This window comes from Streptomyces gobiensis (assembly GCF_021216675.1).
Lineage (GTDB): Bacteria > Actinomycetota > Actinomycetes > Streptomycetales > Streptomycetaceae > Streptomyces > Streptomyces gobiensis.
Map to the genome: position 1 here is coordinate 4,535,790 of NZ_CP086120.1, position 57,671 is coordinate 4,593,460.

Annotated in this window: 48 protein-coding genes and 3 pseudogenes (2 of these 51 cut by a window edge); 36 read left to right on the top strand and 15 right to left on the bottom strand. The window is 69.2% G+C overall.

Translation table 11 applies throughout. The features are described 5' to 3' along the window. Positions 1–1,238 carry the beginning of an ATP-dependent helicase gene (locus test1122_RS21135; RefSeq protein ID WP_232270729.1) on the bottom strand. Its footprint begins 3,397 nt before the window's first position, so 1,238 of the gene's 4,635 nt are visible here — the first part of the coding sequence; it begins with the start codon at positions 1,236–1,238; its stop codon lies beyond the left edge, outside the window. Positions 1,239–1,291: 53 nt separating this feature from the next. Between test1122_RS21135 and test1122_RS21140 the strand changes: the two genes are divergently transcribed. The 3 genes from test1122_RS21140 to test1122_RS21150 all read left to right on the top strand — a co-directional run bounded on the left by test1122_RS21140 (position 1,292) and on the right by test1122_RS21150 (position 3,259). Further along, positions 1,292–2,128 carry an AraC family transcriptional regulator gene (locus test1122_RS21140; RefSeq protein WP_232270730.1) on the top strand — a complete coding sequence of 279 codons (837 nt, stop codon included), beginning with the start codon at positions 1,292–1,294 and terminating at the stop codon, positions 2,126–2,128. A gap of 130 nt (positions 2,129–2,258) precedes the next feature. After that, a complete protein-coding gene (locus tag test1122_RS21145; RefSeq protein WP_232272020.1) occupies positions 2,259–2,951 on the top strand; it encodes an AzlC family ABC transporter permease in 693 nt (230 codons plus the stop codon). Then, positions 2,948–3,259: an AzlD domain-containing protein gene (locus tag test1122_RS21150; RefSeq protein WP_232270731.1), complete on the top strand. Its 312-nt coding sequence runs from the start codon at positions 2,948–2,950 to the stop codon at positions 3,257–3,259. The genes test1122_RS21145 and test1122_RS21150 overlap by 4 nt, the downstream gene beginning before the upstream one ends. A gap of 21 nt (positions 3,260–3,280) precedes the next feature. Here test1122_RS21150 and test1122_RS21155 read toward each other — a convergent pair whose 3' ends face one another. Beyond that, complete coding sequence (locus tag test1122_RS21155; protein ID WP_232270732.1) at positions 3,281–4,192, bottom strand: hypothetical protein; 912 nt, start codon at positions 4,190–4,192, stop codon at positions 3,281–3,283. A gap of 147 nt (positions 4,193–4,339) precedes the next feature. Between test1122_RS21155 and test1122_RS21160 the strand changes: the two genes are divergently transcribed. From test1122_RS21160 to recX, 5 genes and pseudogenes are all read left to right on the top strand, one after another. Then, complete coding sequence (locus test1122_RS21160; protein WP_232270733.1) at positions 4,340–4,534, top strand: DUF3046 domain-containing protein; 195 nt, start codon at positions 4,340–4,342, stop codon at positions 4,532–4,534. 233 nt (positions 4,535–4,767) lie between these two features. Then, positions 4,768–5,379, top strand: a pseudogene (gene recA, locus test1122_RS26620) (recombinase RecA); the annotation flags it as partial. 3 nt (positions 5,380–5,382) lie between these two features. Further along, a pseudogene (locus test1122_RS26625) lies at positions 5,383–6,447 on the top strand (LAGLIDADG endonuclease); the annotation flags it as partial. Positions 6,448–6,453: 6 nt separating this feature from the next. After that, positions 6,454–7,008 (top strand): annotated as a pseudogene (locus tag test1122_RS26630) (recombinase RecA family protein); the annotation flags it as partial. A 3-nt stretch (positions 7,009–7,011) separates the two neighbouring features. Continuing rightward, a complete protein-coding gene (recX, locus tag test1122_RS21170; protein ID WP_232270735.1) occupies positions 7,012–7,611 on the top strand; it encodes a recombination regulator RecX in 600 nt (199 codons plus the stop codon). A gap of 21 nt (positions 7,612–7,632) precedes the next feature. Here the strand turns inward: recX and test1122_RS21175 are convergent, their stop codons facing one another. The 3 genes from test1122_RS21175 to test1122_RS21185 all read right to left on the bottom strand — a co-directional run bounded on the left by test1122_RS21175 (position 7,633) and on the right by test1122_RS21185 (position 11,402). After that, positions 7,633–8,859, bottom strand: a complete 1,227-nt coding sequence (locus tag test1122_RS21175; RefSeq protein WP_232270736.1) for a cytochrome P450 — start codon at positions 8,857–8,859, stop codon at positions 7,633–7,635. A 67-nt stretch (positions 8,860–8,926) separates the two neighbouring features. Next, a complete protein-coding gene (locus test1122_RS21180) occupies positions 8,927–10,204 on the bottom strand; it encodes a hypothetical protein (protein ID WP_232270737.1) in 1,278 nt (425 codons plus the stop codon). Positions 10,205–10,319: 115 nt separating this feature from the next. After that, positions 10,320–11,402 (bottom strand): LacI family DNA-binding transcriptional regulator, encoded by a 1,083-nt coding sequence (locus tag test1122_RS21185; RefSeq protein WP_232270738.1) that lies wholly within the window; start codon positions 11,400–11,402, stop codon positions 10,320–10,322. A 208-nt stretch (positions 11,403–11,610) separates the two neighbouring features. Here test1122_RS21185 and test1122_RS21190 point away from each other — a divergent pair, with 208 nt between their 5' ends. The 6 genes from test1122_RS21190 (at position 11,611) to test1122_RS21215 (ending at position 21,226) form a co-directional block, all read left to right on the top strand. Then, complete coding sequence (locus tag test1122_RS21190; protein WP_232270739.1) at positions 11,611–12,969, top strand: ABC transporter substrate-binding protein; 1,359 nt, start codon at positions 11,611–11,613, stop codon at positions 12,967–12,969. Positions 12,970–13,040: 71 nt separating this feature from the next. Further along, on the top strand, positions 13,041–13,934 hold the full coding sequence (locus tag test1122_RS21195) for a carbohydrate ABC transporter permease (protein WP_232272021.1): 894 nt from the start codon (positions 13,041–13,043) through the stop codon (positions 13,932–13,934). A gap of 50 nt (positions 13,935–13,984) precedes the next feature. Further along, positions 13,985–14,755 (top strand): carbohydrate ABC transporter permease, encoded by a 771-nt coding sequence (locus test1122_RS21200; RefSeq protein ID WP_422397090.1) that lies wholly within the window; start codon positions 13,985–13,987, stop codon positions 14,753–14,755. Next, on the top strand, positions 14,752–16,005 hold the full coding sequence (locus test1122_RS21205; RefSeq protein WP_232270741.1) for a glycoside hydrolase 5 family protein: 1,254 nt from the start codon (positions 14,752–14,754) through the stop codon (positions 16,003–16,005). Before test1122_RS21200 ends, test1122_RS21205 begins: the two co-directional genes overlap by 4 nt. 28 nt (positions 16,006–16,033) lie before the next feature. Then, positions 16,034–18,163: an endo-beta-N-acetylglucosaminidase gene (locus test1122_RS21210; RefSeq protein ID WP_232270742.1), complete on the top strand. Its 2,130-nt coding sequence runs from the start codon at positions 16,034–16,036 to the stop codon at positions 18,161–18,163. Between the two features lie 51 nt (positions 18,164–18,214). Further along, positions 18,215–21,226, top strand: a complete 3,012-nt coding sequence (locus tag test1122_RS21215) for an alpha-mannosidase (protein WP_232270743.1) — start codon at positions 18,215–18,217, stop codon at positions 21,224–21,226. Between the two features lie 16 nt (positions 21,227–21,242). On the opposite strand, the gene test1122_RS21220 is transcribed toward test1122_RS21215, so the two are convergent. After that, positions 21,243–21,863, bottom strand: coding sequence for a TetR/AcrR family transcriptional regulator (locus tag test1122_RS21220; RefSeq protein ID WP_232270744.1), 621 nt, complete (start codon positions 21,861–21,863; stop codon positions 21,243–21,245). A gap of 184 nt (positions 21,864–22,047) precedes the next feature. On the opposite strand from test1122_RS21220, the gene test1122_RS21225 reads away from it, so the two are divergent. From test1122_RS21225 to test1122_RS21235, 3 genes are all read left to right on the top strand, one after another. After that, on the top strand, positions 22,048–23,583 hold the full coding sequence (locus tag test1122_RS21225) for an APC family permease (protein WP_232270745.1): 1,536 nt from the start codon (positions 22,048–22,050) through the stop codon (positions 23,581–23,583). Positions 23,584–23,659: 76 nt separating this feature from the next. Then, positions 23,660–24,778 (top strand): agmatine deiminase family protein, encoded by a 1,119-nt coding sequence (locus tag test1122_RS21230; RefSeq protein WP_232270746.1) that lies wholly within the window; start codon positions 23,660–23,662, stop codon positions 24,776–24,778. A gap of 77 nt (positions 24,779–24,855) precedes the next feature. Beyond that, positions 24,856–25,356, top strand: a complete 501-nt coding sequence (locus test1122_RS21235; RefSeq protein ID WP_232270747.1) for a DUF2165 domain-containing protein — start codon at positions 24,856–24,858, stop codon at positions 25,354–25,356. A gap of 251 nt (positions 25,357–25,607) precedes the next feature. Here test1122_RS21235 and test1122_RS21240 read toward each other — a convergent pair whose 3' ends face one another. Then, the gene (locus test1122_RS21240; RefSeq protein WP_232270748.1) at positions 25,608–27,044 is read right to left on the bottom strand and encodes a sensor histidine kinase; all 1,437 of its coding nucleotides are present in this window, start codon (positions 27,042–27,044) and stop codon (positions 25,608–25,610) included. 19 nt (positions 27,045–27,063) lie between these two features. Beyond that, positions 27,064–27,774, bottom strand: coding sequence for a response regulator transcription factor (locus tag test1122_RS21245; protein ID WP_232270749.1), 711 nt, complete (start codon positions 27,772–27,774; stop codon positions 27,064–27,066). Between the two features lie 268 nt (positions 27,775–28,042). On the opposite strand from test1122_RS21245, the gene test1122_RS21250 reads away from it, so the two are divergent. From test1122_RS21250 to test1122_RS21270, 5 genes are all read left to right on the top strand, one after another. Beyond that, entirely contained in the window at positions 28,043–28,819 is a 777-nt protein-coding gene (locus tag test1122_RS21250; protein ID WP_277879867.1) for an amino acid ABC transporter ATP-binding protein, read from the top strand. Positions 28,820–28,879: 60 nt separating this feature from the next. Next, a complete protein-coding gene (locus test1122_RS21255) occupies positions 28,880–29,806 on the top strand; it encodes a glutamate ABC transporter substrate-binding protein (protein WP_232270750.1) in 927 nt (308 codons plus the stop codon). Between the two features lie 123 nt (positions 29,807–29,929). Further along, entirely contained in the window at positions 29,930–30,577 is a 648-nt protein-coding gene (locus test1122_RS21260; RefSeq protein WP_232270751.1) for an amino acid ABC transporter permease, read from the top strand. Further along, positions 30,574–31,437 (top strand): amino acid ABC transporter permease, encoded by an 864-nt coding sequence (locus test1122_RS21265; RefSeq protein ID WP_232270752.1) that lies wholly within the window; start codon positions 30,574–30,576, stop codon positions 31,435–31,437. Before test1122_RS21260 ends, test1122_RS21265 begins: the two co-directional genes overlap by 4 nt. A gap of 194 nt (positions 31,438–31,631) precedes the next feature. Further along, positions 31,632–33,200: an FAD-dependent monooxygenase gene (locus tag test1122_RS21270; protein ID WP_232270753.1), complete on the top strand. Its 1,569-nt coding sequence runs from the start codon at positions 31,632–31,634 to the stop codon at positions 33,198–33,200. A gap of 9 nt (positions 33,201–33,209) precedes the next feature. On the opposite strand, the gene test1122_RS21275 is transcribed toward test1122_RS21270, so the two are convergent. Continuing rightward, the gene (locus test1122_RS21275; protein WP_232270754.1) at positions 33,210–34,217 is read right to left on the bottom strand and encodes a GNAT family N-acetyltransferase; all 1,008 of its coding nucleotides are present in this window, start codon (positions 34,215–34,217) and stop codon (positions 33,210–33,212) included. A 58-nt stretch (positions 34,218–34,275) separates the two neighbouring features. Then, a complete protein-coding gene (locus test1122_RS21280) occupies positions 34,276–35,256 on the bottom strand; it encodes a TAXI family TRAP transporter solute-binding subunit (RefSeq protein WP_232270755.1) in 981 nt (326 codons plus the stop codon). Between the two features lie 78 nt (positions 35,257–35,334). On the opposite strand from test1122_RS21280, the gene miaB reads away from it, so the two are divergent. Next, on the top strand, positions 35,335–36,819 hold the full coding sequence (miaB, locus tag test1122_RS21285) for a tRNA (N6-isopentenyl adenosine(37)-C2)-methylthiotransferase MiaB (protein WP_232270756.1): 1,485 nt from the start codon (positions 35,335–35,337) through the stop codon (positions 36,817–36,819). Positions 36,820–37,064: 245 nt separating this feature from the next. Next, the gene (locus test1122_RS21290; RefSeq protein ID WP_232270757.1) at positions 37,065–37,772 is read left to right on the top strand and encodes a class III extradiol dioxygenase subunit B-like domain-containing protein; all 708 of its coding nucleotides are present in this window, start codon (positions 37,065–37,067) and stop codon (positions 37,770–37,772) included. Between the two features lie 79 nt (positions 37,773–37,851). Here the strand turns inward: test1122_RS21290 and test1122_RS21295 are convergent, their stop codons facing one another. Both test1122_RS21295 and test1122_RS21300 read right to left on the bottom strand, forming a co-directional pair. Next, positions 37,852–38,103 carry an antitoxin gene (locus test1122_RS21295; RefSeq protein WP_232270758.1) on the bottom strand — a complete coding sequence of 84 codons (252 nt, stop codon included), beginning with the start codon at positions 38,101–38,103 and terminating at the stop codon, positions 37,852–37,854. A gap of 26 nt (positions 38,104–38,129) precedes the next feature. Further along, positions 38,130–38,405 (bottom strand): hypothetical protein, encoded by a 276-nt coding sequence (locus test1122_RS21300; protein ID WP_232270759.1) that lies wholly within the window; start codon positions 38,403–38,405, stop codon positions 38,130–38,132. A 182-nt stretch (positions 38,406–38,587) separates the two neighbouring features. Between test1122_RS21300 and miaA the strand changes: the two genes are divergently transcribed. The 8 genes from miaA to panD all read left to right on the top strand — a co-directional run bounded on the left by miaA (position 38,588) and on the right by panD (position 47,337). Beyond that, positions 38,588–39,535, top strand: a complete 948-nt coding sequence (miaA, locus tag test1122_RS21305; protein WP_232270760.1) for a tRNA (adenosine(37)-N6)-dimethylallyltransferase MiaA — start codon at positions 38,588–38,590, stop codon at positions 39,533–39,535. A gap of 104 nt (positions 39,536–39,639) precedes the next feature. Further along, positions 39,640–40,062 (top strand): hypothetical protein, encoded by a 423-nt coding sequence (locus tag test1122_RS21310; RefSeq protein WP_232272023.1) that lies wholly within the window; start codon positions 39,640–39,642, stop codon positions 40,060–40,062. Between the two features lie 32 nt (positions 40,063–40,094). Next, entirely contained in the window at positions 40,095–40,976 is an 882-nt protein-coding gene (gene dapF, locus test1122_RS21315; protein ID WP_232270761.1) for a diaminopimelate epimerase, read from the top strand. Between the two features lie 146 nt (positions 40,977–41,122). After that, positions 41,123–43,219, top strand: a complete 2,097-nt coding sequence (locus tag test1122_RS21320) for a RelA/SpoT family protein (protein WP_232270762.1) — start codon at positions 41,123–41,125, stop codon at positions 43,217–43,219. Between the two features lie 81 nt (positions 43,220–43,300). After that, complete coding sequence (locus test1122_RS21325) at positions 43,301–44,761, top strand: M1 family metallopeptidase (protein WP_232270763.1); 1,461 nt, start codon at positions 43,301–43,303, stop codon at positions 44,759–44,761. Positions 44,762–44,875: 114 nt separating this feature from the next. Beyond that, a complete protein-coding gene (gene hflX, locus test1122_RS21330) occupies positions 44,876–46,369 on the top strand; it encodes a GTPase HflX (protein ID WP_232270764.1) in 1,494 nt (497 codons plus the stop codon). Between the two features lie 20 nt (positions 46,370–46,389). Continuing rightward, entirely contained in the window at positions 46,390–46,647 is a 258-nt protein-coding gene (locus test1122_RS21335; protein ID WP_232270765.1) for a type II toxin-antitoxin system Phd/YefM family antitoxin, read from the top strand. A gap of 273 nt (positions 46,648–46,920) precedes the next feature. Then, a complete protein-coding gene (panD, locus tag test1122_RS21340; RefSeq protein ID WP_232270766.1) occupies positions 46,921–47,337 on the top strand; it encodes an aspartate 1-decarboxylase in 417 nt (138 codons plus the stop codon). Between the two features lie 90 nt (positions 47,338–47,427). Here the strand turns inward: panD and test1122_RS21345 are convergent, their stop codons facing one another. Together test1122_RS21345 and test1122_RS21350 are read right to left on the bottom strand one after the other, a co-directional pair. Then, positions 47,428–48,618, bottom strand: coding sequence for a trypsin-like serine peptidase (locus test1122_RS21345; protein WP_232270767.1), 1,191 nt, complete (start codon positions 48,616–48,618; stop codon positions 47,428–47,430). Positions 48,619–48,716: 98 nt separating this feature from the next. Further along, the gene (locus test1122_RS21350; RefSeq protein WP_232270768.1) at positions 48,717–49,913 is read right to left on the bottom strand and encodes a trypsin-like serine peptidase; all 1,197 of its coding nucleotides are present in this window, start codon (positions 49,911–49,913) and stop codon (positions 48,717–48,719) included. A gap of 234 nt (positions 49,914–50,147) precedes the next feature. Here test1122_RS21350 and test1122_RS21355 point away from each other — a divergent pair, with 234 nt between their 5' ends. The 4 genes from test1122_RS21355 to test1122_RS21370 all read left to right on the top strand — a co-directional run bounded on the left by test1122_RS21355 (position 50,148) and on the right by test1122_RS21370 (position 56,964). Beyond that, positions 50,148–52,139 (top strand): IucA/IucC family protein, encoded by a 1,992-nt coding sequence (locus tag test1122_RS21355; protein ID WP_232270769.1) that lies wholly within the window; start codon positions 50,148–50,150, stop codon positions 52,137–52,139. Between the two features lie 32 nt (positions 52,140–52,171). Further along, the gene (locus test1122_RS21360) at positions 52,172–52,909 is read left to right on the top strand and encodes a GNAT family N-acetyltransferase (protein WP_232270770.1); all 738 of its coding nucleotides are present in this window, start codon (positions 52,172–52,174) and stop codon (positions 52,907–52,909) included. A gap of 39 nt (positions 52,910–52,948) precedes the next feature. Further along, positions 52,949–54,700 carry an IucA/IucC family protein gene (locus tag test1122_RS21365; RefSeq protein WP_232270771.1) on the top strand — a complete coding sequence of 584 codons (1,752 nt, stop codon included), beginning with the start codon at positions 52,949–52,951 and terminating at the stop codon, positions 54,698–54,700. A gap of 278 nt (positions 54,701–54,978) precedes the next feature. Beyond that, positions 54,979–56,964, top strand: a complete 1,986-nt coding sequence (locus tag test1122_RS21370; protein ID WP_232270772.1) for an ATP-dependent DNA helicase — start codon at positions 54,979–54,981, stop codon at positions 56,962–56,964. A 111-nt stretch (positions 56,965–57,075) separates the two neighbouring features. Here the strand turns inward: test1122_RS21370 and lexA are convergent, their stop codons facing one another. Next, on the bottom strand, positions 57,076–57,671 hold the 3' portion of the coding sequence (gene lexA, locus test1122_RS21375; protein WP_232270773.1) for a transcriptional repressor LexA. The gene runs 208 nt beyond the window's last position; 596 of the gene's 804 nt are visible here — the last part of the coding sequence; the start codon falls outside the window, past its right edge; it ends in the stop codon at positions 57,076–57,078.

Sequence of the window (57,671 nt, forward strand, 5' to 3'; positions counted from 1 at the left end):
TGGTGCCCGGCGCGGCCCACGCGCTGCAGCCCGGAGGCGACCGAGGGCGGCGACTCGACCTGTACGACCAGATCCACCGCCCCCATATCGATACCGAGCTCCAGACTGGAGGTGGCCACCACGGCCGGCAGCCGCCCTGCCTTCAGATCCTCCTCGACCCGCGCCCGCTGCTCCTTCGATACGGACCCATGGTGCGCCCTCGCCAGAATCGGCGGCGCCCCTTCGGCCACCCCCGAACCACCCATCAGCTCGGCGGGGGAGTGCGCCTCCGGCAGGGGCTCACCGGTCGCCCGCTCATAGGCGATCTCATTGAGCCGATTGCACAGCCGCTCGGCCAGCCGCCGGGAATTGGCGAAGACGATCGTCGAGCGGTGTGCCTGCACCAGATCCGCGATCCGCTCCTCGACCGAGGGCCAGATCGACGGCTTCTCCCCGCCGCCCGAGTCCTGCACCGGGGAGCCGCCCAGCTCACCCATGTCCTCGACCGGCACGACCACCTTCAGGTCGAACTCCTTGCCCGAGGGCGGCTGCACGATCGTCACCGCACGCTGCGGAGAGAGAAAGCGGGCGACCTCCTCCACGGGCCGTACGGTCGCGGACAGCCCGATACGCCGCGCCGGGCGGTCGTGGCGGAGCCGCGCAGATTGAGCACTGCACAGCTGATCCAGCCGCTCCAGGGAGAGCGCGAGATGGGCCCCGCGCTTCGTCCCGGCCACCGCGTGCACCTCATCCAGGATCACCGTCTCCACCCCGCAGAGCGCGTCCCGCGCCGCCGAGGTGAGCATCAGGAAAAGCGACTCGGGCGTCGTGATCAGAATGTCCGGTGGCCGCCGGGCCATCGAGCGCCGCTCAGCCGCTGGGGTGTCCCCGGAACGGATACCCACCCGGATATCCGGCTCCGGCAGCCCCAGCCGCACCGACTCCTGCCGGATCCCGGTGAGGGGGCTGCGCAGATTCCGCTCCACATCGACCGCCAAAGCCTTCAGCGGCGATATGTACAGCACCCGGCAGCGCCTGATGGGCTCCGCGGGCGGCGGCGTGGACGCCAGCCGGTCCAGCGACGCCAGAAACGCGGCCAAGGTCTTACCGGACCCGGTCGGGGCCACCACCAGGGCGTCCGACTCCGCCGCGATGGCCCGCCAGGCGCCCTCCTGGGCAGCCGTGGGCGCGCTGAACGCCCCCCTGAACCAGGCGGCGGTCGCGGGGGCGAAGCCATCGAGAGCCGAAGACTGAGCCATGCCCCCATCGTGCACCCCACCACTGACAACGGCCGACAGCGCAGAATGGACCCATGGGGGACAAGGAGTGGGCGCGGCACTGGCAGCACGACCAGCTTCCGGACCTGGATCTCCTCCGTGCCCGTTATATCCGGCATGCCTTCCCACGCCACGCACACGACGGCTACACCCTCGGCGCGATCACCGGGGGGCTCGAGGAAGTCGGACTGCCGGACGGCACCGAACGGGTCGGCGCGGGCGGCGTCGTCATGATCAACCCCGAGGTACCGCACACCGCACGTGCCGGAGCCCCCGAGGGGTGGGCCTACGCCACGCTCTATCCGGCGGCACATCTCGTCGCCGGCATCGCCGCCGAAACCACCACCCTGCGCGGCACCGCCGGATTCGCCGAGACCGCGGTCCACGACCGGCAGGCCGCCCACCTCATCGCCGCGGTGCACCGGGCCGCCGAGGAGGGCAACGCGCTGGCCGCCGACAGCCTGCTGCGCGTCGCCATCGCCCGGCTGCTGCGCCGCCACGGCGGCCTCCTGCCGGCCCGTACGATCCACCCGGCCGGGGCGCTGGACGCCGCCCGCGCTCAGGAGGTCCTGGAACAGCGGATGACGGCCCCACCCACCCTGGAACAGCTCGCCACCGAGCTGGGCACCAGCCCTTTCGCGCTGCTACGGGCCTTCCGCGACCGTTACGGGATGCCGCCGCACACCTGGCTCACCAACGCCCGGATCCGCCGTGCCCGGCTGCTGCTGGAGGCCGGGGTCCCGCCGGCCGAGGCCGCGGTCGCCGTCGGCTTCACCGATCAGCCGCATCTGGGCCGCCACTTCCGCCGGATCGTCGGAGTACCGCCCGGGGCTTATCAGCGAGCCCGCAGAAACGTACAAGACCGCGGCTGAGGCGGGCGCATAGCCTGCCGCCGTGGCAGAACAGACAGCAACACCCCAGGCAGCAATACCGCAGGCAGCAATACCGCAGGCAGCAATACCGCAGGCAGCGACACCGCAGGCAGCGACACCGCAGACAGACATAACGGCGGCTGACCCCGGCACCGACCGGGCCGTGCTCCGGGACGCGCTCGGCGTCGGCCTCGCCGTCGGCCTCTCCGGCTTCGCCTTCGGCGTGACCTCCGCGGGCGCCGGGCTCAGCATCACGCAGACCTGCGCGCTCAGCCTGCTGGTCTTCACCGGCTCCTCGCAGTTCGCCCTGGTCGGCGCCCTCGCCGCAGGCGGCAATCCACTCACCGCGGCCGCTGGTGCCTTCTTCCTCGGTGTCCGTAACGCCTTCTACGGGCTGCGGCTGTCCAGCCTCCTTCAGCTGCCCCGCTGGCAGCGGCCGTTCGCCGCGCACTGGGTGATCGACGAGACCGCCGCGGTGGCGCTGGCCCAGCGCGACCGCCGCGCCGCCCGCATCGGCTTCACGGCCACCGGCGCCACCCTCTTTCTGCTCTGGAACCTCACCACACTGCTCGGCGCCCTGGGCGCCGCCGCACTGGGTGACCCCGCCGCCTGGGGACTGGACGCCGCAGGCCCGGCCGTCTTTCTGGCGCTGCTCGCGCCCATGCTGCGGACCACCCTGGAGCGGGCCACCGCTGGGCTCGCGGTGGTGCTGGCGCTGGCATGTCTGCCGCTGCTGCCCGCCGGTGTTCCGGTGCTGGTGGCCGGGCTGGCGGCGCCCGTGGTGCTGCTGCTCATGGGACGTAAGGAGGCGGCTGCCCGATGACCGTATGGATCGCGATCGCCATCACCGCCGCCGGATGCTATCTGGTCAAGCTGCTCGGCCTGTCCGTGCCCGCCGGTGCGCTGGAGCGCCCGGCCGTGCGGCGCCTGGCCGCGCTGTTTCCGGTCGCCCTGCTGGCCGGGCTCACCGCCATCCAGACCCTCGACGACCACGCGGGCTCGCTCACCGTGGACGCCCGCGTGGCCGGGCTCGCCTCGGCCGCCGTGGTGCTGCTGCTCCGGGCACCTTTCCTGCTGGTGGTCGCCACGGCGGTGGTGGTCACGGCGGGGGTGCGGGCGCTGGGCGGCTGAAGCCTTGAGGGCCTGGGGCCATCAGAGCGGGCGGCCGTAGGCGCGCAGCTTCAGCAGCGCCTCGATGGTGACGATCGGCCGCGACTCCAGCTCGGTGCCGGGCGCCCATTTCCGCCAGTTGATGCTCCAGCCGCCGTCATCCCGCTGCTCACTCACGAGGAAGTCCAGCGACCGTTCCACTTCCTCGTCCGTGAACCAGCGCCGGGCCAGTGAGTCCGGTGTGCGGGCGAAGTCATGGACGTAGTGATACTCACCGGGGCCATAGCCGGGCGACAGCGGAAAGTCCGTGGCGCGGGCCGGCTCGGTGACGGCCAGCCGCTGATCGCGTACCAGGCCGCCGAGCCGCCGAGCCGCGGCCTCGGCGCGAGGGCGGTCCGGGGCGCTGTCGAGAAAGGTGACGGAGGCGTGGACCTCGTAGGGGTGGGTCTTGTCCAGCGACTCGACCGCCCGCCAGCAGTAGTCGGTCGCCCGGAACAGCCAGGCGTGCCACACCTCGTTACGGTGCAGCAGCCCGACCACCGGGCCGGTCGCCAGCAGATCGCTGGGCGGGTTGTCGAGGATGGGGATCCAGGGCGCGGCGGGATAGCCGCGCAGCGAGGGGTCGAGTGCGGGCAGTGCGCCGTCGTCAGTGGATACCTGGGTCAGATAGCGGCAGATACGTTCCACCCGCTGGCCGCCGCAGCGGCCGATCCGGTCCAGCACCCGCAGGGCGGTGGCGGTGTGCAGTGGCTGGCTGACGGGGCCGCGCAGATCGGGCTCCAGCGCGTGCCCATAGCCGTCGTCAGTGTTGCGGTAAGCGGCCAGGGCGGTCTCGACCGCCTCGGCGTCGCCGCCGAGGAATTCGTAGGCGAACAGGCGCTGTTCCAGGACCCGTGCGGTCAGCCAGATGAAGTGCTCGGCGCGGGTGAGGGGTGATGATCCGGTAGGGGCCATCCTCCGACCGTAGAGCGGGCGGCCCCGTCGGTCACGGCTGCGGGCAGCCTGCCACTCGTGGGGGCGGGGTGCCGGGCTCCCCGGTTGACAGCTTCGGGCCGGTTGACAGCTTCGGGGCCATGCCGAGGTTCGGTGGATGATGGATATATGCGGTTGACGATTTTCTGGGAGCGGATGGCAGCCCACTTCGGTGCGGCGTACGCGGATTCCTTCGCGCGTGACTACGTGATGTCCGAGCTCGGTGGACGCACGGTGTACGAGGCGCTGGAGGCGGGCTGGGAGGCGAAGGCCGTCTGGCGGGCGGTCTGCGCTGCCGTGGATGTGCCCGCTGAGCTGCGCTGAGGGGCATCGGGTCATCCTTTCGGGGCGCCGAGTTGCCCACATCCCTTCGCTTATCCATCCTGACCTGCACTTTTGTCTGTCTCCACAGGGCAGGTGTGTCACTTGACACAAAAATCGAACATCGATTCCCATGGGTGAGGCGAGGCGCCCGGGGGCTGCCTCGGCGCCGATTGTCAGTGGCAGCCGCTAGCGTCTTGGACGTGAAGCGATCGAACCAGAAACCGGTGGCACCCATGGCAGGAACTGACCGCGAGAAGGCGCTCGACACAGCGCTCGCGCAGATTGAACGGCAATTCGGCAAGGGCGCCGTGATGCGCATGGGGGACCGGCCGAATGACCCCATCGAGGTCATCCCCACCGGGTCGACCGCCCTCGACGTCGCCCTCGGCGTGGGCGGGCTGCCACGCGGCCGGGTGGTGGAGGTGTACGGCCCGGAGTCCTCGGGAAAGACCACCCTTACGCTCCATGCCGTGGCAAATGCCCAAAAAGCGGGCGGCACGGTCGCCTTCGTGGACGCCGAGCACGCCCTCGACCCCGAATACGCCCAGAAGCTCGGCGTGGACACCGACTCGCTGATCCTGTCCCAGCCGGACAACGGTGAGCAGGCGCTCGAGATCACCGACATGCTGATCCGCTCCGGCGCCCTGGACCTGATCGTCATCGACTCCGTCGCCGCCCTGGTGCCGCGTGCGGAGATCGAGGGCGAGATGGGCGACTCCCACGTCGGTCTGCAGGCCCGGCTGATGAGCCAGGCCCTGCGGAAGATCACCGGCGCTTTGAGTCACTCAAAGACCACGGCGATTTTCATCAACCAGCTCCGCGAGAAGGTCGGCGTGATGTTCGGGTGCATGTCCTACGGGACGCGTGTCACCCTCGCCGACGGCACTCAGGAGAAGATTGGCAAGATCGTCAATCAGAGGATGGACGTCGAGGTCCTTTCCTACGATCCCGAGACCGACCGCGTTGTGCCACGCCGGATCACCAACTGGTTCGATAACGGCAACGCCGAGCGCTTCCTGCAGTTCACCGTCGCCAAATCGGGAGGGAATGGCAAAGCGCAGTTCTCGGCCACTGAGAACCACCTTGTCCGCACCCCGGGGGGCTGGCGGGAGGCTGGCGAGCTGATCGCGGGAGACCGTGTCCTCATTGCCGAGAAGAAGGTGCTCAGCGAGCAGCAGGAGCAGGTCGTCCTTGGCTCGGTCATGGGTGACGGCAATCTCTCGCCCAACCGGCGCGGACGCACCGGGGTACGGTTCCGCATGGGGCACGGAGCCAAGCAGGCCGACTACCTTGACTGGAAGGTGTCGCTGCTCGGCAACATCGAGTGCAGCCGCACCGAGAACGCCAAGGGCGCGGTTTTCGCTGACTTCACGCCGCTGCCCGAGCTCGACGAACTGCGTCAGGTCATCTACTTCGGCGACGGTAAGAAGCACATCACCTGGGAGTACCTCAAGGCGATGACGCCACTGGCGCTCGCTGTCTGGTACATGGACGACGGCGGCTTCACCGTCCGGTCCAAGGGGGCGCAGGAACGCACCGAAGGCGGGACCGGCCGGATCGAGATCTGCGTCGAGGCGATGAGCGAGGGCTCACGGGATCGAATTGTGGACTACCTGCGGGACACCCACGGCCTCGATGTGAAGCTGCGCCTCGCCGGAGCGCGGCAGATCCCCGTGCTTCAGTTCAGCACGGAGGCTTCCGCGCAGTTCCAGAAGATGGTGGCTCCCTACATCCACCCGTCGATGGAGTACAAGCTGCTGCCTGGCTATCAGGGGCGGTTCGCGGTTGAGCCGGAATTCGCGGAGGAGGCCCAGCGGCTGGTGCCATCGCAGATCCTCGATATTCACATCAAGCCGCCGACACGTTCGATGAAGAAGTTCGACATTGAGGTCGAAGGCACGCATAACTACTTCGTCGACGGCGTGATGGTCCACAACAGCCCTGAGACCACCACCGGCGGCCGGGCGCTGAAGTTCTACTCCTCGGTGCGGCTCGACATCCGCCGGATCGAGACACTCAAGGATGGCACTGACGCGGTCGGTAACCGTACTCGTGTCAAAGTTGTCAAGAACAAAGTAGCGCCGCCCTTCAAGCAGGCCGAGTTCGACATTCTCTATGGCATTGGCATCAGCCGTGAGGGCGGTCTGATCGATATGGGCGTTGAGCACGGCTTCATCCGCAAGTCCGGTGCTTGGTACACCTACGAGGGCGATCAGCTTGGCCAGGGCAAGGAGAATGCCCGCACCTTCCTCCGCGATAACCCTGATCTCGCCAATGAGATCGAGAAGAAGATCAAGGAGAAGCTGGGTATCGGCCCGAAGCCTGAGACGCCGGAGGGGGAGCCGGGCAAGGACGCGACGAGCGGCGCTGACGCAGCGGCCCCGGCTGCCGCGAGCGACGCGACCGCGGCCAAGACCGTGCCCGCGCCGGCGGCCAAGGGGAAGGCCACCAAGGCCGCCACGGCCAAGAGCTAGTCCGTGACACGGCGCACTGACTGGTCGGATGGCGGCACAGCACGCGAAGACAGCGGTGGTCTCGACTCGTCGAGGGCCGAGGAGAGACCACCGCGCAGACCCCAGGACCCCGCGGAGCGGGCTCGGGCCATCTGTCTGCGGTTGCTCACCGGGACCCCGCGGACCCGGCAACAGCTCGCGGACGCGCTGCACAAGCGGGATATCCCCGACGAGGTGGCGGAGGAGGTGCTCTCCCGGTTCGAGGAGGTCGGCCTGATCGACGACGCGGCCTTCGCCGACGCGTGGGTGGAATCCCGGCACTACAGCCGGGGGCTGGCCCGGCGGGCCCTCGCCCGCGAGCTGCGCACCAAAGGGGTGGACTCATCGGTGATCGATGAGGCGGTCGGTCAGCTGGACTCCGAGCGGGAGGAGGAGACCGCCCGCGCCCTGGTGGAGCGCAAACTCCGGGCGACCAGGGGCCTGGACCGCGACAAGCGGCTGCGCCGCCTCGCCGGGGTGCTCGCCCGCAAGGGGTACTCCGAAGGGCTCGCCCTCCGGGTGGTCCGGGAGGCGCTGGAGGGGGAGGGCGAGGATGTGGAGCTGCTGGAGGACGGGCCGTACTGACCGGTCCGCCCCCGGACCCACCTAAGCGACGGGCAGGACGCGGGGGCCCCGTACCAGCAAGCCTGGGCGGTAGGGGAGACCGGCCGGGTCGGCTGCCAGGCGTAGCCCGGGCAGGGTGGTGAAGAGCAGGGGGAGGGCGATCTGAGCCTCCAGCCGGGCCAGGCGGGAGCCCACACAGAAGTGCGGGCCATGGCCGAAGGCGGCATGCGGGGCGGGCCGGGCCCCCTCTGCGGTGGGCAGATAGCGGTCCGGCCGGAAGGCGTCGGGGTCGGGAAAGTGGGCGGGATCCCGATTGGCGGCGGCGAGGACCGCAAGCACAGACGCCCCGGCCGGAATCCGGGTGCCGTCGCTGAGGGCGACGTCCTCGGTCGTACGCCGCCAGGTCGTGCCCTCCAGGGGGCTCGCGTGTCGCAGGGTCTCCTCAACGATGGCCGGCCAGCGGGCAGCGGGGTCAGCCTGGGCGGCGGCCAGCTCCTGAGGGTGGCTCAGGAGCAGCAGGGCAGCCGAGGCCAGCAGATTCATCGTGGTCTCGTACCCGGCGAAGAGCAGCAGAAAGGCCATAGCGAGCAGTTCGCCGTCGTCCAGCCCGCCCTCGGCGGAGTCATGTACGAGCACGCTGAAAAGATCGTCGCCCGGGGAGCGCCGCTTGGCGGCGATCAGCTCGGTGAAGTAGCCGTACAGCTGGGTCCACGCCTCGTCCACCGCACCCGGCGGCAGTGCGTCGGCGGGTGATCCGACCCGGTATGTCCAGTCCCGTAGTGCCACGCGGTCCGACTCCGGTACGCCCAGGACCTCGCCGATCACCAGTACCGGCAGCGGGAAGGCGAAGGCGTCCACGAGATCGGCGCTGCCATCGCGTTCGATCCGCCCGGCCACCTCCTCCACGAGGCCCTTCACCAGCACCTCGATACGGGGCCGGAGGGCGTCGACCCGGCGCGGGGCGAAGGCGGCGGTGGTCAGCTTGCGCAGCCGGGTGTGGTCGGGGGCGTCGGAGTTGAGCATATGGCGGGCCAGCAGCGCCCGCGCCCGCTGCGCGGGCGAGTCGGCTTTCGGCCGTCCGGCACCCTGTGGGGGCACATTGGAGAAGCGGGGATCGGCGAGCACCGCCCGGGTCTGCTCATAGCCGGTGACCAGCCAGGCCCGCGATCCATTGGCGAGCGTGACACACACCGCGTCCCCCTGGGCGCGCAGCCGCGCGTAGTAGGGGTACGGGTCACGGGCGAAGTCTTCGTCAGCCGGATCGAGCACCCGGCCATCATCCCTGGTGTCCTTCCCCTGCCGGGCGCGGGGTCCGGCGGGGCGTGGGTACGGGTGCTCAGCGCTGGGCCACGGGCGTAGTCGGGTGCGCCGCCTGGACTGCTGGCCGGTCGAGATGCCAGCCGGTGATCAGCCGTCCGGCCACTTCTGGCCAGCGCGCGGACAGCCGCTCCTCGGCCACTCGGCCCTCGAACGGTGAGGAGATGATCCGGCGGACCTCGCCGGGCCTGTGGCGCAGCAGGTTCTGGTACGCGGGCAGGGTGTCCTCGGTGATGTACTGCCAGCGCCGCTCCTTGTCGGCGAGGTTGAAGTCCGGAAGCGGCGTGGTGAGCCGAACGCCGGTGACCGGGGTGGTGACGCGCAGCGGGGAGTACTGGCCTGGGGTCTTGGCACCAGGAATCGACGCGGAGCCGCCGACGGTCATCCCGTAGGTCAGCAGCGAACCGACCGGAGCGTGGCGCCGGTACATCTGGTCCCACTGCCCCGAGATGATCTGGTTCTGCTCCCGGTCCAGCAGCGCGGTGTTGCCGCTGCTGACTCTGGCAGGCTCGCCGGTCGCGATATCGCGCCAGGCGCCGACCGCCTTGGCGTCGATCAGACCGGCGGAGCGCATCTCCTCGATGGCGTCGATGCCGCCATGGAGGTACGCCATGTGCATCGACCCCAGATCCATGAAGATGTTCTTCTGCATGGCGAGGAACTTGTTCTCGAACCAGCGAAGTTCAACCGGGGACAGCTCGGTCCCCTCGCTGGTCAGGTCCAGCAGCTCCGGCGGCAGCGACTCCCGTACCTCGTAGGGCAGTTCACGGACCTTGCCGTAGAGCAGCGTGCCGAGGTCCCCGACCGAGTCCAGATCCAGGAAACCGGCGGCGAACGCCGCGCCGATCATGTTCGCCATGCCCGCCCACTCCAGCTCTGGATGACGCAGGAAGAGCTCGCCGTAGAAAGCATAGACGGCGTAGACGGTGTGTTCGTTGCCGTCGACGCCGCGGGCCGGGTCCCAGGTGTTCAGCCTGACACCGGCGTTGTTCACGGCCCGTACCAGCCAGTGCTGCCAGAGCAGCGCCGCATAACGGGATGGTTCGATGTTCTGGGCGCGTGCCTGCTTCAGCAGCCGCTCCAGAGTCGGCAGATCGGTGGGGAGGTCGGGGTGGACCCCGCCGGCGAACTCGCCGTTGGCGTTGGCCAGCGGCAGATCGAGCGGAAGCTCGCTTACGGCCGTCTGCGCCCCGGGGGATGCGACCGCTGAAGGCTGTGCGGCGGCTGGGTTCACCCCCGTCGCGCTCAGCGTGAGTACCAGCCCGGTCGCGATCGTGACCGCCGTCTTCCGCACCATGCCGCCGCCCCCCATGCCTCTCCCGACTCCGCTCTGTGTTGACAGACGCGCGGAACGTTATCGACAGGGCTCAGGGGGCGCAATCGTATGCGTGCGGTTCATGATGTGAAGTGGCCTACGGAAAAGGCGGGTTGGGCAAGTCCGCACGGGGCGCAGCGACGTCGCAGGACGTGGACGGCCCGGTGCTGTCGCGAGGCGCCAGCCTGGGGAGGTCGCTCTGGACGCTGCGGGCGGGGGAGCCGTCCAGCAGGGCCAGAAGTTCCTGGGCGGCGAGCCGCCCGAACGCGGCGGTGTCGCGGACCAGGGCGGTCAGACCGGGGTGGGTGACCCGGCACAGCGCCGAGTCGTCCCAGGCGACGATGGAGAGATCGCCGGGGACCGGGACGGAGCGCTCCAAGGCGGTGGCCAGACCCGCCACCGCCATCACATCGTTGTCGTAGACGATCGCTGTTGGGGGAGTGTCCTGATCGAGGAGACGGCGGGTGGCCTCCGCGCCCTCCGCGTCCGAGTAGTCCGTGGTCACCGAGCGGACCTCGCCAGGGTCCAGGCCTCGGCGCTCGGCCTCGGTGCGCAGACAGCGGATCCGGCGCTCGGTGTGGGCGAGGCCGGGGAGACCGGCGACATGGACGATACGGCGGTGGCCGAGTCGGTGCAGGTGGTCGATGACCGAGGCCATTGCCTCGGTGTCGTCGGCCCATACGGTGGAGAGGCCGGGGGCGGTTTCGGTGTCCGTACCGCCTATCACCACCGCGGGCAGGCCGAGCTCGGTGAGGAGTTCGGGGCGGGGGTCGGCCAGCCGGGGGTCGACGACCAGTACCCCGTCGACACGGCGCTCGGCCCACCAGCGGCGGTAGAGCTCGCACTCGGCGTCCAGGTCTTCCACGACCTGGAAGAGCAGCGCGGTCTGGCGGGCGCCCAGGGCCTCCTGGATGCCGGAGACGAGCCGCAGGAAGAAGGACTCGACGCCGAGCGTACGGGCTGGGCGGGCGAGAACCAGCCCCAGGGCGCCGGTGCGTTCGCCGGACAGCGCGCGAGCCGCGCTGCTGGGCCGCCAGCCCAGCTGCTCCGCGACGCGGTGGACGCGGTCCCGGGTGCCGGGGGAGACGCCGGGGCGGCCGTTGAGCGCGAAGGAGACCGCGCTCTTGGAGACGCCTGCCTGCCGGGCGATGTCCTTGATGGTGGGCCTGCGAGCTGTCATCCCGGTCCTTCGAAAGATCGCGATCACGATCGCGCCTAAACCGCATTAGTAACTCGTAGCTAAACCGCCTTAGTTCGTGCTGTCAAACCTCTGTGTAAAAGCTTGACGAGGTCATGCCTTAGGTTCAGTCTTGGGCCGGAACACCACAGCGGCCAGCCAAGTCCGCGAAAGCAGCGCCGGGCTCAGGCGGCAAAAGGGGTGAGCGACCATGCCTTTGAGACGACTGACGAGGCTCTGCACCACTGCCCTGTTAGCAGGCTCCCTGCTGGCCACAGCCGCCTGCGGGGTCAGCGGAAGCGAGGGCGAGGCGTCCGATGAGCAGCCGGAGCGGACTGGGAAGGTCTCCGGCCAGATCACTTTCCGTACGCTGCAGCTGAAGCCCACCTTCACCGACTATATCCAGGGCGTCATCACCGCCTTCGAGAAGAAGCACCGCGATGTGAAGGTGAAGTGGGAGGACGTCCCGGGCGAGGGCTATAACGAAAAGCTGGTCGCCGATGCTCAGGCGGGACAGCTGCCCGACGTGATCAACCTCAACACCGATTCCTTCCAGCTCCTCGCCGACCGTGGCAGGCTTGCCGACATCGCCGCGCTCGACCCCGAGGCCAAGGGCGACTTCATCCCCGGGGCCTGGGACCAGTACCGGCTGCCCGGCAAGAAGGGCGTCTTCGCCTACCCCTGGTACGTCACTCCGGAGATCCTCACCTTCAACAAGAAGCTCTACGCCGAAGCGGGCCTCGACGAGGACAAGCCACCGGCCACCGTCGAGGAGTACTTCGATCAGGCCGAGCAGATCGCCCGGACATCCGGCGGCCAGGTCGCCGCCTTTATGGCCGATCCGCAGGGGCGGCTGCCCGGCGACTGGCAGAAGATGGGCGTGCCCATCCTCAACGCCAAGGGTGATGCGTTCACCTTCAACACAGCCAAGGCCGTCGAGTGGGCCGAGCGCATGCGTGACCTCTACCAACAGGGCGCCATGCCCAAGGAATCACTGACCGGCTCCCAGGACATCAATCAGCTCTACGGCAGCGGGAAGCTGGTCTTCGGGCCGGGATCGCCCGGCTTCATCAAGGACATCAAGGACAATGCTCCGAAGATCTATGCGCAGACCGCGGTCGGTGAGGCCATCACCGGGAAGCTGGGCCACATTGGGATCTACACCCAGTCGCTCGGTGTAAGGAGGGACACCAAGCACCCCGACGCTGCCCTTGAGTTCGCCAAGTGGGTCACCAACGGGCCCAATCAGGTGGCGTTCTCCAAGAAGGCGACGATTTACCCGTCCAACGCCAAGGGTCTGGACGACCCCTACTTCTCCGACAAGGGCGACGGCACCGACCCCGAGACCATGGCACGGGTCATCGGCGCCGAGGAACTGCGCGATGCCCAGCTCGACGCCAACACCCCGGTGCAGTGGACCAACCAGGTCGGCGATGCCGTGAACCGGGAGATGCACAAGGCGATCAAGGGCGACCGGGAGCCCGCCGAGGCCGTCAAGCGCGCAGAGGACGCCGCGAACAAGATCCTCGCGACGCAGCAGAAACAGCAGAAACAGCAGCAGAAGCAGTAGCGGCCGTGACGCTGACCCTCACCGACGACCAGCGGGAAACCCGCAGAGCCAGACATCGGCGCGCCAGGGAGATGGAGGCCGAGCACGGGCTGGTACACCGGCGCTGGTGGACCCCGTACCTCTTTCTGCTGCCCGGCCTCGGCATGGTACTGACCTTCAGCCTCTGGCCGTTCGTCAACACCATCATCCTGTCGATGACGGACGCCCAGATCCTGCGCGGCGGCACCTTTACCGGCCTCGACAATTACGTACGGGCGCTGGACGACCCCGCCTTCTGGACAGCGCTGTTCAACAGCGTGCTCTATACGGCCGTGGTCGTCCCGGCCGTGGTACTGCTGCCGCTGGCGCTCGCCGTGCTGGTGGAGCGGAAGGTGCCCGGCATCGGCTTCTTCCGCTCCGCCTTCTACACCCCCGTGATCGCCTCAGCGGTGGTGGTCGGACTGATGTGGCAGTGGCTGCTGCGCAGCGACGGCCTCATCAACACCGTGCTCGGCAGGTTACAGCTCATCTCCGAGCCGCTGCCGTTTCTGACCGACAGCACCTTGCTGCTCTTCTCCGCCATGATCGTGACCGTCTGGAAGGGCCTCGGGTACTACATGGTGTTCTACCTGGCCGCCCTGGGAAACGTGCCGCGTTCCCTGCATGAGGCCGCGGCCATCGACGGGGCCGGAGCGGTGCGCCGCTTCTTCCATGTCACCATCCCCTCCGTGAAGCCGATGATGCTGCTCGTCGGCACCCTCTCGGCGATCTCCGCACTGCGCGTCTTCACCGAGATCTACATCCTGGGCGGCGAGAGCGGCGGCCCCGGTGGGGATTCCCGCACCCTGCCCTTCCTCATCCGTGAGGTCGGCCTCGGCTTCGCGGGCGAGACGGGCTACGCCGCCGCGATCTCCATCCTGCTCTTCCTGCTGACGCTCGTCTTCAGCCTGCTCGGTCACCGGCTGTCGAAGGGGGACGAGCGGTGAACCGCAGCAGCGTGCTCGGTCTCACCGGGCGCTACGTCACGCTCTGCGTGATGCTCGTCGTGATGCTGGGCCCCATCGTCTGGCAGTTCCTCACTTCGCTCAAGGGACGCGGAGAGAGCGTCTACACCGGGCTGCTGCCCAGCCAGCCGACCCTGGACAACTATGTCCGGGTCGCCGAGTCCTTCCCGCTCTTCCAGTACGTCGGCAATACGCTCATCGTCTGTGCCCTGGCGGTCGGCAGCAACTGCGTCTTCGCCTCCATGGGCGGCTACGCCCTCTCCCGGGCGGGCTGGCTCGGCCGCAGGATTGTTTTTACCGTGCTCGTCGCCACGCTGATGTTCCCCTTTGAGTCCGTGATGGTCTCGATGTTCCTCACCGTCCGCTCGATGGGCCTGGTGGACACCCTCATCGGTGTCTGGCTGCCCGGCGCGGTCTCCGTCCTCAACCTCCTCATCATGCGGGCGGCCTTCCTCGCCGTACCCAAGGAGACCGAGGAGGCCGCGGTCCTCGATGGCGCCAATGAGTGGCAGCGCTTCACCCGGGTCTTCCTGCCGTCAGCGAAGGGAGCCCTGTCCGTTGTCTGCATCACCAGCTTTATGGGCGCTTGGGATGACTTCCTCTGGCCGCTCATCGTTCTCACCAACAGCGACAACTACACCTTGCAGCTCGGCCTGAAGATGCTCTCCGGCTCCTCCCTGGTCAACGACCCACGGCTGGTGGCCGCCGGAGCCATCGCCGCACTCGCGCCGATGATGCTGCTCTTCTTCTGCCTCCAGCGGTTCTTCTTCAAGGGCGTCGGCGAAGGGTCCATCAAGACATGACAGACATTCACCGGGTCCGTATGGGCGCCAACTACACGCCCAGTCACGGCTGGTTTCACCACTGGCTGGACTTCGACCTCGATGAGGTGCGCCGCGACTTCGACTCGATCGCCGCGCTCGGCCTCGACCATGTACGGGCCTTCGCGCTCTGGCCGCTCTTCCAGCCCAACCGGACGCTCATCCGGGCACGCGCCGTCGATCAGCTGGGCCAGCTCCTCGACGCGGCAGCCGAACGCGGCCTCGATGTCTGCGTGGACGCCCTCCAGGGGCATCTGTCCAGCTTTGACTTTGTGCCCTCCTGGCTGCACAGCTGGCACCGGCGCAATCTCTTCACCGATCCGGAAGTCATCGATGCCGAGGCCCGCTATATCGAGACGCTGGCCCTGTCGCTCGCGGACCGGCCGAACTTCCTCGGGGTGACGCTCGGCAATGAGGTCAACCAGTTCTCCGGGCCGCCGCACCCCGACCCGGACCCCTGCACGTATGAGCAGGCGAGCCAGTGGCTGGAAGGGCTGCTCGGCGTCTGCGAGCGTGCCGCCCCCGGCCGACTGCATACGCACGGAGAGTACGACGCGGTGTGGTTCCGTGACGGTCATCCCTTCACCCCCGCCCAGGCCGCCCGGCTCGGCGGCGCAACCGCCCTGCACTCCTGGGTGTTCAACGGCACCGCCCAACGCCATGGGCGCAGTGGAGCGGCGACCGTGCACCACGCCGAGTACCAGATCGAGCTCTCCAAAGCCTGGGCCGCGCCCGGCAGGCCGGTATGGCTTCAGGAAGTGGGGGCGCCCGCACCGCTGATTCCGCCCGAGCACGCCGCTGAGTTCGCGGAGCTGACCCTCGCCAACGCACTGACCTGCGAGGGCCTTTACGGCATCACCTGGTGGTGCTCCCACGACGTCTCCCGCTCGCTGGCCGACTTTCCCGAGCTGGAGTACGACCTGGGGCTGCTCACCACTGAGCGGGCGCCCAAGCCCCTGGGCAAGGCCATCGCCGAACTCACCACGGCGCTACGGGCCTCACCACCGGCACCCGTACGGCGCACCACCGCACTGCTCCTGGACCCCGGTGACCCGGAAACCGCACCGGACCGCTCCGTCGCCGCCCCCGGCGAAACCTTCTATGAGGCATGGGCCCAGCTCGCCGCCCAAGGCGTACGCGCCACCGCCGTCCTGCCCGACCGTGCCCGCGACCCCGCGTATCTGGCCGGGCGCGGCATCACCGAGGTCATCTGCCCCGCCGACATCCACTGACCGCACTCACCGCTACGGAGGCGCCACCGTGACCAGACCGCCCGGAGATTCCCCCCGGCCGTCCCGCCGTACCGTCCTCCTCGGCGCGGCCGCCACCGCCGCCCTGCCGTGGCTGGCCCATCCCGCCCGCGCGGCAGCGCACGCCGACACCGTCCCCGACCCTAACCCCGCCCCGGCACACCCGGGCTCCCTGCAGCCGTACGCCTCGTACTGGTTCCCCGAGTCCTTCCCCGAAGGCCGCGAGCCCGACCCGGGCGCGGTGTGGGCCAGCCTCAAGGAGTGGACGCCGGAGGGAGACCCCGACCTGCCCTTCAACGTCTCCACCGTGCCGCTCGCCGACCGCTTCACCCCGCAGCCCGCCAACCCGGCCGCCCGCGACGGCCAGGCCCGTATCTCCGCGCTGGCCGCCTTCGCACCCACCGCCCAGAACCCCTCACAGGGCGGGCCGAATGCCGACTACTACGCGCTGACGCACTGGGCGTACCTCGATGAGCTGGTCTTCTGGGGCGGCTCCGCCGGGGAGGGCATCATCCTCGCGCCGGGTGCGCCCGTGGTGGACGCCGCCCACCGGGCCGGAGTGCCGGTGCTCGGCAATGTCTTCCTGCCGCCGACCGCGTACGGCGGCGATCTGAAGTGGACTCGCGAGCTGGTGCAGCGCGACACGGATGGCCGTTTCCCGCTCGCCGCGAAGCTGATTCAGGTTGCCCGGGTGTATGGCTTCGACGGCTGGTTCCTCAATGGTGAGACCGGCGGCGGTGACGCCGGACTCGGCGCCGACTTCGCCGACTTCGTACGGGCGCTGCGCGCTGGGGCTCCCGAGCTCCGGATCACCTGGTACGACGCCTTCACCATTGACGGCCAGGTCGCCTGGCAGGGTGCGCTCAACGACAAGAACGCACCCTTCTTCGAGCACAGCGACTCTCTGTTCATCGACTTCCGCTGGCGCGCCGGCCGCGACCGGCTGCCTTCCTCCGCCGCGTACGCGAGAGCGATGGGCCGCGACCCGTACGAGCTGTGGGCCGGCCTCGATGTCGAGGCGAACGGCTGGCGGACAAAGGTCGACTGGGACGCCTTCGTCCCCGAGGGACGCGACCAGGTGGTCTCGTACGGCCTCTACCGCCCCGACTGGACGCTGCACTCGCTGCCCGGCGACACCACCACCCGCACCCCCGCCCAGTTCCACGCCCGCGACAACCAGTTCTGGACCGGTGAACACCAGAACCCCGCCGACCCGTCCGGGCCCGGTGACTGGCGTCCGGCCGCCCGGCATATCGCCGACCGCTCCACGGTCACCGCGCTGCCCTTTGCCACCACCTTCAACACCGGACATGGCACCGCCTGGTACGAGGACGGCGAGCGGACCGGCGACAGCGAGTGGAACCAGCTCAGCCTCCAGGACCCGTTGCCCGCGCGCCGCTGGGTCGTGCACGGAACCGGCCCTCGCCCCTCGGTGGGCTTTGACTTCGCGGCCGCCTGGCACGGCGGCTCAAGCGTGCTGCTCACGGCGGAGCCGGACTTCAGCGGAACCCTGGAGCTGTTCCACACCCGGCTGCCGCTCTCCCGGGAGACCGTGGTCGAGCTGGTGCACCGGGCAGAGCCGGACTCGGCGCCGGTGCGGGCGGAACTGGCCATCGCCACAGCCGAACCGCGCACCCCGGGTGGGCGGCCGGACTTCTGCTACGTGCCCGCCGCGACGGTGCGGGGCGGCGCGGGCTGGACGACCACGACGGTACGGATCGGACGGCTGCCCGGTGCGGCCGTACGGGTGCTGGGCGTACGGCTGACCGGGCGGAACGGGCGGAACGGCGGCGCCCTCCGGTGGCGGCTGGGCGCCCTCGCGGTCCGTGACGGTGCGCCGGAGCCGCCCAAGCCGCCCAGCCGGGTACGGATCACCGATTCCCGGGCGGCCGGTGGCGGCGAGGCCGAGCTGCGTATCCAGTGGGAGCCCGCGCCCGGCCCGGTGCACCACTACGAGCTGCACCAACGGCGGCCCGACGGCAGCCGGGCCTTCCTCGGCGGCACCAGCGGCAGCGCGTACTACATCCCCGCCCTGCGCCGCTCGAACGGTGAGCCGCGCACCCGGGTGGAGGTACGGGCGGTCACCGGAATCCCGGCAGTGTCCTCGTCACCGGGGGTTCCCGTCGACCATCAGTGGTAAGTCCCCTTATGTCCTGCACGGAAGTCCATACCGCCGCAACGGAGCCGCAGCATGCATGACGACCGCAGCATCGTCGAACACCGACTACGCCGCGTTCTGGCCGAGCGCATCAAGCCCGCCGTGTACAGCTCGCCGCAGCCGCTGGCCGTAGCGCGGTGGGAGGCACCGGGTGAGCCGGTCCCCGTCGCCGAAGGGCTGGCCGCGCCCTACCGGCCGACGGCTGTCGGTGAGCGGTGGGGTCCGGCCTGGGGCACCACATGGTTCAAGGTCACCGGTCGGATTCCCCGGCAGTGGTCGGGGTGCACCGTCGAGGCCGTACTCGATCTGGGCTTTGACCGGGATATGCCGGGGTTCCAGTGCGAGGGGCTGGTGTACCGGGCCGATGGTGAGGCGGTGAAGGCACTCAACCCGCGCAACGCCTGGGTGCGCGTCGACAAACCAGAGGTGGAGCTCTATATCGAGGCGGCCGCCAACCCCATCCTCACGGCGCACGCCCCCAGCTACGAAGGCGACCGGCTGACCGCGAGCGACGAGCCGCTCTACCGGCTGCGCCGGATGGATCTGGCGATCTTCCAGACGGAGGTCTGGGAGCTGGTCCAGGATCTGGAGGTGCTGGGCGGGCTGATGCTGGAGCTGCCGGTCGCCGATGCCCGGCGCTGGGAGATCCTGCGCGCCATCGAACGCTGCCTGGATACCGTCGATCTCACCCATGTCGAGGGTAGCGCCGCCCGCGCCCGTGAGCAGCTTGCCGGGGTGCTTTCCTCCCCGGCCCATGCCTCCGCACACCGGATCAGCGCGGTGGGGCACGCCCATATCGACTCGGCCTGGCTGTGGCCGCTGCGCGAGACCGTGCGCAAAGTGGCCCGCACCGCATCCAACATGGTCAACCTCATGGACGGCCATCCGGAGTTCATCTTCGCCATGTCCCAGGCACAGCAGTTCGCCTGGCTCAAGGAGCACCGGCCCGAGGTCTACGCCAAGGTGAAGAAGAAGGTCGCGGACGGCCAGTTTGTGCCGGTGGGCGGCATGTGGGTGGAGTCCGACACCAATATGGTCGGCGGCGAAGCCATGGCCCGGCAGTTTCTCTACGGCAAGAAGTTCTTCCTGGACGAATTCGGCATCGACACGAAGGAGGTGTGGCTGCCGGACTCCTTCGGCTATACGGCCGCCATGCCGCAGATCGTGAAGCTCGCGGGCGCCGAGTGGTTCCTGACCCAGAAGATCTCCTGGAGTCAGACCAACAAGTTTCCGCATCACACCTTCTGGTGGGAGGGCATCGACGGCACCCGGGTCTTCACCCACTTCCCGCCCGTGGACACCTATAACTCCGATCTGGGCGGCCGGGAGATGGCGCACGCCGCCAGCAACTACCGGGAAAAGGGGGCGGGCTCACGTTCTCTGGTTCCCTTCGGCTGGGGCGATGGCGGGGGCGGCGCCACCCGGGAGATGCTGGCCCGGGCGGAGCGGCTGCGGGATGTGGAGGGCTCGCCACGGGTCACGGTCGAAAAGCCCGCCACCTTCTTTGAGCAGGCCCACGCGGAGTACCCACACGCCCCCGTATGGACCGGTGAGCTCTATCTGGAGCTGCACCGGGGGACGTACACCTCACAGGCGAAGACCAAACAGGGCAACCGGCACAGCGAGACCCTGCTCCGCGAGGCCGAGCTATGGGCGGCGACGGCGGCGGTGCGGCGGCCCGGCTACAGCTATCCCTACGCGGAGCTGGAGCGGATCTGGAAGACGGTGCTGCTGCACCAGTTCCATGACATCCTGCCCGGCACCTCCATCGCGTGGGTGCACCGGGAAGCGCGGGACACCTACACCCGGGTACGGGAAGAGCTGGGCCAGATCATCCTCGCCGCGCAGCAGGCGCTGGCCGGGGAGGGCGAGCGGACGCTCGTCTTCAACGGCGCCCCGCACACCCGCCGTGGTATCCCCGCCGGTGGCGCGGTGCCCGAACCAGGCCGTATCGGTGAGCCGGTGATGTGCACGGAGCGCGCGGGTGGCGGTTACGTGCTCGCCAATGGGCTGCTGCGGGTGGAGATCGATGCCCGTGGACTGGTCATCTCGGCCTGTGACCTCGCCGCCGAGCGGGAAGCCATCGCGCCGGGCCAGGCCGCGAATCTGCTCCAGCTCCACCAGGACTTCCCCAATATGTGGGACGCCTGGGATGTCGACGCCTTCTACCGGCACCGCGTCACCGACCTCACCGACTGTGACACCGTGGTGGCCGAGGCGGCCGAGGACCAGGTCGCGGTCCGCGTCAGCCGGACCTTCGGCGACTCCTCCGTGGTGCAGCTCATCACGCTGCGCTCCGGCGCGAAGGTACTGGACATCGATACCGAGGTGGACTGGCGGGAGAGCGAGAAACTGCTCAAGGCCGCCTTCCCCCTCGATGTGAAGGCGGACCGGTCAGCCGCCGAAACCCAGTTCGGGCATGTCTTCCGGGCGACCCACACCAACACCTCCTGGGAGGCGGCGAAGTTCGAGATCTGCGCACACCGCTGGGTACAGCTCGAGGAACCCGGCTGGGGTGTGGCCGTCGTCAATGACTCCACATACGGTCATGACGTCACCCGCGATATCCGTACGGACGGGGGCCAGACCACCACGGTCCGGCTCTCCCTGCTGCGCGCGCCGCGCTATCCGGATCCGGAGACCGACCAGGGCACCCACCGGCTGCGCTTCGCGCTCGTGCCCGGCGCGGGCATCGGCGACGCGGTACGCGAGGGCCACCGGATCAACCTCCCGGAGCGTACGGTTCAGGGCGGCAACCCGGTCGAGCCGCTGGTGACGGTGGACAGCGACCAAGTGGTCGTGGCGGCGGTGAAGCTGGCCGAGGACCGTGCGGGCGATGTCATCGTCCGGCTCTACGAGTCCCACGGCGGCCGGGCGACGGCCACGCTGACCCCGGGATTCCCAGTGGGCCCGGTGACGGCAACGGACCTGCTGGAGCGGCCGCGTCCGCAGGACGCCGGGGCGTACGAGGTGTCCGCCGACGGCACCGTGCGCCTGTCCCTGCGCCCGTTCCAGATCCTCACCCTGCGCCTGTCGCGGCGTTAGAGCCGGGCCGTATGGGCTAACTCGCCAGCCCGTCGAGGATCGAGGCGAGGCCGCGCTCGAAACCGCGGTCGTCGAGCCCGGCCAGCCCGCTCTCGTGCCCAGCCGCGCCCATGAGCGAGTCAGCGAGGGCCGGATACCCGGGTCGGTACGCCTCCGGTGGGCGGGCGAAGCCCGCCGTGAAGGTCTCCAGGGCGGAGCCGAGCACCAGATTGTCGATGGCGGCCGCGGCCTCGGCCGCCGTAGCGGGGCCGCAGCCGCCCCGCATCAGCGTGGCCAGCAGCGCGTCGTAGCCGCGCAGCGCCTTCTCCGCCTCCACGCGACGCCGTGCCACCAGCGGGATCACGTTCGGATGGCGCAGATACACCTGGCGGTAGCCGCGGGCGTACTCGGCGATTCCTTCGCGCCAGTGCGGCCGCTCGAGCGGGCTGAGATCGATCTCCTCATTGATCAGCTGTGAGGCCGCGTCGAGGACTTCCTCCTTGGAGGGGACGTGGTGGTAGAGCGAGGCCCCGCGTACTCCGAGACGCTGTGCGAGGGCCCGCATCGTCAGTGCCTGATGGCCCTCCGTATCGAGGATTTCGAGAGCCGCGCGGGCGATGATCCGGGGGCTCAGCCGTGCCTGACTCGGTCGGGCCATCCGCTGTGTCCTCCCCCTCCCGGCACCTTCCCCGTTGATCGACCAGGCCAGGTTACTCGCCCGGAGGGCTTCACAGGCAGCGAGGAGCGGGCTAAGGTCCCCGCAATCCGCTGCCTAACATTGTTAGGTTTACTCCGGGGCGCGCCAACGCTTTCGGCGAGTTCCGCTCTCCATGAGGTGCACGATGAACGAACCCTCCCTCCCCGGGGCCGCCACGGCCCGGCAGGACAGCGATTCCGCCCGACTGAAGGAACTGGGCTACAAGCAGGAGCTGCGTCGCAGCCTCGGCGTCCTGGGGAACATCTCCATGGGATTCGCCGTGGTCTCCCCGGTCGTCGCGCTCTACGCGGTGGCCATGGTCGGAACGGTCATCGGCGGGCCCGCCTGGGTGTGGGCTCTGCCGGTGGTCCTGCTCGGCCAGTGTCTGGTCGTCAACGTCTACTCCGAGCTCGCCTCGCAGTGGCCGCTGGCCGGTGGCGCTTACCAGTGGGGCCGCCGCCTGCTGGGGCCCTCGTTCGGCTGGATGAGCGGCTGGGTGTGGCAGTTCGCCGTGATGTTCGGCAACACCACCGTGGCGTATCTGGCGGCTCCCTGGGTCTTCGCCCTCATCGGCGTGGTCCCCACGCCGGGCGGCCTGGTCGCGGTGGGCGTCGGTGTCCTGCTGCTGTGCACGCTGGTGAACGCCTATGGCATCAACATCCTGCGCCGGTTCGTCTCCCTCGGCATCGCCGCTGAGGCAGTCGCCTCGGTCCTCGTCGGCTTCGCGCTGCTGCTCTTCTTCCGCGAGCACGGCTTCTCGCTCTTCTTCCAGACCATGGGCGCCGAGGTGCTGTCAGGCGGTTCCACGGCGATGGCCTTCCTCGCCGTCCTGGCCGTCGCGGGCTGGGCCTTCATCGGCTTCGACGCCTGTGTCTCCGCCTCCGAAGAGACCAAGGAGGCCGGCCGGCAGGTGCCGCGCGCCATGTGGTGGGCGCTGCTCAGCGTGGGCGCGGTGGTCATCCTCAACGCGGTGGCGGTCGGCATCTCGCACCCGGACCCGGAGTCCGTCGTCCTCGGCGAGGACCTCGACCCCGTGACCACCGCGGTGGTCGCCGGCTTCGGCTCCTGGTCCGACAAGCCGTTCGTCATCGTCGTTCTGATCGGCTTCCTGGCCTGTGCGATGGCGTCCCAGGGCGGCGCCGCCCGCGGTCTGTTCTCACTGGCGCGCGACGGCGTCTTCCCGTTCTCCAAGCAGGTGCGGAAGGTCAACAAGCGCAAGGCCCCCATCGGCGGCCTGATTACGGCCACGCTGGTCAGCTGCACGGCCCTGATGCTCGGCCTGAACGCCTCAGCTATCGGCAGTCTCATAGCGTTCGGCACCGCGGCCACCTTCCTGCCGTTCTTCCTGGTCTCCCTCGCGGCGCTGATCGCTCGCCTCCGCGGCAGCTGGGTGCCGTCGGGCCATATCCGGCTCGGCGGGCTCGGCACCTTCCTCAATGTGCTCGCGGTGCTGTGGACCAGCTTCGAGCTGGTCAACGTCTGGTGGCCGCGGGAGATCCTCGCCGAGCCGGGCGCCCCCTGGTACCAGGTCTGGGCCGCGCTGCTGGGCGCCAGCGTGGTCCTCACGGTCGGTGTCGTGTACCTGCTCGTCAAGCGGCCGCAGGACAAGCTGCGCGAGCCCAGGCCGGCGGCTGAGGCGAACGAGGAGGAGTCCCGCACCCTCGCGACGGACTCCTCCTGAGACTCCTGAGCCGGTCAGCCGGGCACCACACCCATCTGTTCTTTGTCGAACTGTGGTCCAACTAAGGAGTGACCCCATGCACGTTCCCCGGATGACCCGGCGGCGCTTCGGCGTCACCGCCCTGGCGGCCGCGACCGCCACCATGATCGGAGTCCGCCCGGCAGCGGCTGCCACGGTCGCCGGAGAGATGTTCCGGGCGCCGGCCGAGTGGGAGGCCCACTCTGGCTGTGTGATGGCCTGGCCATGGGACCGGACCGTCGGCTGGGGCGGGCTGCTCACCGATGTCCAGGCCGAGATCGCCGCCATCGCCCGCAGCGTCGCCCGGTTCGAGACCGTGATCATGGTGGCCGAACCGGGCACGGCCGATGAGGCACGTCGGCAGTGCGGCGACGCGGTCACGGTCATCGAGTACCCGATCAACGACTGCTGGACCCGGGACACCGGCCCGGTCTTCGCCCTGAACGCGGCAGGGACGCAGAAGATCGGCCTCGACTTCGACTTCAACGGCTGGGGCAACAAGTATCCGTACGACAAGGACGACTTGCTGCCCGTCGGCGTGTGCGAGTACCTGGGCGTGGAACGGGAGCCCGTCGAGATGGTCCTGGAGGGCGGTGCTGTCATCACCGACGGGCAGGGCACGCTGATCACCACCGAGGAGTGCCTGCTCAACCCCAACCGGAACCCTGACATGACGCGGGAGCAGATCGAGGACACCTTGCTGGAGGCCTACGGAGCCAGCAAGGTCATCTGGCTTCCGTACGGCCTCAACAACGACGACATCACCGACGGCCACATCGATCTCTGCGCCGCCTATCTCGCCCCGGCCAAGCTCCTCCTTCACACCCAGCCCGACACCAGCAACCCCAATCACACCCGGATGGCGGCCAACAAAGCGGTGCTCGACGGCACTACGGACGCGAATGGCCGCAGCTTCGAGCTGGTGGAGATCCATCAGCAGCCCCACTTCACGGTCAACGGGCTGCTCGTGGAGACGTTCAGCTACACCAACTACTACGAGACCAGCGGCAGCGTGGTTGTCCCGACGGCTCAGACCGCGGAGGACGACATCGCCCTGGCGCAGTTCCGCGCGCTGTTCCCCGACCGCGAGGTGATCGGCATACCCACGCGCACACTCGCCTGGGGCGGTGGCGGCGTCCACTGCGTAACGCAGCACATTCCCGCGACGACCGGGTAGGCGCAGGACGCTGTCGGTGCCGACTGTCATGATGGTCCCATGACCGAACGTGGGGATTTCCCGGGGGCGGAGGGACGATGACCCGGCTGGGAACGCTGCAGGTCGCGGCTGCCGCCCTGACCGGCAGCGTGGCTCTGTACATCACGCTCGTCGTCTTCGGCAATGTGACCGACTTCGACACCAACCAGCGCTTCGTGCAACACGTCCTGGCGATGGACACGACGTTCAAGGACGAGGACCTCATGTGGCGGGCGATTGAATCGCGCTGGGTTCAGAACGCCGCCTATATCGCCATTATCGTCTGGGAGGCCCTGACCGCGCTCGTCCTTGTCCTGGCCACGGTGTTGTGGGCGAGCGGCTGGCGCCGCCGGTCCTTCGCCCGCGCCCGGCGGATGAGCACGCTCGGTCTGACGATGTTCATGCTGCTCTTCGGCGCGGGCTTTGTCGCCATCGGCGGTGAGTGGTTCGCCATGTGGCAGTCCTCGCAGTGGAACGGCCTGGAAGCGGCCACCCGCAACTTCATGTTCGCCGGCTTCACACTCCTACTGGTCAACCTCCCCCGTCCCCAACGGGAGTAGACCCCCACCTGTTGTGGGCAGTCGTTCCGCAGGGCGGAACGGGTGGGCACAACACCCGGCTACCGTCCCGCACCCGTCCACCCCCGGGGCCCCGGGGCGCAAGCCCCGGTTCCGGGAAGGGGCGGGCTTAGGGGAAACCCACCGGTGCCACGCGGCGGAGCCACACATCGGCACAGCCGGGAAGGGGCCGGGATACGGGGAAACCCACCCACGGCACCCCGCACCCGGGGGTGGAACCCCGCCGCGCTCGCTCAGGGAGCGTTCCGTGGCAGGGTGATGGTCACCCGCAGACCATGGGGCTCATGCGGCGCGTACGAGATCGTCGCCCCGCCCGCCGCCAGCAGCGCCCGGGTGATGGAGAGGCCGAGCCCGGAGCCGGAGACGTTCTGGTGGCGGCTGCTGCGCCAGAAGCGGTCGCCGATCCGCTCCAGTTCGTCCTCGGCCAGCCCGGGCCCCCCGTCGGCCACCACAAGGGTGACCTGCTCGCCATGCGGCGTGACCGTGACGGTCACCGACTCGCCCCCGGGCGTGAACTTCAGCGCGTTGTCGACAACCGCGTCCAGCGCGCTGGAGAGCGCCACCGGATCGGCCCAGGCGGTCACCGCCGTGTTCCCGTTCGTACGCAGCTCAATGCCCGCACGGTCGGCGACCGGCCGCCAGGCGGCCACCCGTTCGGCGGCCAGCCCGGCGACATCCGTGAGCCGCAGATCGGCTGCGGAGTGCTCGGCCAGGGCGAGGCCGAGCAGACCGTCCAGGACCCGGGCAAGCCGCTTCCCCTCCGCCTGCAAGGAGGCGAACTCCTCGCTCCCCTCCGGCAGTTCCAGGCCAAGCAGCTCAATCCGCAGCAGCAGCGCGGAAAGCGGATTGCGCAGCTGGTGCGAGGCGTCGGCGACAAAGGCACGCTGCTGCTCCAGCACATCCTCGACATGGTCGGCCATCTCATTGAACGACCGGGCCAGCCGCCGAAGCTCAGGCGGCCCCCCGGCAGCGGCGACCCGGGACTTGTGCTGTCCGGTGGCGATGTCATGCGCGGCCTTGTCCAGGATACGTACGGGCCGCAGCACCCACCCCGCCAGCCGGAAGGCGGCGCCGACGGCGAGCAGCATCGCGGCGGCCTCGCCCGCCGCGAGCGGCAGCCAGGCGTGCAGGGTGCGGGAACGGAGCTGGTCCGTGGGGGAGTCGGTGAGGACGACCGCGACCACATCGCCGTCCCGGATGACCGGTGAGGCTACCGCTATCCGGCCCCGCTGCCAGGGCCACACCTGGGACGGGTCATGGCTGCGGCGGCCGGCCAGCGCCTCGGCGAAGGCTTCGGCGCCTTCGCCTTCCTCGGGTACCCGCCAGCCCTCGGGGGCGGCGGCCATCTCCTCGCCGTTCCGGAAGAAGACCCCGGCCCGGATGCCGTAGAGCTCGTGGTAGCGCACCAGCTCCTCGCGGAGGGTGTTCAGCCGCTCGTCCTGCTCCTTCTCCCGGGCGTCCTGGGCCACGGCGGCAGCACCGCGGGAGCCCACGCCCGGCCGGGAGGTGACGAACTGGGCGAGCGAGGCGAAGCGCGCGGTGTCATCGATCCGGTCGACGACGGCCCGCTGCTGCTCGGCGGCCGCCATGCTGACGGCGAGCGGAAAGCCCAGGGCGAGCAGTACACCGGCCATCAGGATGATGAGGAGGGGGAGGAGGCGGGAGCGCACGTAAGGGACCGTACGGGCGTCAGGCGGCCGGGGTGATCAGCCGGTAGCCAACGCCCCGTACCGTCTCGATCAGGGCGGGCAGCCGCAGCTTGGATCTGAGCGAGGCCACATGCACTTCCAGGGTGCGGCCGGTCCCCTCCCAGCTGGTGCGCCACACCTCGCTGATGATCTGCTCCCGGCGGAAGACAACCCCGGGGCGCTGTGCGAGCAGCGCGAGCAGATCGAACTCCTTCCGGGTCAGCGAGACCGGCTCGCCGTCCACGGACACCTGGCGGGTAGGCAGCTCGATCACCATGGCGCCAAAGCGCAGCGCCTTGGCGGCCGGCTGCTCCTCTTCGGTCGGCTCGGGGTGGTCCTCGACCGTGGTGCGGCGGCTGACGGCATGGATACGGGCCAGCAGCTCACCGGTGTCGTAGGGCTTGACGACATAGTCGTCGGCGCCCAGATTGAGGCCATGTATGCGGGACCGGACATCGGCCCGCGCCGTCACCATGATCACGGGGGTGCTGGTGCGGCGGCGGATCCGCCCGCACAGCTCGAAGCCGTCCTGGTCGGGCAGTCCGAGATCGAGCAGTATGACGGAGAAGGGCGCCGCGCCGTCCTCCGGCAGCAGCTCCTGGAGGGCTTCCGCACCGTTGCCCGCGTGCACGACCTCAAAGCCGTGCCGCGTGAGTACAGCGGACAGCGCCGCGGCGACATGATCGTCGTCCTCGACCAGCAGCAGCCGCATGGGGCCTCCTCTCGCTCTCATCCTGCGCTCATCCCGCTCTTCGTGTGCCGACTATGCATCCACGCCCACTGGCTCGAGTGAGTCAAGGGCACCTCGATCCTTTATGGGTTTCCGTTATGCAGCCGGTACGCCATCCAGCGTGCCTTTTGTAGTGAATGTCCAGCCGTGGCCGGATCGTTATGCTCAAGTTCAGCTCAGATGTGGTGACGTTAGTTCCCGCACGTCAATAAGGTCCCCTCAATCGATGAGGACGGAGCGAGTGACGCCGATGAGCGAAGTATCGGTGACCGAGGACACCGCGTCAGCGACGGAACCCCTGGTCGTACTGGACAACGTCAATAAGCACTTCGGTGCGCTGCATGTGCTCCAGGACATCGATCTGACCATCACGCGCGGCGAGGTGGTTGTTGTTATTGGTCCCTCCGGGTCCGGCAAATCAACGCTGTGCCGCACCATCAACCGGCTGGAGACCATTGACTCCGGTCAGATCGCCATGGACGGGAAACCGCTGCCCGCGGAGGGCAGGGAGCTGGCCCGGCTGCGTGCCGATGTGGGCATGGTCTTCCAGTCCTTCAATCTCTTCGCGCACAAGACAGTGCTGGAGAATGTGACGCTGGGGCAGATCAAGGTACGCCGCCGCTCAACGGCCGAGGCGGAGAAGCGGGCCCGTGAGCTGCTGGAGCGGGTCGGCGTCGCCAACCAGGCCGACAAGTATCCGGCGCAGCTCTCCGGCGGCCAGCAGCAGCGGGTGGCTATCGCCCGTGCGCTGGCGATGGAGCCGAAGGTGATGCTCTTCGATGAGCCAACCTCCGCGCTTGACCCCGAGATGATCAACGAGGTCCTTGAGGTCATGCAGCAGCTGGCCCGGGACGGTATGACGATGGTCGTCGTCACCCATGAGATGGGCTTCGCCCGCTCCGCCGCGAATCGCGTGGTCTTCATGGCGGATGGGCGGATCGTCGAAGAGGCGACCCCCGACCAGTTCTTCAGCAACCCGCGCAGCGACCGGGCCAAGGACTTCCTGTCGAAGATCCTGCAGCACTGACACTGACGTCGGTCGCAGTTCGCAGGCTGACGCATGAGACGACACAAAGGGACGCTCTTTATGAAACTCCGCAGGACCGCCGCCGCCACCGCCGTTGTGTTCGCACTGACCGCAGCCGCCACCGCTTGTGGCGGCAAGGAAGGTACGCCGGGTGAGAACAAGTCGCCGGGCGCCGAGGGCAAGCCCGATCTGCCGACCTACACCGTCGCTGAGAACGTCAACATAGACTCACCGGTGATCAAGGCGGCACAGAAGCGCGGCAAGCTCGTCATCGGCTCCAAGGAAGACCAGCCCTACCTTGGCTTCAAGGACCCGAGGACAAAGAAGTACGAGGGCTTTGACGTCGAGATCGCCAAGATGATCGCGGCCGACCTGGGCTTCGACCCGGAGAAGGACATCGAGTGGAAGACGATCGACTCTTCCATCCGTGAGACCGCGGTCTCCAAGGGCCAGGTCGATCTGATGATCGGCACCTACACCATCAACGACGAGCGCAAGAAGCAGGTCGACTTCGCCGGTCCCTACTACATGGCGGGGCAGGACCTTCTCGTCCGTGCGGACGAGAAGGACATCAAGGGCCCCGACAGCATCAAGGGCAAGACGGTCTGCTCGATCAAGGGCTCCACCCCGCTCCGTAACATCACGGAGAACAAGGACAAGTACGGCGCCAAGACGATCGAGCTGGGCAAGTACACCGACTGCGTCAAGCAGCTGGTCGATGGCCAGGTGGACGCGATCACCACCGATGACGCCATCCTCAAGGGCTACGCCGCCCAGCGGCCCACGCAGCTGAAGGTCGTCGGTGAGACCTTCAGTGACGAGCCGTACGGCGTCGGCGTCAAGAAGGGCGACAAGGCCCTGCGCGACGCGGTCTCCGATGCCCTCGAAGCGCATGTGAAGAACGGCGACTACAAGAAGGCCTACGACGCGACGCTCGGCCTGTCGGGCTCCGAGTTCGTCGACCCGCCGGCTCTGGACCGTTACTGATCCGGTGAAACGGTGAAACGGTGAAATACCGCCCCGTATGCCCGCGCTTGGGCGGGCATACGGGGCGCGATCCATCCTGCCCGTCCCGCTGACCGCCCGCGCGGAGAAATCGCGGAGATCTCGATGAATGTACTGCTTGACCATTTCGCGTTGTTCCGCGACGGGTTCATCGGCACCGTGTCGCTGACCGCTGCCAGCGCGCTGATCGCCCTGGTGCTGGGCGTTGTGATCGCCGGCTTCCGGGTCTCACCCGTGCCGCCGTTGCGGGCTTTCGGCACGGTCTGGGTCACGGTGCTGCGTAATACGCCGCTGGTGCTGCTCTTCCTGGTCGCCTTCTTCATTCTGCCGATGGTGCTCTTTCCCGGAATGAGCCCCTATGTGCTGGCAATTCTGGCACTGGGTTTCTACACCTCCTCCTTTGTCTGTGAAGCAGTCCGCTCGGGCATCAACACGGTCGCGGTCGGACAGGCCGAGGCAGCCCGCAGCCTGGGCATGACCTTTATGCAGACCCTGCGGCTCATCGTGCTGCCCCAGGCGACGCGCACCGTGCTGCCGCCCATGAGCAGCATCCTCATCGCACTGACGAAGAACTCAGCGATCGCCGGCGCTTTCAGCAACACCGAACTCTTCGGTGTACAGAAGGACCTGAGCGATATGGGCTTCAACATCATGGTCGTCTTCCTCTGGATCGCTCTCGCGTATCTGATCATCACCTTCTCCATCAGCGGTGTGTTCCGCGTACTGGAGCGGCAGATGGGGGTCGCGCGATGAGTTCCGTCCTCTACGACACACCCGGCCCCAGGGCCAAGGCGCGCAACCGCATGATGTCGGTCCTCGGTGTGCTCGCTGTCGCCGGACTGATCACACTCAGCATCGTGCGGCTTGCGAACACCGGGCAGCTGGCGCCGGAGATGTGGGGCATCTTCCAGTACAGCGGGATCATCGAGGGCATCGCCGACGGCATCGTCCGCACTCTGCAGGCCTTTGTGCTGGCAGGGATACTGTCGCTCGTGCTGGCTGCCGTGCTGGCGGTAGCCCGGCTCTCGGACCACTGGCCGGTCCGCTGGTTCGCGATGGCCTTCATCGAACTGTTCCGGGCTGTCCCCCTGCTCATCACCATCTTTGTGATCTGGGTGGGATTCCTGACCGACCAGCCCATGTGGGCGCTGGTGCTCGGACTGACCGTGTACAACGGCTCCGTCCAGGCCGAGGTGCTGCGCGCCGGTATCCTGGCCGTGCCCAAGGGCCAGGTCGAGGCCGCCTACGCGCTGGGTATGAGCAAGACCCAGGTCATGGTCACCATCCAGATCCCGCAGGCCGTACGCGCCATGCTGCCCGCGGTGATCAGCCAGCTCGTGGTCACCCTGAAGGACACCTCGCTCGGGTTCATCATCGTGTACGAGGAGCTTCTGCAGGCCGGGACGCTGCTCGCCAGGAACACCATCGTCAATGGTGACAATCCCTATGTCACGGTGATTCTCGTCATTGGTGCGATCTACATCGCCATGTGTATGGCACTGTCCGCCCTCGCCACCTGGATCGAGCGGCGCGGCCGCCGGGCCAGGACCGGCATCGAGGTGGCGAAAGCCGCACCCGTCCTGGAGGCAGGTGACGTGACCCAGCCGGACTGACAACCACCCGCCAACACCCGGCGAGACGGTGTGCGGGGCAGCGGTACGCGTACCACGGCACCGCACACCGTCGGACGTCACTTGACGCCGGAACAGGCAGTGGGTTGCATACGTTCTGTGATCACGCACCAGGGCCGCTTGGCGTCAACTCCCCCTGCCCGTAAGGTCCGCGAGGACAGCGAGGGCTGCCTGCCGTGGACCCGGTGATCGTGGTCGGCGCGGGCCCGGTCGGACTCGCGCTGGCGCTGGCGCTCGCGCGGCACGAGGTGCCCTCGGTCGTGCTCGAGGCCGGGGACGGTGAGACTACCCCACGCCCCGCACGAAGCTGTGTCCTGCGGCCCGATACGGCGGCGCTCGCCCGGCGACTGGCCGGCACGGGCGCCGCCCTGGACGGCGCGCACTGGAAGGTGTGGCGGACGCTGCGGCGCCGGCAGACCATACGACAGGAGGACTTCGCCCCGGCCGACGCGCCACTGCATCTGCACCAGCACGCGCTGACCGAAGCGCTACGCGCCGCCGTCCGCCGTCAGGATCTGATCCATCTCGCCACCGAGGGCAGACTCACCGGACTGGAGCAGCACGGCGACGGCATCAGCGCCCACACCCGGGGCCCACGGGGCACCTCCTGGCACGGCAGCTATCTGGTCGGCTGCGACGGCGCCCGCTCGACCGTGCGTAAGCTGCTCGCCATCCGTTTCCCCGGGCGTACCGCCGTGGAGCGGCACGCCGTGGCCGCGCTCCAGGCCGGACTCCCCTGGCCCGATGAGGCCCTGCTGCACCGCGAGCCGCCCGGCCCCGGCGGCGAGATCTCCGCCCGGGCGCTGCCCGACGGCGTATGGCGGCTGGACTGGCTGCTGCCGCCGCGCGGCGACCTGGTCACCCCCGAAGCCATGCTGCGCTGGATCAACGCCACCCTCACCCGATGGACAGGGCAGCCGGAACCACGCTACGAACTCCTCGACACCGGCGTACACACCGCACATCAGCGGCTCGCCCGGCGCTGGCGCTCCGGGCGTGCCTTTCTCGCCGGGGACGCCGCCCATCTGCTGGGCGCACTGGGCACCCAGAGCGTCGACGAGGGGCTACGGGACGCCGACAACCTCGCCTGGAAGCTGGCGCTGGCCTGGCACCACGGAGCGTCCGGGGAACTGCTCGACAGCTACGAGGCCGAGCGGCGAGCCGCCGTCGGCGCCCGGCTGCGCGCCCTGGACCAGGCGCTGCCACTGGTCCGGGGAAGCGGCGGGCTGCGCACCCTGCTGCCGGGCGGCTCGCGTGGCCCTCTGACGCTGCTCACGGACGGTCACCTCGGCCGGGGCTCCCTGGGTGCCCCCGGCGGTTACGCCCGCTCACCGCTGGCGGCACCGCCCGAGGTCACCCGGGAAACGGTCGGTACGGGGCTGGGCGAGGTGGCCGCCGACGTTCCGGTGACCGCGCTGGACGGGGTGCGGCAGCCGCTGTGGCAGCGGCTGGGCCGTGAGCTGCTGGTCGTGCTGGTCGCTCCCGGCACCCGGGTCTGGGACAGCCGGCACTGGCTGCGTGCCGGTCTTATGCCCGAACTTGCCTCGGCTGTGCGGACCTTGCCGCTCCCCGCCGAACTTCTGGTCGCCGAGAGCTACCCGGGCGCGGCCGCTCACACCGTCCTGGTCATCCGCCCGGACGGCCACCTGGCCGCCGCCCTGCCGGGCGCCCAGCCCCGTGCGCTCCACGCGTGCGCGGCGGCACTGTGCATGAGGTCCAAGCCCCATGCGCTGCCCAACTCGTGATCACGCCGCCTAACTCGTGATCACTACGGCCAGTACCGCCAGCCAGCACACCGCCACCAGCGACGGAAGCAGCACCATAATGATCCCGGTAGGCGACGCGCTGAGCCATTTCCCGCCCTGGTCCCCGATGTTCCGGCTCACTATGCGGTGCCCACCGTGCCAGGCCATATAGTCCTCAAGCTCCGTCACGGCCTGCTTGCGCGCCTGCAGATAGCGTCGCCCGAAGCGCAGCATCTGCGAGAAGGCGACCGACGCCCCAAAGCCGATGATCGCGATAATGATGGCAAGACCGCGGGCGGTGTGCTCCGACTCGGCCCCCTCCTTGCTCAGCGTGAACGCGGTCGCGGCGGCCAGACCGGCGGTGATGTAGAAGAAGTTGTTGAGCTTCTGCCAGTTGGTGCTGTCCTCGTGCTTGTATAAGTCGACGGAGATCGCGTACTGCGCCTGCAGCATGGCTTCGCGGGGCTTGCGCCAGATCCACACCACGCGCGGCCGTCCATCGGGCGGCGTAAGCCGGGTCAGCTCCTGGAAGCCGACCTTGCGGTGGAAGCGGGCGGAGGCGTCGTTCGGCGGCTCACAGACCACGGCCGCGATGACCGGGCTCTCGTGCCACTGCTCCAGCACGTGGTAGTAGAGCATCGAGGCGATGCCGGTACGGGCCGCATCCCGGGAGACACAGATCTGCTTGATGACCAGGAACTTACCGAGCACCGACTTGAAATGACGGTTCAGCCACTCATCGGGCTCCACCTGGTCATCGCTGTACGCCATGATGAAGCCGAGGACATCGCTCCCTTTGAGCGCCACATAGAAGTGCTCGGCGGTGGTCAGCCGCGCACGGTAGGTGTCCGCGCCATAGGCGGACACCAGGAATCCCTCCTGACGTGCGGTGTGGGGTTCCGTGCCGTCCAGCGCCCGCGACTTGGCGAGTGCCACGATCCGCTCTACATGATCTTCGGTGGCCCGGACGATCTCGATCCGCTCACCCGTACGTCCGTGCTCCGATTCCCCGGTCATCCGTGTGCGTCCCCTCGTTACGGCTGCCGAAGGTCAACTTACCCTGCCTCACGCCCAGTCAGGGCTTGACCGCCCGGTAGTAGCGCTGGGCGCCCTCGTGCAGCGGCAGCGGGTCCGTATAGATCGCCGTACGCAGGTCGACCTTCTGGGCGGCGTGGACCTCACGGCCGATGTGGTCACGGCTGCTGATCAGGGATCGGGTCAGGCCCTCGGTCAGCGCGGCGTCCGTACGGTCCGTGGTGACCAGCAAGTTCGCCACGGCCACCGTCTTGACCGCCTCGCCGCGCTGAACGGCCGGGTACGCGTCCGCGGGCATGACCGCCGCGCGGTAGTGGCGGGCCTGCGGCTCCTGGGCATGCAGTTCCGGGATGAGACCGCCGAGCTCCACCAACCGGATATCGGTGCGCTGGGCGAGATTCTGGATGGCCGTCGTCGGCAGCCCACCGGTCCAGAAGAAAGCGTCCAGCTCGCCCTTCTCCAGCAGCCCGGGCATCGTGTCGATGCCCTGATAGACCGGGGTGATGTCCCGTTCGGAGTCGAGCCCCGCAGCCCTGAGCAGACGGCGCGCGATCGGCCGTACTCCGGACCGCCGCTGGCCGACCCCCACCTTGAGCCCCTTCAGATCCTCGGCCTCCCGGACCGTGGAATCCGCCGGGACGATCAGCTGCACATAGTCGTCGTACAGCCGCGCACAGGCCCGCAGCCGCCCGGCGTCCTTGCCGCCCTTCTTCAGATACTCGGCGGCCACATCCGACTGCGCGATGGTGAACGCCGCCTCACCGGAGATCACCCGCTCAATGTTCTGCACCGAACCCTGACTGGGCTGGAGCACCAGCTCGACGTCCGGCAGATCCTGCCGCAGCCGCTCCTTGAGCAGCGCGCCGTACCGGTCGTACACGCCCGTCGGCACCCCCGTCGCGAAGGTGACCGGACCACTGGGCGCCGGGCTGCCGCCCGGCAGCAGCCACCACAGCAGCAGCCCGAGCGCCACCACGACCACCCCGGCGGCCTGCAGTATCCGGCGTCTGCTGCTCTCCATGGCCTGGATCCTGCCATCCCGCCCACCGGATAGGGAGAGGCGAGGGTGCCCGTGGACCACGTACCCTGGTCGATTGAGATGACTGCGAAGACTTATGAGCTGCGGACGTTCGGCTGTCAGATGAACGTCCATGACAGCGAGCGGATGGCGGGGCTGCTGGAGGACGCCGGATATGTCCGGGCGCCCAAGGACGCCGACGGCGCCGATGTCGTCGTCTTCAACACCTGTGCGGTGCGGGAGAACGCCGACAACCGGCTCTACGGCAATCTCGGCCAGCTCGCGCCGAAGAAGGCGGCCCGGCCCGGAATGCAGATCGCTGTCGGTGGCTGTCTCGCACAGAAGGACCGCGACACCATTGTGAAGCGGGCGCCCTGGGTGGATGTGGTCTTCGGAACCCACAATGTCGGCAAGCTGCCGGTGCTGCTGGAGCGGGCCCGTATCCAGCAGGAGGCGCAGGTCGAGATCGCCGAGTCGCTGGAGGCCTTCCCCTCCACGCTGCCGACCCGGCGGGAGAGCGCGTACGCCGCCTGGGTGTCCATCTCCGTCGGCTGCAACAACACCTGCACCTTCTGCATCGTTCCGGCGCTGCGCGGCAAGGAGAAGGACCGCCGGCCCGGCGACATCCTCGCCGAGGTGGAGGCGCTGGTCGCCGAGGGCGTCACCGAGATCACGCTGCTCGGGCAGAACGTCAACGCGTACGGCAGCGACATCGGTGACCGTGAGGCGTTCAGCAAGCTGCTGCGTGCGTGCGGCCGGATCGACGGTCTGGAGCGGGTCCGCTTCACCTCGCCGCACCCGCGCGACTTCACCGATGACGTGATCGCCGCGATGGCCGAGACACCCAACGTCATGCCGCAGCTCCATATGCCGCTGCAGTCCGGCTCCTCCCGGGTGCTGAAGGCGATGCGCCGCTCGTACCGGCAGGAGCGCTTCCTCAGCATCATCGAGAACGTGCGTGCCGCGATGCCGGACGCCGCCATCTCCACCGACATCATCGTGGGCTTTCCCGGCGAGACCGAGGAGGACTTCGAGGAGACCCTGCACGTGGTGCGCGAGGCCCGCTTCGCGCAGGCCTTCACCTTCCAGTACTCCAAGCGGCCCGGGACGCCCGCCGCCGAGATGGCGGGGCAGATCCCCAAGGAGGTCGTCCAGGCCCGCTACGAGCGGCTGGTCGCCCTTCAGGAGGAGATCTCCTGGGAGGAGAACAAGAAGCAGGTCGGCCGCACCCTTGAGCTGATGGTCGCGGAGGGCGAGGGCCGCAAGGACGGCGCCACCCAGCGGCTGTCCGGGCGGGCGCCCGACAGCCGGCTGGTGCACTTCACGCGCCCGGACGAGCCCGTGCGCCCCGGTGACATGGTGACCGTCGAGATCACCTACGCGGCCCCGCACCACCTGCTGGCCGAGGGCCCGGCCAAGTCCGTACGCCGCACCCGCGCGGGGGACGCCTGGGAAGCCCGCCACGCCGCCCCGTCGGAGAAGCCCTCAGGCGTCCTCCTCGGCCTCCCCAAGGTGGGCGCGCCAGACCCCCTCCCAGCCCCAACCGGAGGTTGCAGCGCCTGCTGAGTGTCCTCCCCAGCCCCGCCCCTTCCCGAAACTGGGGGCTCGGCCCCCAGACCTCCGGTCCTCAATCTCCCCCGGGAGGTGCTCCGGGGCGGGGTCGATTTTCGAGCCCGTCCTGGGGGCACCTCCCAGCGTTAGCTGGGGGAGATTGAGGACGAGTTCGGGAAGGGGCGGGGCTGGGGAGTCCCTCCGGGGCACGCCCGGTGCGGCGCTCGCTCGGGGGCCCGGCCACCCATAAGCTGCGCTGCATGCTTGTAGCCGCTGCCGTCTGCCCCTGCCCCCCGCTGCTGGTGCCCGACGTCGCCGGGGGCGCCGCCCACGAGATGGACGACGCCCGGGCCGCCTGTTACGACGCCGTGGGCGTCCTCGCCGCCGCCCGCCCCGACCGGCTGGTCGTCGTCGGCCCCGCCGGGCGGCCCTCGCGGGGTGCGTTCCCGCCCGGCAGCCGGGGGTCCTTCCGGGGCTTCGGAGTTGATCTGGAGGTCACCCTCGGCCATGGCGAAGGCGGGCCCCGCGCGCTGCCGCCGTCGCTCGCCGTTGCCGCGTGGCTGCTGGAGCGTACGGAGTGGAGCGCCGCTCCCGTAGAGGGGCTGGGGGTGGGCGAGCCGCTGGACCCGGAGCGGTGCGAGACCGTCGGCCGGGAGATCGCGGGTGAGGATGAGCGGGTCGCGCTGCTGGTGATGGGGGATGGCAGCGCCTGCCGCACCCTGAAGGCGCCCGGCTACTTCGATGAGCGGGCCGCCGCCTTCGACGCGGCGGCCGCCCGCGCCCTGGGCGCAGCCGACACCGCCGCGCTGGCGGCACTCGACGCGGAGCTGGCGTTTGAGCTGAAGGCATCCGGCCGGTCCTGCTGGCAGCTGCTGGCGGGCGCGGGGGAGAAGGCGGGCCTGCGCGGAAGCCTGCTGTACGACAGCGCCCCCTACGGCGTCGGCTACTTCGTGGCCAGCTGGTCCTGACAGCTCGTCCTGACACGGCACGGCCGCACAGCTCCACAGCTGTGCGGCCGATGCGCGAAGGACGGCGGCGGGGACGGGGTCAGGACCCGTCCTTGTCCTTGCCGTTCTTGTCGTTCTTGTTGTCCTTGTTGTCCTTCGTACCGTTCTTGTCGTCCTGCTCATCGGAAAGGCGGCCTACGGCCTCCTTGGCCTTCTCGGTGCCCGTCTTGATGCGGTCGCTGTACTTGCCCTTGGTCTTGGCGTCCACCGCTTTCGCGGCCTTCTCCAGTCCCGTGCCGACCTTGTCTCCGTGCTGTCCGAGCATGCTCTTGACCTTGCCCATGAAGCTCATGGCGGTCACCTTCCCTTGATCTGCGACTACTTACGGGCGCCTTCGCCGGCCTCGCTGTCGGCGGCTTCCTCCGCGGACTGCTGCTTCGGAATGTCCACTCCCTCGGCGGTCGAGGCCTCGTCCGACTCCTCCGTCTCGTCGGAGCCCTTGATCGTATCGGTCTCCCCGGCCTTCTCGGCAGTCGCCTTTTCGGTCTCCGTCGTCGTCTCCGCGCCCTCGGATTCCGCACTCTGGGCGGCGGTGGGACCCTCCTCGGTTGACGCATCCGACGACTTACGACGGAACCAGGCAAAAACGCCCATAATTTCTCCAGACCTTACTCGTGTGAGCGAAATCCCGAGCCTCCCGGAGCGTCTCCTTGCGCTGCCGGGGGCACCGGTCCGGGAACCGGCTGTCGGAACCTCGCAACAGGCAACGACGCCCACTGCGGAGCGTCACGTCGCTCATTCGTGAAGCACCTGGGAGGTTTGCGAGACTTACGAGTGTGAAATGCGCAGCTCCCGTTCCCCGGGTCATCGCCGTTGTCGGTCCCACCGCGGCCGGAAAGTCCGATCTGGGCGTCACCCTGGCCCAGCGGCTGGGCGGCGAGGTCATCAACGCCGACTCCATGCAGCTCTACCGCGGTATGGACATCGGCACCGCCAAGCTGAGCCCGGCCGAACGGCAGGGTGTCCCGCACCACCTGCTGGACATCTGGGATGTCACGGTCGCCGCCAGCGTCGCCGAGTACCAGCGGCTCGCCCGCGCCGAGATCGACCGGCTGCTCGCCGAAGGCCGTATCCCCGTACTGGTCGGCGGCTCCGGGCTCTACGTCCGTGGCGCCATCGACGCCCTCGACTTCCCGGGTACGGACCCCGCTGTCCGCAACCGGCTGGAGGAGGAGCTGGCGGAACACGGCTCCGGGCCGCTGCACCAGCGGCTGGCCGCCGCCGACCCCGAGGCGGCCCGGGCGATCCTGCCCAGCAACGGCCGCCGGATCGTCCGCGCGCTCGAGGTGATCAAGATCACCGGCCGCCCCTTCACCGCCAACCTGCCCGGCCCCGGCCAGGACCGGGGGGTGTACGACACCCTGCAGATCGGGGTCGATGTCGAGCGGCCCGAGCTGGACGGGCGGATCGCCACCCGGGTCGACCGGATGTGGGCGGACGGGCTGGTCGAGGAGGTACGCGCGCTGGAGGCCGCCGGGCTCCGGGAAGGCCGTACGGCCTCCCGCGCCCTGGGCTACCAGCAGGTTCTCGCCGCCCTGGCCGGAGAGTGCACCGAGGATGAGGCGCGCGCCGAAACCGTGCGCGCGACCAAGCGCTTCGCACGCCGACAGGACTCCTGGTTCCGCCGGGATCCGAGGGTGCGCTGGCTCAGTGGCGCCGCCGACCGGAGGGCGGAGCTCACCGAGCGCGCCATGGCGTTGCTCGAACGACCGGTCACAGCCTGATCACGTGATGGCATCGGGACGCTCCTGGCGGCCTGGTGGGCCGTGCGGACGTGCCATTATCAACGATCGAGCCGCAATGCCGTGAGTTGGGAGGGCGCGTGGCGATGGAGGCCGGCCCTCGTGACAGCGACGACCCCACCCTGGATCCGCTGACCGACGACCCCGCGGAGACCTCCGGGGTGGACGGTGGTGAGTTCTATGGCGAGCTGCGCCCACCGCGGCGGCTGCGGATCTGGCAGCTCGCCCCGATCGTCGGCCTGGCCGCGATCGGTTCCCTGATGTTCGCCTTCCCGCTCGCCTTCGAGCTCGGCGACGGCGGCGCGGTCATCGCCATGCTCGGGCTGCTGCTCTGCGGCTGTGCCGCAGGCTGGGGCATGATGGCGGCCCGCCGGGTGGGCTACTCGCTGCCCGGACTGCCGCCCCGTGGCTGTGGCCGCCGCCAGGACTGGCGGCTGATCGTGCTCTACACCGTGATCTTCGGCGCCTTGGTCGCGCTCGCCATCTGGCGGGTCGCACGGCTCAAATAGGGTCGGCACGGCCCCTCCCGTACGATCGGTGTGTGAGCAGCGCAGCGCAGCCGATCGCCTTCCTCAAAGGGCATGGCACCGAGAATGACTTCGTGATCGTCCCCGACCCGGACGGGCGGCTCGAGCTGTCCCGGGCCGCCGTCGCCCGGCTGTGCGACCGGCGGGCCGGGATCGGCGGTGATGGGCTGCTGCGGGTCGTACGGTCCGCGGCACACCCCGAGGCGCGGGCGATGGCCGCGGAGGCCGAGTGGTTCATGGACTACCGCAACAGCGACGGCAGTGTCGCTGAGATGTGCGGCAACGGCGTCCGGGTCTTCGCCCGCTGTCTGGAGCGGGCCGGGCTGGCCGAGGCCGGGGATCTCGCGATCGCGACCCGTGCGGGTGTCCGGAAGACGCACCTCGCCAAGAGCGGGGATGTCACCGTCTGCATGGGCAAGGCGCTGCTGCCCGACGGGCCGCAGGGGGATGTCACCGTCACGGTGGGGGAGCGGAGTTGGCCGGCCCGTAACGTCAATATGGGCAATCCGCATGCCGTCGCCTTCGTCGAAGACCTCGATCACGCGGGCACCCTGCTCAGCATGCCCACCGTCACACCGGCCGCCGCCTATCCGGACGGCACCAATGTCGAGTTCGTCGTCGACCGGGGCCCGCGCCATGTCGCCCTGCGCGTCCATGAGCGTGGCTCCGGCGAGACCCGCTCCTGTGGCACCGGCGCCTGTGCCGTGATGGTCGCCGCCGCTCGTCGCGATGGCGCCGACCCGGCCGTGGACGGCGACCCCGTCACCTACACCGTGGATGTTCCCGGTGGACGACTGCTGATCACCGAGCGGCCGGACGGGGAGATCGAGATGACCGGTCCCGCCGTGATTGTGGCCGAGGGCACCATCGATTCCGGCTGGCTGTCGCTTCGTTGATCTTTATGTCCCGGCATATGCGTAGCTCGAATAGGTGATACGTACCACGGTGGGCAGGAGCTGGGCCGCAGCGGGTGATGAGGTCGATAACATCAGGCATCTGACGCTGCGACACCTCAACTGCGACATCTCAAAGGGGGCTGCCCATGAGCGCGGTACGGAGCCTTAGGAAGCTCAGCCGGGCCGCACTCCTGGGCTCCGCCCCGCGTGGCGGGCTCCCCGACGCCCTCGAACATGTCGCCCAGGCGCACCGCGCCCATCACCCGGGCGCCGATCTGGACGCGCTGCGCCGCGCGTACATGCTGGCCGAGTCCTCGCACCGTGGGCAGATGCGCAAGAGCGGCGAGCCCTACATCACCCACCCGCTTGCCGTCACCCTCATCCTGGCCCAACTCGGCGCCGAGGCCACCACCTTGACCGCCTCCCTGCTGCACGACACCGTCGAGGACACCGAAGTCACGCTGGAGCAGGTGCGGGAGGAGTTCGGGGCGGAGGTCGCGTATCTCGTCGACGGTGTCACCAAGCTGGAGAAGGTCGACTACGGCGCGGCCGCCGAGCCCGAGACATTCCGCAAGATGCTCGTCGCCACCGGCAGCGATGTCCGGGTGATGACGATCAAGCTTGCCGACCGGCTGCACAATATGCGCACCCTGGGCGTGATGCGGCCCGAGAAACAGGCCCGCATCGCCAAAGTCACCCGCGATGTGCTGATCCCGCTCGCCGAACGGCTCGGTGTGCAGGCACTCAAGACCGAGCTGGAGGACTTGGTCTTCGCGATTCTGCATCCCGAGGAGCAAGCCCGAGCCCATGACCTCGTACGCGCCCACGCCGCCGTCCCCGACCCGCTGGAGACGGTGGCCGAGTCCGTCAGGGCTGTGCTGCGGGACGCCGGAATCGCCTGCCAAGTGCTCATCCGGCCCCGGCACTTGCTCTCCGTGCACCGTTCCCGGATCAAGCGTGGTGAGCTGGGGCCGTGCGACTTCGGCCGGCTCCTCATCCTGGTCACCGAGGACGCTGACTGCTATGCGGTCCTGGGCGAGCTGCACACCTGCTTCACCCCGGTCATCTCCGAGTTCAAGGACTTCATCGCGGTCCCGAAGTTCAACCTCTACCAGTCGCTGCACACCGCCTTCGCCGACGCCGAGGGGCGGGTCGCCGAAGTCCTCGTCCGTACCCACCGTATGCACCGGGTCGCCGAGGCCGGGGTGATCGCGCTGGGTGACCCGCACCGGTCCTCCGGCGCCGAAGAGGCCGAGGAGACCGGGGAGGCCGAGGAGCCCGCGCTCGACGGCGAGCGCGCCGACCCCACCCGGCCCGGCTGGCTGTCCCGGCTGCTGGAATGGCAGAGCCACGCCCCCGACCCGGACACCTTCTGGGCGGAGCTGCGTGACGATCTCTCCCAGGACCGTGAGATCACCGTCTTCTGCACCGAGCCCGGCAGCACCGCCGACGCCGGCACACTCCACCTCCCCGCCGGTGCCACCTGTGTGGACGCCGCCTACGCCCGCCATGGCACCGGCGGGCATTCCTGTATCGGGGCCCGGCTGGACGGCCGGCTCACCACACTCGGCACCGTCCTGCGGGACGGCGATGCCCTGCAGCTGCTGATGGCCCCCGAGAACGTCTCCGGCCCCTCGCCGCAGTGGCTCGACCACGCCCGTACCCCCGCCGCCCGGATCGCCATCCGGCAGTGGCTCGACAGCCACCCCGAAGACACCGGCCCCCCGGACGTCGCCCGCACCGATCCGGAGGAGGCCGCGCCCACGGCGACGGCGGCGGGGCCCACGACGGAGAGCGCGGCCATCGCCACCGAGCTGCCTGACCGGCCGGTGCGGCTCGCACGCTGCTGCACCCCGGTGCCGCCCGATGCCGTCACCGGTTTCACGGTGCGCGGTGGCGCCATCACCGTGCACCGTGAGAGCTGTGCCGCGGTGGCCCGGATGGCCACGGCCGGACGGCGGCCGGTCCCGGTGCGCTGGCAGTCAGAGGTGGCGGGCTGCCGGGTCACCCTGCTCGCTGAGGCCTTCGGCCGGCCACATCTGCTGGCCGACCTCACCGAGGCCATCGCCGTACAGGGCGCCGCCGTTATCTCCGCGGATGTGGAACCACCCCGTCAGCAGCGGGTGCGCCACACGTATACGCTCCAACTCCCCGATGCCACCGGGCTGCCCGCACTCATGCGTGCCATGCGCCGCGTTCCCGGGGTCTATGACGTCATCCGCGCCACCCGTCCGGTGGTCTGAGCGCGCCCCGCGGCACCCCATTCGAGTGGGGTGCTGCCGCGCCGTCCGGGTGACCGCCGGGTGTGCTGATAGCCGTGGACCATGGTCAAACCCTCCGCCACCGCCACGGCCGTGGCCGTGACCTCCCTCGCCCTGGTCGCGGCGTCGATCCCCGCCCCTACGCCACTCGGCATCGGGGACCGGCTCTTCCCCGAGCTCGGCAACCCCGGCTATGACGTCCTCTCGTACGACATCGCGCTGCGGTACAGCGGCGACAACACCAAGGCCCTCCAGACCCGTACAAAGATCGAGGCGGAGGTCACCGAGGCGAGCCTGGACCGCTTCAACCTCGACTTCGCCAACGGCAAGGTCCGCTCCGCGCACGTCAACGGTGAACCGGCGAAAGTCGTCGAGGCCGGTGAGGACATCGTCATCACCCCCGCCACACCGGTCGGCCGGGGCACTCCGCTCCATATCGATATCCGGCACACCAGCCCTACCAAGGCGGAGAAGCCCAGCGGCTGGATCCGGACCAAGCAGGGCGGACTGGCCATGGCCAACCAGGCGGACGCCGCACACCGGGTCTTCCCCAGCAATGACCACCCCTCAGACAAGGCCCTGTTCACCTTCCGTATCACCGCCCCGAAGGAGCTCACGGCTGTCACCAACGGCCTGCCGGTGGCGAAGGTCCACCACGGCGGCAACACCACCTGGACGTACCGTGCCGGCGAGCCCATGGCCACCGAGCTCGCTCAGGTGTCCATCGACCGCTCCGAGGTCATCCACCGCTCCGGGCCCCATGGCCTCCCGGTGCGTGATGTCGTCCCCGCCAAGCACCGCAAGGCGCTGGAGCCCTTGCTGGCCAAGACCCCGGAGCAGCTGGCGTGGATGGAGCGGCGGGTCGGCCGCTACCCCTTGGAGACCTATGGCGTACTGGCCGCCGAAGCCGACTTCGGCTTCGCCCTGGAGACCCAGACGCTGTCGCTGTTCTCCCGGGACTTCCTCACCAACCCGGACTACCCGGACTGGTACCAGGAATCGGTCATGGTGCATGAGCTGGCCCACCAGTGGTTCGGCAACAGCGTCAGCCCGCACCGGTGGAGCGATCTCTGGCTGAATGAGGGCCATGCCACCTGGTATGAGTGGCTCTACGCCGAGGAAGCCGGCGGCTGGCAGATGAAGCGGCGGGTGAAGGAGGCGTACGAGGCGTCCGACCAGTGGCGTCAGCTGTACGGCCCGCCCGCCGCCATCGACCCGCCGCGCCAGAACGGCAAGATCAGCATCTTCCAGCCGATCGTCTACGCCGGCTCCGCGGTCGTTCTCTACGCGCTGCGCCAGCAGATCGGCGAGGCTGCCTTTGAGCAGGTGCAGCGCGCGTGGGTCAACCGCCACCGGGACGGTGTGGCCACCACGGCCGACTTCATCAAGCTGGCCGGCGAGGTATCCAGGCAGGACCTCACCGGCTTCCTCACGGACTGGCTGTACGGGAAGAAGACACCGCCGATGCCCGGCCACCCGGACTGGCAGACCGAAAAACCCGTGCCCCCCGGTAAATCCGGGTGACGGCCAGTTCGCGCCGTGCGACCATCTCAGGCATCGGACGGCGCGGCCGGGAATGATCCACCCCCGGAAAGCGTTCCCCGGTCACAAGGCTGACTCCAACCACGTAAGGATCCAATGACCTCCTCTTCTTCCCTTCCAACCAGTGGCCAGCGCATCGCCGAGACGAACCGCCGAGCCGACGCCCTGATGGAAGAGGACGTCGCTTGGAGTTACGAGATCGACGGCGAGCGTGACGGCCATCAGCTCGACCGCTCCGAGCGGGCGGCGCTACGCCGCGTAGCCGGGCTCTCCACCGAGCTCGAAGACGTCACCGAGGTCGAGTACCGACAGCTGCGCCTGGAGCGTGTGGTGCTGGTCGGCGTCTGGACATCCGGCAGCGCACAGGACGCCGAGAACTCCCTGGCGGAGCTCGCCGCGCTCGCTGAGACCGCGGGCGCCCTCGTCCTGGACGGTGTGATCCAGCGTCGCGACAAGCCGGACCCGGCGACATACATCGGTTCCGGCAAGGCCGAGGAGCTGCGCGACATCGTCCTGGAGACCGGTGCCGACACCGTCGTATGCGACGGTGAGCTCAGCCCCGGCCAGCTGATCCACCTTGAGGATGTGGTCAAGGTCAAGGTGGTGGACCGCACCGCGCTGATCCTGGACATCTTCGCCCAGCACGCCAAGTCCCGCGAGGGCAAGGCGCAGGTGGCGCTCGCACAGATGCAGTACATGCTGCCGCGACTGCGCGGCTGGGGTCAGTCGCTCTCCCGTCAGATGGGTGGCGGTGGCTCCGGCTCAGCGGGCGGCGGTATGGCCACCCGTGGCCCCGGTGAGACCAAGATCGAGACAGACCGGCGACGGATCCGCGAGAAGATGGCGAAGATGCGCCGGGACATCGCGGAGATGAAGACCAGCCGCGATATCCAGCGACAGGACCGCAAGCGGCACAAGGTGCCGTCCGTGGCCATCGCCGGCTACACCAACGCGGGCAAGTCCTCGCTGCTCAACCGGCTCACCGGCGCGGGCGTCCTGGTGGAGAACGCCCTGTTCGCCACCCTCGACCCGACGGTGCGCAGGGCCGAGACCCCCAGCGGGCGGCTCTACACCCTGGCCGACACGGTCGGTTTCGTACGGCACCTGCCGCACCACCTCGTCGAGGCGTTCCGCTCCACGATGGAGGAGGTCGGCGACAGCGATCTCATCCTGCATGTGGTGGACGGCGCACACCCGGCGCCGGAGGAGCAGCTGGCCTCCGTACGTGGGGTGGTCCGCGATGTCGGCGCTACCGATGTGCCGGAGATCGTGGTGATCAACAAGGCCGACGCGGCCGACCCCCTGGTCGTCCAGCAACTGCTGCGTACCGAGAAGCACTCCATCGCTGTCTCGGCCCACACCGGCCAGGGCATCGACGAGCTGCTCGCCCTCATCGATACCGAGCTGCCACGGCCTTCGGTCGAGCTGGAGATCCTGGTGCCCTACACCCACGGCGGCCTGGTCTCCCGGGTACACGCCGAGGGCGAAGTCCTCACCGAGGAGCACACCCCGGAGGGCACGCTGCTGGGGGCCCGCGTCCACGAGGAACTGGCCGCCGAACTCCGTCCGTACGAACCAGCCCGTAGCTGACCCAGGTGCGGGTAGTGGGCATGACGGAGACCAGCTACTCGATTGTGCGGGCCCGCGCACGCCTCGGCGCTATCGCTCGCGAGGTCAGCGCTACCCGCGAGCCCGTCGCCATCACCGACCACGGACACACCATCGCCGTACTGGTGAGCCCGGCTGACGCCTGTGAGCTTGAGGAGATGCGGGCGTTGGCCGCCTACCGCGACCGTCAGACCCGAGGTGAGTCCGCGGGTATCCCGCAGGACGAGGCGTTCCGCCGGGTGTTCGGGGATGACGCGTGACTACAGGGGCAAGCGGGCCGAGACCGCAGAGCTGAAGCCCCCGGTCAAGTACCGCAACGCGATCTGGACCCAGTCCTGGGCCAGCAACGTCGGGCACACTTCAAGATCCAGGTCGTCGGCACGAGGGGCGGCTGCTGGCCGGGCACAGCCGTGGGCGAACATCGGAGTGTGACCCGGCACCTAGGGTCTTTCCGCGCCCGGCCTTAGCATGGGCGCGACGGCGCGCATCCCTCCGGGGAGCGCGACCCTACGGATCGCGAGGAGACCGGCACCGTGCTGCGCACCATGTTCAAGTCGAAGATTCACCGGGCGACGGTGACCGAGGCTGATCTGCACTATGTGGGGTCGGTCACCGTTGACGCTGAGCTGATGGAGGCCGCTGATCTGCTCCCCGGGGAGCTGGTCCATATCGTCGACATCACCAATGGGGCCCGTCTGGAGACGTATGTCATCGAGGGCGAGCGCGGCTCCGGGGTGATCGGGATCAACGGCGCGGCCGCGCATCTGGTCCATCCCGGGGATCTGGTGATCCTCATCAGTTACGCGCAGATCGATGACGCGGAAGCGCGGGATTTCCGGCCCAAGGTCGTGCACGTTGACGCCGGCAACCGCATCGTGCGGCTGGGCGACGATCTCTCCGAACCGGTCCCGGGCACCCGGACCGAGCGCAGCCCGATGGCGCGGGTCTGAGGGACAGACGACAGGGCGCAGGGGCCGGGCCCCGCCGTTCCGGGAGGAGCGGCGGGGCCCATTGCTGTTACGCGTGCGTGGGCGGGGCGGTCAGCTCTTGCCCGCGTACTTCTTGCTGATCGCGTCAAAGACACCCTGGGCCGTTGGGCCCAGCCGGGGACCGGCGAGCCAGGCGGCGGTGTCCGGGCCGATGGAGTTGACCGAGATCAGCTCCGCCTTGCCGCCGGCACCGGACATGATCACCGGGCCACCGGAGGAGCCGCCGGTCATGGAGCAGCCGTAGCGGTACATGGCGGGTTGCGAGGGGTCCATGGTGAGCCGGCCGGGCCGCGAGGCGCAGTTCTGCATCAGCGCACCGTTGTATGGCGGGGCCGCCGGGTAGCCGTAGGCGCGTACTCCGGAGATCCGGTCGATCTGCGGTGCGTTGAAGTTGATCTTTACGGCGGCGCCGACCGTCTGCTCCAGGGACTTGCCCTGGTTGTCCATCGGCTTCACCTTCAGCACGGCGAAGTCCTGCTGCGCACCCGCACCGCCCCGGTCGGCGCCCTGCTCAATCCAGTGCGTGCTGGTCTGCGCCCACTCCGCCCAGTACCGGCCGTAGGGCGCGATCTCGCGGGCCGGGGCATGGTTGAGCTGGTCCGGCGACTTGCCCTGGTTGTTGTACGCGGGGATGAACATGATGTTGCGCAGCCAGCCGCCTGACTTGCCCGAGTGGACGCAGTGCCCGGCGGTGGCGACGAGGTTGGACTTGCCCGGGTTACGCGGGTCCTTGACCACGGTGCCGGAGCAGACCATGGGGCCCTTGGGGGTGTCCATGAAGATCTTGCCGCTCGGCGCGGCGTTCCGTGTGTACGGCGTCGGGACCGATTGCGCACGTACCCTCGGCGGCTCCGGATCGGTGCCGCTGGCGGCGGTCTTCACATCGGCGGGGACGGCCTTCTCGTTGTCCTCGGCCTTCTTCATCCGATCGTGATCCCACAGATCCTCAATGACCGGATTGATGAAGTCCGCGGCCTCCCGGAGCCAGTCCTTCTCTTCCCAGTTGTCCCAGCCGCCGTTCTTCCACTTCTCCAGGTCCTTGAGGGAAGTCGGCAGATCCTTCGGCAGGCTGAGGTCGCGGTCACCGCCGTCCTTGCCCGCTTCCGCGGAAGCGGCGGAGTCCGGCTTGGCATCCGTGCCGGTGTCGTCCGGGCCGCAGGCCGTGGCGGTCACCGCGAGAGCGGCGGCCAGCGCCGTCGCGGCCAGCGCCAAGCGTCGTCGGGACTTACGTATGGATGGCATGGGTGAAATCTCCCTGAAAAGGGTCGTATCGCGGAGGGGGAAGCGTGGTGAGCCGGTCGGACCGCGGGCCCGGCTCACCACGCGGAATCACGTGCGGATCACTTGCTGATGGCGTCGAAGACACCCTTGGCGTTCTGGCCCAGCCGGGGCCCCGCGAGCCAGGTGGCGGTGACCGGGCCGATCGAGGTCACCGAGTACAGCTCGTCTTCGCCCCCGGAACCCTTGGCGACCCAGCCGCCGCCGGAGGAGCCGCCGGTCATGGTGCAGCCGATGCGGTACATGGTCGGCTGGTCCTGGTTGATGGTGAGCCGGCTCGGCGCCTCGGTGCAGCCGTACATCTTGCTGCCGTCGAACGGCGGTGCGGCCGGGTAGCCACGGGCGGTCAGGTCGCCCATGGAGCTCACCTTCGGGGTGCTGAAGCTGACCTTCACCGCGTCGCCGACGCTCTCCTCAAGGGACTTGCCGCCGCCGTCCTCCGGACGTACCTCCAGCATGGCGAAGTCCTGCTGTGCGCCCTTGCCGCCGCGCTCCTGGCCGTCGGTGCGCCAGTGGTCCGTCGTACGTGCCTTGCTGGCCCACCAGATGCCGTGCGGGAGCACATCGCTCTTGGGGGCGGACTCCAGTTGCGAGGAGGGCAGTCCCTTGTAGTTGTAGCCGGGGACGAAGACGACGTTACGGAACCAGCCCTTGCCCTTGCCGCCGTGGACACAGTGCCCGGCGGTGGCCACCAGGTTGGACTTGCCCGGCTTCTTCGGGTCCTTCACGACGGTAGCCGAGCAGACCATCTGGCCCTTCGGGGTGTCCATGAAGATCTTGCCGTGTGCCTTGGCGCTCTGGGTGTACGGGGTCTGGACCGGCTTCGCCTGGACCTTGGCGGGGGTGGGGTCGGTGACGCCCTCGTCCTCCTGGGAGCCGCCACCCTCGTCCTCTTCGATCTCGTCCTCGTCGATGCCCCGGTCGGGCTCCTCGGCGTCCTCCATCCGGTCCGGATCCCATAGGTCCTTGATGATCGGATTGAGGAAGTCCTTGGCGTCGCTGAGCCAGCGTTCCCTGTCCCAGTTCTCCCAGCCGCCGTCCTTCCATTTCTTCAGGTCATCGAGGGAGATGGGGAGATCCTTCGGCAGCCCGAGGTCTTCCTTGCCGAGCTCCGCCGTGGGGTAAGCGCTTGGCTTGGCGTCCGCGTCGGCCCCGCCGTCCTCGGGTCCGCACGCGGTGGCGGTCACCGCCAGTGCGGCGACCACGGCTGCCGCTGCCAGCGCCGGATGCCTCCGAGCGGCCTTGCGCATGGATGACATGGATTGAACTCCCCCTGAAATGCATCGCCTTGTGTGGGTATTTGTCATGCACCTCGCCGAAGCGGGCCAGCCCCCACTATGCCGGTGCCGCCTACGACGGTCCTGAGCGGGTCCGTGGTTCCACCCCGTTCCCGGCTCGAAGGATCTTGCCGCTGCCCGTGTTCCCCGGCCCGCACCGTCGTTACTCCATGCGGGCTGTCCAGCTGCGGTGCCCGCACGCCCAGGGAGGTTTCAGTGAACGCACGCTCCGGTCCCGAGGAGATCCCGGCCGACGACCGGCTCCCGGTCCGTAAGCGGCTCGCCCGGTTCCTTGAACCCGCGGTGCCCCGGCAGCGCCGTAACGGGGCCGACCCCCGGCGTGTCATCTGCCCACCGCCTGAGCCCCTCAGCGTTCCCGGCGATCCGCTGGAGCACCGCGACCCGGCCCGGGCCGCTGACGCCGCCGCCGTGGAGAACCTGCTGCGCTGCTGGATCCGGGAGAACGACATCGACCCACCACCGAGGGGCAGCGATACGCTCCATATCCCGCTGGACGCAAGCGGCACCGCGCTCTGCGTCCCCGTTCGCTACTGGTCCGCCACCGGCTGGCACCGCTTCGACCCGCCCACCCTTGACGGCGCACCCCAGAACGCGGCATCCCTCGACGCGGTCACCCTCGCCGCCCTCATCGGCCGGGAGGCCGCTCACCACGCCTCCCTGGCGGACCGTAGGGAGGCCCCTCCCGGCCAGCCGGGGCCGACGGAGGCGGATCAGCCGAGCGGTGAGACCACCGACCTGGTCGGCCGGGTCGCCGACTCCGTTCAGCGCACCACCGTGTTCCTCGCCGTGCGCCGCGCCGCACCCGGCGCTGACCCGGACGCCGACCCTTTCCTGGCAGCTGAGCAGTCCCTGCTCCTCGGCCACCCCATGCATCCCACCCCCAAGAGCCGCGAAGGGCTCTCGGATGCCGAGGCACAGCGCTACTCACCCGAGCTGCACGGCGCCTTCCGGCTGCACTGGCTGGCCGTCGACCACGCCGTGCTGGCCACCGACTCTGCCTGGACCGAGCGCGGCAAGACCGTACCGGCACGGCAGCTCGCCATCGAGCTCGCCGGTGAGGGACTGAAACTGCCCGAGTCCACCGCGCTGCTGCCGCTGCACCCCTGGCAGGCGCGGGAGGTACGGCAGCGCCCGGATGTCGCCGCCCTGCTGGACGCCGGACTGCTGTACGACCTTGGCCCGCACGGGGAGCCCTGGCACCCCACCTCCTCCGTACGCACCGTCCACCGGCCCGGCGCACCCGCCATGCTCAAGCTCTCCCTGGGGCTGCGGATCACCAACTCCCGCCGGGAAAACCTCCGCAAGGAGCTGCACCGAGGCGTCGAGGTGCACCGGCTGCTGCGCACCGGACTCGGCGCCCAGTGGCGGGAAGCGCACCCCGGTTTCGATATCGTCCGCGACCCCGCCTGGCTCGCCGTCACCGGTCCGGACGGCGAGCATGTGCCGGGGCTGGACACCGTCATCCGGCACAACCCCTTCGGCCCGCACGACGACGCAGTCTGTATCGCCGCCCTCACCTCGCCCCGCCCCTGGCCCGGTGCCCCCGGCTACACCCTGCGCTCCCGGCTCGCCGATACGGTCCACCGGCTTGCGGAGCGTACGGGCCGTACGGTCGCCGCCGTATCCGCCGAGTGGTTCCTGCGCTATCTGGACACGGTCGTACGCCCCGTGCTCTGGCTCGACGCGGTGGCGGGCATCGCTCTGGAGGCCCACCAGCAGAACACCCTCGTTCTGCTGGACACCGACGGATGGCCGTGCGGCGGCCGCTACCGGGACAACCAGGGCTTCTACTTCCGTGAGTCCCACCGGGCGGCGCTGCAGGGCCGATTGGCCGGTGTGGGCGAGGAAAGCGACAGCTTCGTCGCCGACGCGGTCACCGATGAGCGCTTCGCCTACTACCTCGGCATCAACAATGTGCTGGGGCTCATCGGTGCTTTCGGCGCCCAGCGGCTGGCCGATGAGGAGCTGCTGCTCGCCGCCCTGCGCCGCTTCCTCACCCAGCAGGCGCACGGGCCGGACCCGGAGAGCGATGCCCGCTCCCCACTGCCCGAACTGCTGCTGGGGAACGCCACCCTGCGCTGCAAGGCAAATCTGCTCACCCGGCTGCACGGCCTCGACGAGCTCATCGGCCCTGTGGACACCCAGTCCGTCTACGTCACCGTCACCAACCCCCTGGCAGCCCGGTAGCGCCCTCGACTGTGCCGAGAGGAGGCGTTGTCTTGCCGACCACCAACTCACCCACGGACGCAGGCGGCTCCCGCGACGCCAGCGGCTCCCGCGACGCCAGCGACACGAGCGACTCCAGCCTCGACGACACCCTCGATCTGCAACTGCCCACCGAGCTCATCGCTCTGATCGAGGCGGACCGGCGCGGCGCCGCTGCCACCGATCTGCTGGACTCCATCGCCGACTGGCCCGCGGCCACCTGCGCTGCCGGGACCTTCCAGCTCGTCCCGGTCCGTATCGAGCGCGATCTGTCTCTGATCGCGTGCTGGATGAACGATCCGGCGGTGGCGGATTTCTGGGAGCTCTCCGGGCCGGAGGACATCACCGCCGCCCATCTGCGCGCCCAACTCGGGGGCGACGGCCGCAGCGTGCCCTGTCTCGGCGTGCTCGACGGCACCCCCATGAGCTACTGGGAGATCTACCGCGCCGACCTCGACCCCCTGTCCCGGCACTACCCGGCCCGGCCTCATGACACCGGCATCCATCTGCTGATCGGTGGCAACGCCGACCGTGGCCGAGGCGTCGGCACCGCTCTGCTGCGCGCCGTGGCCGATCTGATCCTTGACCAACGCCCCGACTGCTGTCGCGTCATCGCCGAACCAGATGTACGTAACACCCCCTCCGTCGCGGCCTTTCTGGGCGCCGGTTTCCGCTTGACCGCAGAGGTCGATCTCCCCGACAAACGAGCCGCCCTGCTGACCCGGGACCGACTGCTGCGCCACGTCCTGTGAGCCCACCCCCCCCGATCCCCGACCCGAGGAGAACCGCGCTTGCTCCCTTCATCCACCGCATGGCACCGAGCCGCCCGGCTGCTGCTCACCAAGCTGATCGCCGAGTTCGCCTACGAAGAGATCATCACCCCCGAGCCCGATGGCACCACCCCCGGCACCTACCGGCTGGCCGTACCGGGTGGCCCCACCTACCGCTTCCGGGCCCGTCGCGGCGCCTACGACCACTGGCGTATCGATCCTGCCTCCCTCACCCCCGCCGACGACCCGCTGGAGTTCCTCGCCCACGCCCATGAGGCACTCCTCGGCCTGACCGGCGACACCACCGGACATCTGCTGCGCGAGCTGACCGCCACCCTCAGCGCTGACGCCCGGCTTGCCGAGAACGCGCCCAGCGCTGCCGAGCTCGCCGAACTCGGCTACGCCGAACTCGAAGGCCATCAGAGCGGACACCCCTGGCTCGTCGCCAACAAGGGCCGCCTCGGCTTCTCCGCCGCCGACGCCGCCCGCTGGACCCCCGAGGCCCGTACCCCGTGCCGACTGCCCTGGCTTGCCGTCCATCGCGACCTCGCCGACTACCGGGGCGTTCCCGCGCTCGCCACCCCGGAACTGCTCTACGCGGAAGAGCTCCCCGCCCAGCTCCGCGCCGAATACACCCACACGGTCGCCTCGCTGGGCCGCGACCCCGACACCTACCTCTGGCTGCCCCGCCACCCCTGGCAGTGGGACGAGACCATTGCCCCACTCTTCGCCCCGCAGCTCGCCGACTCGGCCATCATCCCGCTCCCCACCGACAACGACCTGCGGCTGCCCCAGCAGTCCATCCGGACCTTCCTCAACATCAGCCGCCCACACGCCCGCACCGTCAAACTCCCGCTGTCCATCCTCAACACCCTGGTCTGGCGCGGGCTCCCCACCGAACGCACCCTCGCCGCCCCCGCCGTCACCGGCTGGATACACGGGCTGCGGGACACCGATCCCTTCCTGCGCGAGGAGACCCGCGTCATCCTGCTCGGCGAGACCGCCTCGGTGACCGTCCGGCATCCCCACTACGACCGGCTCCCCGGCGTCCCGTATCAGTACAAGGAACTTCTGGGCTGCATCTGGCGGGAGCCCATCGGCCCGTATCTCGCCCCCGGTGAACGCGCCCGCACTCTCTCCGCACTGCTGCACACCGACTCCGAGGGCCGTGCCTTCACCGCCGAGCTTGTCAGCCGCTCCGGGCTTTCCCCACGGGTCTGGCTGCGCCACCTCTTCGCCGCCCTGCTGCCGCCCCTGCTGCACTTCCTCTACCGCTACGGCACCGTCTTCTCCCCGCACGGCGAGAACGCCATCGTCGTCTTCGACGAGCGGGACGTGCCGGTGCGGCTGGCGGTGAAGGACTTCGTCGACGATGTGAACCTCAGCGCTGAGCCGCTGCCCGAGCTGGCCGGCCTGCCCGCCGAGGTCCGTGACGTCCTGCTCACCGAGCCGCCAAGCTTTCTCACCCAGTTCATCCACACCGGGCTGTTCGTCGGTGTCTTCCGCTATCTGGCTCCGCTCTGCGAGGAGCAGCTGGGCGTGACCGAAGCGGAGTTCTGGTTCCTGGTACGGGAAACGATCCTCCGCCACCAGCGGCGCTTCCCGGAGCTCAAGCAGCGCTTTGAGCTCTTCGACCTGCTCACGCCGCGCATTGAACGGCTCTGTCTCAACCGCAACCGGCTGCACGCCGACGGCTACCGCGACCGCCCCGACCGCCCCCACGCGGTCATCCACGGCTCCGTCCCCAACCCACTGCACACCACCTCCCTGTAACGGCATTCTCGCGTGGGGGGGGGGCTGCCGCCCCAGTGTTGTGGGCACTCGGGCCGCCCGAGGGGCGATGGGGGTCCCCCCATGCCCTTAAGGCTATGGGGGAGGGTGGGCACAACACCCGGCCACCGGCCCGCACCGGGCCAACCCCGGGGCCCGGGGCGGAGCCCCGGTTTCCGGGAAGGGGCGGGATTGGGGAACCCCACCCCGCCGCACGGCGGAGCGGGCACCACCCGGACCGAGCCCGCAGTGTCAGTGCCACCGCGTAAGGTGACTCCCCTATGAGCGCAACATCCGACGGCCCCGCCCTCTCCGAACTCCTCCACGCCGCGGTCACCGCGGTCGGCGGCACCGAGCGCCCCGGCCAGGTCGCCATGGCGGAAGCCGTAGACGAGGCCATCGGCGACGGCAGCCATCTGCTGATCCAGGCCGGGACCGGCACCGGAAAGTCGCTGGGCTATCTGGTCCCCGCCCTGGCACAGGGGGACCGGGTCGTCGTGGCCACGGCGACGCTCGCCCTCCAGCGGCAGCTGGTGGAGCGGGATCTGCCGCGCACCGTCGAGGCCCTCCACCCACTGCTGCGCCGCCGCCCCGAGTACGCGATGCTCAAGGGCCGCTCGAACTACCTCTGTCTGCACCGGCTGCACGAGGGCGTCCCGCAGGACGAGGAGGACGGTCTCTTCGATCAGTTCGAGGCGGCATCCGCCATGGGCGGAGCGACCAGCAAGCTGGGGAAGGATCTGCTCCGCCTCCGCGACTGGGCCGATGAGACCGAAACCGGTGACCGGGATGACCTCACCCCCGGTGTCTCCGACCGTGCCTGGTCCCAGATCTCCGTCTCCTCCCGGGAGTGTCTGGGCGCCAGCAAGTGCGCCTATGGCGTCGAGTGTTTTGCCGAGGCCGCCCGGGAGCGGGCCAAGCTCGCCGAAGTCATCGTCACCAATCACGCGCTGCTCGCCATCGACGCCATCGAGGGCGCCCCGGTGCTGCCCAGCCATGACGTGCTGATTGTCGACGAGGCTCATGAGCTGGTCTCCCGGGTGACCGGTGTGGCCACCGGCGAGCTGACGCCGGGCGGTGTCAACCGTGCTGTGCGCCGGGTCGCCAAGCTGGTGGATGAGAAGTCCGCAGACCAGCTTCAGACGGCGTCCGAGACCTTCGAACGGCTGATGGAGCTGGCTACGCCCGGACGGCTGGAGGCGATTCCGGACGACCTGGGCTACGCCCTGATGGCGCTGCGGGACGCTGCCCGTAGCTGCATGACCGCGCTCGGCAACCTCCGGGACAAGTCGGTGCAGGATGAGGACGCGGTACGTAAGCAGGCCGCCGCTTCCATTGAGAACGTGCACGACGTCGCCGAGCGGATGGTGCAGGCTGCAGAGTACGACGTGCTGTGGTGCGAGCGGCACGACCGCTATGGCGCCTCATTGCGGGTCGCGCCGCTGTCCGTGTCCGGCCTGCTGCGGGAGAAGCTGTTCGAGGACCGCTCCGTGGTGCTCACCTCCGCCACCCTCAAACTGGGCGGCGACTTCAACGGCGTGGGCGCCTCCCTGGGGCTCGCGCCCGAGGGAGAGGAGGGGGATGACGTTCCCAAGTGGAAAGGCCTGGATGTCGGTTCGCCCTTCGACTATCGCAAGCAGGGCATCCTCTATGTCGCCCAGCATCTGTCGCCGCCCGGGCGGGAGGGCAGCCGCAGCGACATGCTCGATGAGCTCGCCGAGCTGGTGGAAGCCGGGGGCGGGCGGACGCTGGGCCTCTTTTCCTCGATGCGGGCCGCCCAGGCGGCGGCCGAGGAGCTGCGCGGACGGCTGGATGTCCCCATCCTCCTGCAGGGTGAGGAGACCCTGGGCGAGCTGATCCGGCGCTTCGCCGACGACGCCGAGACGTGTCTGTTCGGCACCCTCTCGCTCTGGCAGGGCGTCGATGTGCCGGGCGTGAACTGCCAGTTGGTCGTGATGGACCGGATTCCGTTCCCACGGCCCGATGACCCGCTGATGAGCGCCCGGCAGAAGGCGGTCGAGGAGGCGGGTGGCAATGGGTTCATGGCGGTCGCCGCGACGCATGCCGCGCTGCTGATGGCCCAGGGCGCGGGCCGTCTCGTACGGGCCATGGGGGACCGGGGCGTCGTCGCGGTGCTGGATCCCCGGCTGGCCAAGGCGCGGTACGGAGGCTTCCTGCGGGCCTCCATGCCGGACTTCTGGTACACCACGGACCGTAATCAGGTGCGCCGCTCCCTAGCCGCGATCGACAAGGCAGCGCGGTCCTGAGACCACGTTGTGGGCAGTCTCCGCCATGGGCGGAGGGTGGGCACAACGCAAAAACAGACCCCGGGACCGGCGCAGGGGTCCCGGGATCTGGTCTGCCGTGGAACGTCCGGCTCAGACCCGGCGCATGACCGCGACCACCTTGCCGAGGATGGTGGCCTCGTCACCGGGGATCGGCTGGTATGAGGAGTTGTGCGGGAGCAGCCATACGTGACCGTCCTCGCGCTTGAAGCGCTTCACCGTCGCCTCGCCGTCGAGCAGGGCGGCGACGATGTCACCGTTCTCGGCAACCGGCTGGCGGCGCACGGTTACCCAGTCGCCATCACAGATCGCGGCCTCGATCATGGAGTCGCCCACGACCTTCAGGACGAACAGCTCCCCGTCACCGACCAGCTGGCGCGGCAGCGGGAAGACATCCTCGACCGACTCCTCGGCGAGGATGGGTCCGCCCGCCGCGATCCGGCCGACCAGCGGGACATAGGATGCAGCGGGCTTGCCGGTGGTATCGGTGGCCTGCGGGCTGGGGGTGTCCGAGCCGCGTACCTCATAGGCGCGTGGCCGGTGCGGATCACGCCGCAGGAAGCCCTTGCGCTCCAGGGCCATGAGCTGGTGGGCCACCGATGAGGTGCTGGACAGGCCCACGGCCTGGCCGATCTCCCGCATGGACGGTGGGTATCCTCGCCGCTGCACTGAGTCACGGATCACCTCGA

What these genes read in the sequence shown, in the direction of transcription:
- test1122_RS21140 (WP_232270730.1), top strand. Translation starts at nt 1,292, where the DNA reads ATGGGGGACAAGGAGTGGGCGCGGCACTGGCAGCACGACCAGCTTCCG.
- test1122_RS21150 (WP_232270731.1), top strand. Translation starts at nt 2,948, where the DNA reads ATGACCGTATGGATCGCGATCGCCATCACCGCCGCCGGATGCTATCTG.
- test1122_RS21155 (WP_232270732.1), bottom strand. Translation starts at nt 4,192, where the DNA reads ATGGCCCCTACCGGATCATCACCCCTCACCCGCGCCGAGCACTTCATC.
- test1122_RS21160 (WP_232270733.1), top strand. Translation starts at nt 4,340, where the DNA reads ATGCGGTTGACGATTTTCTGGGAGCGGATGGCAGCCCACTTCGGTGCG.
- test1122_RS21180 (WP_232270737.1), bottom strand. Translation starts at nt 10,204, where the DNA reads ATGGTGCGGAAGACGGCGGTCACGATCGCGACCGGGCTGGTACTCACG.
- test1122_RS21185 (WP_232270738.1), bottom strand. Translation starts at nt 11,402, where the DNA reads ATGACAGCTCGCAGGCCCACCATCAAGGACATCGCCCGGCAGGCAGGC.
- test1122_RS21190 (WP_232270739.1), top strand. Translation starts at nt 11,611, where the DNA reads ATGCCTTTGAGACGACTGACGAGGCTCTGCACCACTGCCCTGTTAGCA.
- test1122_RS21195 (WP_232272021.1), top strand. Translation starts at nt 13,041, where the DNA reads ATGGAGGCCGAGCACGGGCTGGTACACCGGCGCTGGTGGACCCCGTAC.
- test1122_RS21200 (WP_422397090.1), top strand. Translation starts at nt 13,985, where the DNA reads ATGCTCGTCGTGATGCTGGGCCCCATCGTCTGGCAGTTCCTCACTTCG.
- test1122_RS21205 (WP_232270741.1), top strand. Translation starts at nt 14,752, where the DNA reads ATGACAGACATTCACCGGGTCCGTATGGGCGCCAACTACACGCCCAGT.
- test1122_RS21215 (WP_232270743.1), top strand. Translation starts at nt 18,215, where the DNA reads ATGCATGACGACCGCAGCATCGTCGAACACCGACTACGCCGCGTTCTG.
- test1122_RS21220 (WP_232270744.1), bottom strand. Translation starts at nt 21,863, where the DNA reads ATGGCCCGACCGAGTCAGGCACGGCTGAGCCCCCGGATCATCGCCCGC.
- test1122_RS21225 (WP_232270745.1), top strand. Translation starts at nt 22,048, where the DNA reads ATGAACGAACCCTCCCTCCCCGGGGCCGCCACGGCCCGGCAGGACAGC.
- test1122_RS21230 (WP_232270746.1), top strand. Translation starts at nt 23,660, where the DNA reads ATGCACGTTCCCCGGATGACCCGGCGGCGCTTCGGCGTCACCGCCCTG.
- test1122_RS21235 (WP_232270747.1), top strand. Translation starts at nt 24,856, where the DNA reads ATGACCCGGCTGGGAACGCTGCAGGTCGCGGCTGCCGCCCTGACCGGC.
- test1122_RS21245 (WP_232270749.1), bottom strand. Translation starts at nt 27,774, where the DNA reads ATGCGGCTGCTGCTGGTCGAGGACGACGATCATGTCGCCGCGGCGCTG.
- test1122_RS21250 (WP_277879867.1), top strand. Translation starts at nt 28,043, where the DNA reads ATGAGCGAAGTATCGGTGACCGAGGACACCGCGTCAGCGACGGAACCC.
- test1122_RS21255 (WP_232270750.1), top strand. Translation starts at nt 28,880, where the DNA reads ATGAAACTCCGCAGGACCGCCGCCGCCACCGCCGTTGTGTTCGCACTG.
- test1122_RS21260 (WP_232270751.1), top strand. Translation starts at nt 29,930, where the DNA reads ATGAATGTACTGCTTGACCATTTCGCGTTGTTCCGCGACGGGTTCATC.
- test1122_RS21265 (WP_232270752.1), top strand. Translation starts at nt 30,574, where the DNA reads ATGAGTTCCGTCCTCTACGACACACCCGGCCCCAGGGCCAAGGCGCGC.
- test1122_RS21275 (WP_232270754.1), bottom strand. Translation starts at nt 34,217, where the DNA reads ATGACCGGGGAATCGGAGCACGGACGTACGGGTGAGCGGATCGAGATC.
- test1122_RS21280 (WP_232270755.1), bottom strand. Translation starts at nt 35,256, where the DNA reads ATGGAGAGCAGCAGACGCCGGATACTGCAGGCCGCCGGGGTGGTCGTG.
- miaB (WP_232270756.1), top strand. Translation starts at nt 35,335, where the DNA reads ATGACTGCGAAGACTTATGAGCTGCGGACGTTCGGCTGTCAGATGAAC.
- test1122_RS21290 (WP_232270757.1), top strand. Translation starts at nt 37,065, where the DNA reads ATGCTTGTAGCCGCTGCCGTCTGCCCCTGCCCCCCGCTGCTGGTGCCC.
- test1122_RS21295 (WP_232270758.1), bottom strand. Translation starts at nt 38,103, where the DNA reads ATGAGCTTCATGGGCAAGGTCAAGAGCATGCTCGGACAGCACGGAGAC.
- test1122_RS21300 (WP_232270759.1), bottom strand. Translation starts at nt 38,405, where the DNA reads ATGGGCGTTTTTGCCTGGTTCCGTCGTAAGTCGTCGGATGCGTCAACC.
- test1122_RS21310 (WP_232272023.1), top strand. Translation starts at nt 39,640, where the DNA reads ATGGAGGCCGGCCCTCGTGACAGCGACGACCCCACCCTGGATCCGCTG.
- test1122_RS21320 (WP_232270762.1), top strand. Translation starts at nt 41,123, where the DNA reads ATGAGCGCGGTACGGAGCCTTAGGAAGCTCAGCCGGGCCGCACTCCTG.
- test1122_RS21325 (WP_232270763.1), top strand. Translation starts at nt 43,301, where the DNA reads ATGGTCAAACCCTCCGCCACCGCCACGGCCGTGGCCGTGACCTCCCTC.
- hflX (WP_232270764.1), top strand. Translation starts at nt 44,876, where the DNA reads ATGACCTCCTCTTCTTCCCTTCCAACCAGTGGCCAGCGCATCGCCGAG.
- test1122_RS21335 (WP_232270765.1), top strand. Translation starts at nt 46,390, where the DNA reads ATGACGGAGACCAGCTACTCGATTGTGCGGGCCCGCGCACGCCTCGGC.
- test1122_RS21345 (WP_232270767.1), bottom strand. Translation starts at nt 48,618, where the DNA reads ATGCCATCCATACGTAAGTCCCGACGACGCTTGGCGCTGGCCGCGACG.
- test1122_RS21350 (WP_232270768.1), bottom strand. Translation starts at nt 49,913, where the DNA reads ATGTCATCCATGCGCAAGGCCGCTCGGAGGCATCCGGCGCTGGCAGCG.
- test1122_RS21370 (WP_232270772.1), top strand. Translation starts at nt 54,979, where the DNA reads ATGAGCGCAACATCCGACGGCCCCGCCCTCTCCGAACTCCTCCACGCC.